The following is a 41,323-nucleotide window of genomic DNA, read 5'->3' as shown; positions in this document are numbered from 1 at the left end:
TCCTCTGGTACCGTCAAGTGAGCTAGAAAGCCCTTTTTTCGTCCCAGATAAAAGAAGTTTACAACCCAGAGGGCCTTAATCCTTCACGCGGCATGGCTGGTTCAGACTTGCGTCCATTGACCAATATTCCTTACTGCTGCCTCCCGTAGGAGTCGGGCCCGTGTCTCAGTGCCCGTGTGACTGGTCGTGCTCTCACACCAGTTACTGATCGCAGGCTTGGTGGGCCGTTACCCCGCCAACTACCTAATCAGGCGCACGCCCATCCAAAACCGCCTTGCGGCTATGATAATAAAGTGATGCCACTTCATTATATTACGGTGTATTAATCTCTCTTTCGAAAGGCTATTCACCAGTTATGGGAAGGTTGCGTACGTGTTCCGCACCCGTTTGCCGGTCGCCACCCAGTATTGCTACCTGTGCTGCCCCTCGACTTGCATGTATTAAGCCTGCCGCTAGCGTTCATCCTGAGCCAGGATCAAACTCTCCATTGTAAATGAGTTGTTTGAATCGTGACTTCGTAATTTCAAAGTGAAATTATCTTTGTCAAATTCTAATTGTTATTTTAGCTGACAAAGCCTTGTTAATCTGTTAATTATGCTGCTGTTTCCAAACTTTCAAAGATCTTTCCGAGGCTTACCCTCGCCCCTTTTTTAATTGGGAGTGCAAAGGTAAGCTTCTCTATCATTCAACCCTAATTTTATTTAAGGTTTTTTGAATTATTTTTTTTCAAATCTTCCGTACAAATCCTTTGATGTGTACCCCTTTTTTAATCGGGTTGCAAAAGTACATCTAATTAATTAACAACCAAAATTTTATTTCAATTATTTTATAAAAAAATGAAGACTTTTTGTGGAGATTTTCGAAGAACTGATTGCCTTTTTTCAAAAGCGGACGGCAAAGATAAGGGTGAATATGTTCCTGTCAAACTTTTTTTGACAATAATTGCTGTTAAATAAAACACAATGGCCTGAAAGCCACTGTACATCAGTGTTTCAACAGGGAATATTTTTTTTATAGAAGCACTTACTGTTGCGGCGATACTCTCTCTAAGGATAATTCACCTGGGCCAATGACAGTCCATGTGCAGGCGTTGCGAAGTTTGCTTTAGCGGGATCTTTACTTTCTATGATAGAAATAAACTCTTCGATACTGCACTTTCCACGGCCAACAGGCAGCATTGTGCCTACCAGCGCCCGTACCATACCGCGAAGAAAGCGGTTGCCGGTTACATGATATTGCAGCACATCCCTACTTACCACCACCCATTCACTTTTATAGAGGGTGCATTGATTGGTAAACGACTGGTTGTGTTTTTTTGCGAAGCTTTCAAAATCCGTATACTCCATCAGCAGAGCTGCTGCTTCATTAAGTAATGAGATACCCAGCTGGTAAGGATAATAATACCCACGGTCATTCAGGAAAGGATCCTTGAACTGGTAGATCGTATATATATAACTCCGCGAAACCGCATCAAAGCGGCAGTGGGCATCATCTTTTACATGGCGGATGCTCCTGGCTGCAATATCAGCGGGCAATATCGCATTGAGGTGATAAACGGTTTTGCTACAGGCCGCTTCATCCAGCAGCTTCTCCATATCAAACTGAAAAAAATTCTGCAGTGCATGTACGCCTGCATCTGTACGGGAAGACCCGGTGAGTGCAACAGGTTCGCGAAAATAGGTGGCTAATGCTTTTTCTACTTCCGACTGCACGGTATTGGCATTCTGCTGCACCTGGAATCCTGCGTAGGCGGTTCCTTTATATGCCACTTCTATGAAGTATCGTGCCATCTGCCGGAGATTAATTGCGGATCATCGCTTTGAAGCGGGTGATATAGTATGGATCCGACAGCTGCTTTTCCAGCGAACTGAAATTTTGGGTATCATGAATGAATGGATAGGCCGCATCGAAAAAATTATATTTGTCCTTATCCTTCAGGAATAATACACTGAGGTTTTTTACCTGCTCAGTAGAATAACATTTTGACTTGAACATCTTTTTCGCGGCAGCGATCATATCGTCTTCCTTATCTTCCGCGGCCATCTTTTTTCTTATTTTGAAAAAATCATCGTCGGAAGCCAATGAACGGCAATCAGAATTGATGGTAAGTGGCTTGGTGGGGGTGGTTACGGGTGCAACAGTTACGGGCTGCGGGTTTGCGGGCTGCGGGTTTGATGCGGCCGGAGTCGTGGCCACAACGGTTGTCTTTACCGGCTCTGCGATCACTTCTTTTACAGAATCAACTTTTGCATTTGGATTCACCAGTTCGATGTCCAGGAATTTCTTGTCTTCTTTTACTACTTCTTTTACTGGTTCTTTCACCGGAATAACCGCTTTTGTGACGGCAGGTATGAAGATACGCACCGTATCATTGGCGCCAGCGATATTATCTATATAAACTGCGGAGCGGCCGCTGTTATCCTTAGTGCTATTGAGCATTTTAATGCTGCCCGCGTTTTCAACAACTGCTGTTTTTACAGGTTCCGTCACCAGTTTAACTTCTGTTACAGGAGTTGGCTGAACGGTAAGCTGCGAATCTTTTGCCGGCGTAACTACCTGAACGGGAGTTTTTACCACCCCCGACAATGTATTTGAAAAACCATCGTCTTTTGGCTGTGTTGTAGCAGCAGTGCCACTTCCGGCTGTACCGCCAGAAGCCATGTTGACGGCCATTGTTTGTATATTATATAAACCCCAGCCTTTGTCGCCGAAGTTTTTAAGCATATAACCCGCATCACCGCTTACGTTGATGCTGATGGATTGCTGCGGGAATTCATTTTTAGGAAATCCTACCGATAATACATAATCCCCTTTCTGCAACTTGGAAATGATGGCATAACCGGAAGCGGAAGAGCTGTATACTTTATCATTCAACCGAACATAAAAAGGCTGTTTATTGTCGGATTGCACATACACAAAATGATTGTGTTGGGAAAAGGCACAAACGGATGAAAAAATCAGGGAAACAGCCAGTAGCAGGATTTTCATTTAAACTTTACTTTATATGTATTGCAAAGCTAATTAATATCGGGGATTTACCTTTTATAAAAAATTTACCTCCCTATATGGCAGGCTCCATTACTTTTGCGCCAAATTAATAGAAACATGAAACGACTCTTACTGTTATGTGCCATTGCGGCAGCACCGTTCTTTACGTTTGCCCAGCCACATGATGATGACAATGACACGACCTGGAAAAAGATATACCGGGAAAGCTATCCCAAGATCAATGACCTGGTACACACCAAACTGGATGTAAAATTCGATTACGACAAAGCTTATCTGTACGGAAAAGAATGGCTTACGCTGCAACCGCACTTTTACCCCACCGACTCCGTATTGCTGGATGCAAAAGGAATGGAGATCAAAGAGGTTTCCATTGTAAAAGGCTCTTATAAAACAGCGCTGAAATACAAATACGATGGCCAGCAGGTAAATATCAAGCTTGACCGCCTTTATACTGCCAAAGAAAAATACACCTTGTATTTTGATTACACCAGCAAGCCAAACGAATACGAAGCCGTAGGCAGCGCTGCCATTACCGATGCAAAAGGATTGTACTTCATCAATCCGAAAGGAGAAGATAAGACTTCGCCTATCCAGATATGGACACAGGGCGAAACTGAAGCCAACAGCGTGTGGATGATCACCATCGACAAGCCCAACCAAAAGACCACGGAAGAAATATACATGACCGTTCCGGCAAAATACGTAACGCTCAGCAACGGCCTTAAAATAAGTGAAAAGAAAAATGCTGATGGCACCCGTACCGATTACTGGAAAATGGACCTGCCGCATTCCCCGTATCTTTTCTTCATGGGTGTAGGTGATTACGCGATCACAAAAGATACTTATAAAGGAAAAGCGGTAGATTATTACACCGAAAAAGACCAGGCGCAGTATGCCCGCAAAGTATTTGGCAATACACCTGAAATGATGAAATTCTTTTCTGAAAAATTAGGCGTAGAATTTCCATGGGCTAAATATGCGCAGATCGTGGGCCGCGATTATGTGAGCGGTGCAATGGAAAACACCACTGCTACCCTTCACCAGGAAAGCGCCTACCAGAACAACCGTCAACTGGCGGACGGAAACAGGTGGGAAGAAACGATCGCCCATGAATTGTTTCACCAATGGTTTGGCGATTACGTGACTGCAGAAAGCTGGAGCAACATCACCGTAAATGAAAGCTTTGCCAACTACAGCGAATATCTCTGGAACGAATACAAATATGGCAAGGATGCTGCCGACGAGCACAATTACCAGGATATGCAGGGTTACATCGGTAGCCGCAGCGAAAACAAAGACCTGGTGAGGTACCATTATAAAGACAAAGAAGATGTGTTTGACGCTGTAAGCTATAACAAAGGCGGACGCATCCTCAATATGCTGCGCAATTATGTAGGCGATGATGCTTTCTTCAAATCGCTGAATAATTACCTTACTACCAATAAATTCAAAAACGGGGAAGCGGCACAATTACGCCTGGCTTTTGAAGAAGTGACCGGCAAGGACCTGCACTGGTTCTGGAACCAATGGTATTATGGCAGCGGGCATCCGAAACTGAACATCAGTTATAACTATAACATTCCTGGTATGCCGGGGGTGGTGGAAGTGGTTATCGAGCAGACGCAGAAGACCGGCAAGATCTTCACTTTGCCGATTGCGGTGGATGTGTATGTTGCAGGTAAAAAAGAACGTTACAATATTGTAACCAGCAACAAATCGGATACTTTTTATTTCAAAGTAGCTGCTGTTCCCGACCTGATCAATGTAGATGCCGACAAGATGTTGCTGGCAGAAAAAACAGATAATAAAACGGAAGCGAATTTCATTGCGCAATGGAACAATGCAAAGAACTATCTCGACAGAAGGGAAGCCATTGAATTCTTCGCTAAAAAGAACATGCCTGAAATAGCGAAAGGTTTGTATGATAAATATGCGCCATTACGTACGCTTACGATCCAGAAGATCGCTGCGACACCATACAAATCCGACAAGGTTGTTTTGGAACAGATTGAAAAGATCGCGAAAACCGACAACGATAAACTAACAAAGGCCGCTGCTATCAACTACCTGGTAAAATTGGGAGATGCGAAATACCAACCCATCTACGAAGCTGCAGTAACCGACAGCTCTTACTCTGTAGCGGGCGCTGCGTTAAAAGGACTTGCTGCATTGAATGCGGAGAACGGTTATACTCTTGCCAAAAAATTCAGCAGCGATGCTAAAGGAGCTTTGGGTACAGAAGTTAAAAATATCCTGTTTGCCAAAGGCAATGAATCTGATTTTGAATTCCTTTCCGCAGATTACAAAAAAGGCGGGCTTTCTTTCCAGAAGATAGGTGCAACAGGCAAGTATGCTGATTACCTGTCGAAACTGACAGATATTGCCAAGATCAAAGCGGGTGTGGATGATATCATCAGCTTCCGCAACTCAATACCAGCGGCGTTCCGCGACAGGACTGATCCTGCGATGAAAGGCGCCCTGGATAAATTGGCGAAAGCGAAAGGAGGAGAGGTTGAGGCTTATATTAATGCACAATGGAAATAGTGAGAAGTGAATGGTGAATAGTCAAACCTTTGAAGCTGGTACTTTTTCGTTCCGGCTTCAGGCCAGAGACTAAACCAATAGTTAATAAAAATCCCCGCAAATAAATTGCGGGGATTTTTATTAACTATCAAATCATATTGCTGAAAGTGGTAGCCAAAGGGTATTCGATCAAATTATAAACTGCAAAGGCTTGACTGTTCACTATCGGCCTCTTCACCCTTTTGTAGTAATTTTTTTTCGCACCGGTGGATGTATCTTACCCTCTCATCATCTATTAAAATCAGTTTATGAAAAAAATTGCTCTTTTGGTATGTCTGGCTTTTTGCGTTCAACATTCGTTTGCGCAGGACAAATGGTTTACGCTTTACACAGATTCTGTTGGCCTGGTGAAAGATGCTAATACGGTATCCGACCTGTTCATTGCCGATATCAAAAAACTGGCGCCCGACCTCAAATTTAATCCTACCACCATTTTACACACTACCCCCTATCTCATATATTACGATGAGCGGGAAAAAACCGCCAACATTCCTTTATGGGAACAGGTACTGCCGGAATTAAAAGGATTTACGTATAAGGTAGCAGGGAGTGAAGAAGGCGGGAGACAAATGTTCGGGTTGTTTTTTAATGGCTTTTATCTTCCGCATGAATTAGGGCACGGCATACAGCATTTCTTAGGCAAAAGCGGTATATCGGGAAGTTTCGATAACGAATACCTCGCCAATACCATCAGTATGCTTTTTTGGAAAAAACATGGCCGGCAAAAAGAACTGGACTCCTGTTATGCTTATGCAAAAACAATGTATGCAACACTCCCCAACCCCGTACCAACAGGCAAGACTATTGAAGCCTATTTTACAGAAAATTACGAAGCAGCCACCAGAGATCCATTCGTATATGGATACATGCAGTTTGGGCAGTTCATTAAAATCTATGAAGATAAATCACTGCCGGATTTTGATGGATTTGTGGGAAAGTATTTATCAGGTCAATAGGTGAATGGTGAAATCTTTGAAGTTGGTATGTCTTTCATTGCGACTTAAGTTTAGAGATTAAAATAGTATAAATCAGGATCCCCGCAAAAAATTGCGGGGATCCTTGTATCAACAATATATTCTTAAAAACTTCCGAGAAAAATATTTCGATTTAATTACAACCTTCGAAGGTTTGACTATTCACTATTCACCATTCACTTTTACCAGCTACCGCTCGAACCGCCGCCACCGAAGCTACCGCCCCCAAAGCCACCGCTGAATCCTCCACCGCCGGAACTTCCACCGCCGCCACTCCAGCCACTTCCGCCACCACCGCCGCCCAGCATATTGCCGATGATGAAAGGGATGGCCCCACGGCTGCTCATGAATGAACCTCCCCGACCTCCCCCTCCACGGGAAGAAAGTAAAATGATGATCACAATTATGACAATTATGGGAATGATACTGAAACCTCTGCTGCTGCTTTTAGGCGCTGGTGTTTTAAATGTACCCTGCACTGCCTGGATGATCGCATCCACGCCTTCGTCGATACCACGGTAATAGTCATCACCCTTAAATTTGGGTACGATCACCTGCTGAATGATGTCATCCGATTCTACATCCGTAAGCGCTCCTTCCAATCCGTAACCGGGAGAAATACTTAGTTTCCTGTCGTCTTTTGAGATAAGCAGAACAAACCCGCTGTTGTCTTTTTTATTTCCAACTCCCCATTTCCTGCCCAGTTCAATACCCGCATCCGAAACATCCATCCCGTCCAGTTTTGGAACGATCACTACTTCGATCTGGATCGAAGACGATTGGTACAATTGCTGGATCTTGTTTTCGAGCGTATATTGCTGATCACTTGTAAGAGTAGTGGTGTAGTCCACCACTGCCATAGCTGGCGAAGGAGGATTGGCGATTACGTCTTCCATGCTTTTGAACGGCCGTTGTGCAAAAGACATCAACGCGCTGAAAAGAAAGACTAATATGTAGAAAAGTTTTTTCATTGATCGTTCAAAAGTTCATCATTTACCGAAAACGATATCGTCGGGTAATTCATTCTTATCTGTGGTAGATTCGTAAGGAAACTTTTCCTTCAGCGTTTGACCTATCCGAAGGATACATTGTTCTATCCCCTTGCTCACATTGTCTTTGGTAAACTGAGAGATCATATTTGTCACGGCTTCATCCCAGTATTCTTTGCCTACGGCGTTATAAATCCCTTCGTCTCCAAACAAAGCCAGCTGATGATCTTCCATGGCAACATATAACAGCACCGCGTTTCGATGTTCCGTTTTTTCCATTTTCAGTTTGAAGAATACTTCTGCCGCCCTGTCGATGGCATCTACAAAAGCATTACGGCTTTCTACAAATACACGAATTTCGCCACTGGTGGTTTTTTCGGAAGCTCGGATAGCCTCCACTATCTGCGCCTTATCTTCCGCAGAAAAGAATTCCTTTTGTTTTTTGCTAAAAAAAGAAAATATGCCCACCGTTGATAATTATTTAAAATTTGATTTCCACTGATTTTTCCGCACCGGCATCCGCGGTAAAGCCTTCTTTCGGTTTAAAGCCGAGCATTCCAGCCACCAGTTTTGTCGGAAAACTTTTTACAGAACTGTTGTATGTGGCAATGGCATCGTTAAAATCTTTCCGGGCGATCTTTATCCGTCGCTCAGTTCCTACGAGCTGCACCTGCAGGTCGGAAAATGCTTTCGTTCCTTTAATATCCGGGTATTTTTCTACGGCAATGAGAAGCCTGTTGGTAGCCGATGCCAGTTGATCCTGAACCGCTGTCTGCTGCTGGTACTGATCTGCACTCACATCGCCGGAAATGTTGATGCTGCCCGCTTTGGCTCTTGCCTCTGTTACCTGCTGTAAAGTGGTTTGTTCATACTCCGCCCCGGCCTTCACTACATTTACAAGGTTCGGCACAAGGTCGTTGCGCCGCTGGTAAGCGTTCTGCACTTCGTTCCATTGCAACTTTACTTTCTCCTCTTTCGATACCAGTCCGTTGTATGTAACCATGACATAAATACCCAGCAGGACGATGATGCCCCCGATAATATACCCGGAATAACGTTTATTCTTCATTCGCTAATGGCTTAGAATTTAACTTCCGGCGCTTTTTCGGCCCCGGCATCCGCGGTGAAACCAGCTTTTGCTTTAAACCCAAACATGCCTCCAAGGATGTTCATTGGGAATGAACGCACTTTGGTATTGTACACGTTTATCTCATCATTGAAAACTTTACGTGAATTCTTGATATTGTTTTCAATCCCTTCGAGCTGGCCCTGAAGTTTGGTGAAGTTTTCAGTCGCTTTTAGTTCAGGATAAGCTTCTACTGTAGCCAGAAGCCTACTAAGTGAGCCGCTCAATTGCCCTTGTGCCGCCTGATATTGAGCAATATTTTCCGGTGTAAGGCTATCTGCACTGATGTTTACACTGGTAGCTTTTGCCCTTGCATTTACTACATCGGTCAGCGTTTTCTGTTCGAAATTTGCCGCCCCTTTTACAGTGTTTACAAGATTACCAACAAGATCGTTACGATTTTGATACTCTGCCTGAACGTTGTTCCAGGCTTTTTTTACGCTTTCATCCTGCTTAACAAGGCCATTATAGCCATTGCAGCCCATGAAGCCAACAATTACGAGTACTGCTAATACGATTATGACACCAACTTTCATGATTATATGTTTTAAAGTTTAAGGATATAAATGTAGTTAATACAATTAAGAATTACTAATTAAGAATTAAGAATTAACACAGATGCCGGATAACGGGCATACTTTCGCCGGTTCGGTATTCAGCCGCTGCGATATCCGGCATCCGGTACCCGGCATCGGCTTTTATATCACATTGAAAGAATACAAAATTGTAGTAATGAACAAGACGATCAACCCCGCCAAAAAGATGCCGTCGGCGATGTTCTCATAAAGGATGCTTTTATTCGTTTTTGAGCGGATGGAAAGAAAAGAAAGGATGCAGCTTGCCATGAAAAGCACCAGCGCCAATACCGACAATTCATCGAAAAAAGTGGTGCCTGATAAATGCAGCACGCGGAAAGAAGTGATGAGGATGAAACAGATACCTAAAAGGTTGGAAGACGCATTGAGTATGTGGGAGGATTTTTCGTTGCCTTCTTTCATAAAAAAAATTAAGAATGAAAAATTAAGAATTAAGAATGAAAACGCTCCTCAAAAATTGAAGAGCGTTTTGTTAATTTTTAATTCTTAATTCTTAATTCTTTATTGCAGCTATCCCCGGCAATTCTTTTCCTTCAAAATATTCAAGCAAAGCGCCACCGCCTGTGCTTACATAACTTACTTTATCGGCGAGGTTGAATTTATTTACCGCTGCCACGCTGTCGCCGCCACCTACCAGGCTGAAGGCGCCATTGGCGGTACTTTCAGCCACCGCCAACGCGATGGATTTTGTACCGTTCTGGAATTTTTCCATTTCAAAAACCCCCATCGGGCCGTTCCACAAAATGGTCTTCGATTTTTTAATGATCTCGCTGAAGATACCGATGGCTTTTCCGCCGATATCAAGCCCCATCCAGCCGGCTGGTATCTGGTCGCTCGGGCAATCCTTTGTATCGGCATCTGCCGCAAATTTATCCGCGATGATGGATGTTTCGGGCAAATGGATGCTCACCCCTTTTTGTTTTGCCTTTTCGAGTATATCCAGGGCGGTCTGCATACGGTCATCTTCGCAAAGTGAATTGCCGATGTTGCCGCCACGGGCTTTCAGGAAAGTATAAGCCATGCCGCCGCCGATAATGATGTCGGTAGCCCGTTCCAATAAATTCTCAATGATCAGTATTTTGTCTGAAACCTTTGCCCCGCCAATGATAGCACAGAAAGGTTTTTCAGATTGATGCAATACTTTTTCCGCACTCTTCACTTCTGCTTCCATCAGCAATCCGAACATTTTTTTATCCTTCGGAAAAAATTCAGCGATCACAGCCGTAGAAGCATGTGCCCTGTGTGCCGTACCAAACGCGTCATTCACATACACATCGCCCAGTTTGCTGAGTTTTTCTGCAAATGCCTTATCGCCCTTTTCTTCTTCCTTGTAAAAACGAAGATTTTCCAGCAGCAATACTTCTCCGCCCCGCAGCATCTGTGCAGTCATGGCTGCCTGTTCGCCGATGCAATCATCCGCGAAAAAAACTTTGGTATCGCCACCACCCCCGGCCCCTGAAGGGGAGCCATCGAAATCTTTGTTCAATAATTCATGCAGGTGTTTCACCAGGTGTTTCAATGAATATTTATCCGTAGGGCCGTCTTTCGGCCTTCCGAGATGGCTCATGAGTATGGCACTTCCGCCATCAGCCAGTATTTTTTTGATGGTGGGGATGGTAGCCATCATCCTGGTATCGTCGGTGATGTTGAACTGGTCGTCGAGCGGAACATTGAAATCGACACGAACGAGGGCTTTTTGGTTGTTGAAGTTGAAGGAAGAAAACATAGTTATTAGTTATGAATGATAAGTTATGAATTATGAGTGATGGGTTATGAGTAACGGATCATGGATCCAAATATACGTCAATAAAAAAGGAATAAGAAAGAGCGTAGGTTTACAACACTTCCTTATTCCTTTTATTATGAGGTAATGACTTATCACTTATAACTCATCACTTATAACTTTTGTTTACTTTATTAATCCTGCGAAATGCTTCACAGTACGCACCAGCTGGCTAACGTAGCTGTTTTCATTATCGTACCAGCTTACAGTTTTTACCAGTTGCTTGTCGCCTACTTTCTGAACTTTGGTTTGTGTTCCGTCAAACAATGACCCGTAAGTAATACCGATCACATCGCTGCTCACGATCTCATCTTCTGTATAACCGAAGCTTTCATTGCTGGCGGCTTTCATCGCTGCGTTTACTTCTTCAGCAGTTACTTCTTTTTCGAGGATGCTGTACAATTCGGTCACAGATCCTGTGATCACCGGTACACGTTGTGCACCACCGTCCAGCTTTCCTTTCAGTTCCGGCAATACCAGGCCGATCGCTTTTGCAGCGCCGGTGCTGTTAGGTACAATGTTGGCAGCTGCTGCCCTTGCCCTGCGAAGGTCACCTTTCGGATGCGGAGCATCCAATGTGTTCTGATCGTTGGTATAAGCATGGATCGTGCTCATGATACCTGTGATGATGCCGAATTTATCGTTCAGCACTTTCGCCATCGGCGCAAGGCAGTTGGTAGTACAGCTGGCACAGCTGATGATAGTTTCGCTACCATCCAGTATTTCGTGGTTTACGTTGTAAACAACCGTTTTAAGGTCACCTGTAGCCGGGGCAGAGATGATCACTTTTTTAGCGCCTGCAGTCAGATGGGCTGCTGCTTTATCCTTATCGGTGAAGAAACCGGTACTTTCGATCACTACATCCACATCATTGGCACCCCATGGAATCTGCGCCGGATCTTTCTGGGCGTATATTTTCACTGCATCACCATTCACTATGATCGAATCTTCGGTGTGTGTAACGTCCTGGCCAAAACGACCCTGGGCGCTATCATATTTCAGCAGGTGAGCCAGCACTGCCGGGCTTGTAAGGTCATTGATTGCTACTACATCAATCCCTTCCATATTGTATATCTGGCGGAAAACCAGGCGACCGATACGACCAAAACCATTAATGGCAACTTTTACTGTACTCATAACTGACAAAATTTATTAATTGTTATTTGCATTTTGCGTGGCAAATTTACGAAAGGGATATGGAAAAATGAAGGAATTTTTATTGTAACCACAAAGCCACCAAGTACACAAAGCCATTTAGGAGTTTAATTATCTTAGTGAAACTTTGTGTACTTCGTGTATTTATGGTTCAAAAAAATCTAACCAGCTATCTTTCAACGTAAATAACCCCGGTTTTCATAGGGTGCGGATTAAAAAGGGTGATGCTGTCTACCATCGGCCTGCTTTTTCAGCAAAGCAGCCGTACCCCTCGCCGTAAATGCTTATATTTAAATAACAATAACATTACCATGAGCGGGATCAAAAAAGAAGACATTCAACAGGAAGTTTTCGACCTCTACGACGACTATGCGCATAACCGCATCGACCGGAAATCATTTATGCAAAAGCTGGGTATTTATGCTGTTGGCGCCATTACGCTTCCCTCTTTGCTGAGTTTCCTGATGCCGGACTATAAAAACGCCATCCAGGTAACTGCTGATGATCCCCGGGTAAAATCCATCTACATCAATTACGCTTCGCCCAAAGGGGGCGGAACGATCAAGGCTTTGTTATCAATACCTGCCGATGCAAAAACTACCCTGGGGGGCATCATTGTAGTGCATGAAAATCGTGGGCTCAACCCGCATATTGAAGATGTGGCCAGGCGTGCCGCTCTTGCTGGGTTCATTTCGCTGGCCCCGGATGCGCTGACGCCCCTGGGTGGTTATCCCGGTAATGACGATGCCGGCCGTGAACTGCAAAGCAAACGCGACAAAAAAGAGATGCAGGAAGATTTTCTCGCCGCTTACGACTACCTGAAAACAAATAAGGATTGCAATGGCAAAATAGGGGTGGTGGGTTTTTGCTTTGGTGGCGGAATTGCCAAGTGGAAAAGAACGATTGACTTTTTCAAGGAAAAACTGAAGTAAGTTCGGGGTTGACATTCCAGAAATATAATCTTATCACTCTACCGCAACATTATATATCGGATCTTCCATGACATTGACTTCAATTACTTTGTCCGCATTCAGTAGTAACCTTCTGCAATCGGCACTAAGGTGTTTGATCCGTACTGTCTTATTGAGATCCGCATAATGCCCGGTGATCTTATTTAATGCGTCTATCGCACTCATATCACTGATACGGCTTTCCTTAAAGTCGATCACTACTTCAAGAGGATCGTTCTGCACATCAAATTTTTCGGCGAAAGCCGTTACCGAACCGAAGAAAAGGGGCCCGAAGATTTCGTAGTGTTTTACCCCCTGATCATCGAGGTATTTTTTTGCCCTTATGCGCCTGGCGCTTTCCCAGGCAAATACCAGTGCAGATATTACCACACCTACCAGTACCGCTAATGCCAGGTTGTGCAGCAGTACGGTGATCACGGCAACCAGTATGCCGATGAAGATATCATGTTTCGGCATTTTGTTGATGATGCGGAAACTCGCCCATTCGAATGTTCCGATCGCCACCATGACCATTACACCCACCAGGGCAGCCATGGGTAACCGGCCGATCAATGGTGCACCAAAAAGTATGATCATAAGTATCGCTGCTGCGGCCACGATGCCCGACAGCCTTGCCCTCGAACCGGCAGAAAGGTTCACCAGCGTTTGTGCTATCATCGGGCAGCCGCCCATGCCAGAGAAAAAACCGTTTAAGATATTGGCACTGCCCTGGGCTATGCATTCCCTGTTGCCATTACCCCGTGTACCCGTCATTTCATCTACCAGGTTGAGGGTGAGCAACCCTTCGGTTAACCCCACAGAAGCCATGATCAATGCATAGGGAAAAATGATTTTCAGTGTTTCAAAAGTCACTGGTATCCTGGGCAAATGGAATGGCGGTAAACCACCGGCCACGGAAGCGATATCGCTCACCGTTTTGGTATGGATACCGAACCCTGCCACGAGGGCGAATACGATGATGATCGCGACAAGCGATGCGGGGATCGCTTTGGTGATTTTTGGAACGATGATAACGATCGCTATGGTCAGTGCAACCAGCCCCAGCATGATAAAAAGCGGAGAGCCGGATAACCAGTTTTCAGTTCCGGGTAATTTGAATTGGTTCAGTTGAGACATGAAAATTATCACTGCAAGCCCGTTCACAAAACCGAACATGACCGGCTGTGGGACAAGCCGGATGAATTTGGCCCATTTAAAAACACCCACGATGATCTGTATAACGCCGGCCAGGGCTACAGCGGCCAACACGTATTCCAATCCATTGGATTTCATGAGTGCAATCAATACCACTACAGTTGCGCCTGCGCCACCCGAAACCATGCCTGGCCTGCCGCCGAATATTGCAGTGACCAATCCCATGATAAAGGCCGCATACAAACCTGTCAGTGGTGAAAATCCTGCCAATATCGCAAATGAAAGCGACTCAGGTATCATTGTCATGGCTACGGTGAAACCGGCCAATAATTCGGTTTTATAATTTACTTTTTGTTTGAAATCAAATAGGTCAAAATATTTTATCATTACAATCTTTTAATCATACGATGGATCACCACGAAGTTTGACATTGCATAGTCATGGTGATGAGAGAAGGCTGGAATAAAAAAAGCCTGTCGATGACAGGCTTATATTTGTACCACGTACGGGATTCGAACCCGTGATTCCTCCGTGAAAGGGAGGCGTCTTAACCCCTTGACCAACGCGGCATCGTTTTAAAGGACGGCAAAGATAAGACGCCAGACTTTCGCAACCAAATTTTTTCAAAAAACTTTGCAGATAAATTAATATTGAACGGGTAAATTAATTGAGTATTTTGTGGAAACGCAGTAGCGTGCTACGATTGCCCCATTTTTTAACCCAACCCCATGATGTATGAATCAATACATTTTAGCCCTCGACCAGGGCACTACCAGCAGCCGGGCGATCATTTTTGACCAGCAGGGAACGGTGATCTCAGTAGCCCAAAAGGAATTTACCCAGTTTTTTCCCCAGCCGGGGTGGGTAGAGCATGATGCACTCGAGATCTGGAGCACTCAGCTCGGGGTAGCCATAGAAGCCATTGGCAAGGCCGGACTTTCTGCAGAAAACATCGCCGCCATCGGCATCACCAACCAGCGGGAAACTACCGTGGTATGGAACCGCAATACCGGCAAACCCATTTACAATGCCATCGTATGGCAGGACAGGCGCACCGCAGGCTTTTGCGACGAACTCCGGTCAAAAGGATATGATACTGCCATCAAACAAAAAACCGGGCTCATTGTTGATGCCTACTTCTCCGGCACAAAAGTAAAATGGATACTAGATCATGTGCCCGGCGCCCGCGAACAGGCCACCCGCGGCGAACTGGCATTCGGCACCATCGATAGCTGGCTGCTCTGGAACCTTACCCGCGGACAAGTGCATGCCACCGACGTTAGTAATGCTTCCCGTACGATGCTTTGTAACATCCACACATTGCAATGGGATGATGAACTCGGCAGCATACTGGATATACCCGGCAATATGCTGCCGCAGATACGCAGCAGCAGCGAAATATTCGGTACCACACAAAATATCATCACCGCCAAAAACATTCCTATTTCCGGCATCGCCGGTGACCAGCAGGCAGCCCTCTTCGGACAAATGTGCACCCAGGCCGGCATGGTGAAAAACACCTACGGCACCGGCTGTTTCATGCTGATGAATACCGGCGACAAACCCGTCTACAGCAACAATAACCTGCTTACCACGGTAGCCTGGAAGGTGAATGGCGTGGCACAATACGCACTCGAAGGAAGCGTGTTCATTGCAGGCGCCGTGGTACAATGGCTCCGCGATGGACTTGGCATCATCCATTCCGCATCCGAAGTGGAAGCATTGGCCATGAAGGTAGATAGCAGCGATGGCGTATATGTAGTGCCGGCATTTGTAGGTCTGGGCGCCCCTTACTGGAAGCCCGAAGCACGCGGTTCGGTTTTCGGACTGAGCCGTGGAAGTAACTCCAGCCACATTGCCCGTGCAGCACTGGAAAGTATCGCTTATCAAACCATGGATGTGCTGAAAGCAATGGAAGCCGATTCCGGAATTTCCATCAAAGAATTAAGAGTAGATGGCGGCGCTACCGCCAATGACCTGCTCATGCAGTTCCAGAGCAATATACTAAACACAAAAGTCCTTCGCCCTACCATTACCGAAACCACCGCACTTGGCGCTGCCTATCTCGCCGGGCTTGCTGTAGGTTATTGGGAAAACATTGAAGCGATTCAACAGCAATGGCAGATAGAAAAAACATTTGCACCAACGATGAAAGAAGAAAAAAGAAACGAGCTGGCGAAGGGATGGGAGAAAGCAGTAAGGGCGGCTTTAGAATGGAGCAATATTTAATTAATTACGAATTGTCAATTACGAATTACTAATGAAAGCATTCGTAATTCGTAATTGACAATTCGTAATTTAAAAATAATTCAAACCAATAGCAATTGGACAGACAAGGAATGATATCCCAACTAAACGAAGTGCCCCTATGGGATATCGTGATCATCGGCGGAGGAGCTACCGGGTTGGGAACGGCTGTAGATGCCGCCAGTCGCGGTTACAAGACTTTATTGGTCGAGCAGTTTGATTTTGCCAAAGGCACTTCCAGCCGCTCTACCAAGCTGGTACATGGCGGGGTAAGATACCTGGCGCAAGGGAATATCCGGCTGGTGATGGATGCATTGAAAGAAAGAGGTATCCTATTAAAAAATGCGCCACACATCACTTCCAATTTTTCCTTTGTTATACCCGCTTATAAATGGTGGGAAAAAATGTATTACGGGTTCGGCCTGAAGATTTATGATATCATGGCGGGCAGGCTAAGCCTCGGCAGCACAAAGATCATCTCTAAAAAAACAGCGCAGGAGTTACTGCCTACCGCAGAAACAAAAAATCTGCGTGGTGGTATAGTGTATCGCGATGGCCAATTTGACGACACCAGGCTTGCCATCAATCTTGCACAGACTGCTGAAGAAAATGGTGCTACGATACTCAACTATTGCAAAGTGATAAAGCTGGAAAAACAGGAAGGCATTATCGCCGGCGTACACATCCTGGATAGTATCACAGGAAAAGAAATGCTGATAAAAAGCACCAACGTAATAAACGCTACCGGCGTATTTACCGATGCCGTACTTAAAATGGATGATGCCTCACAACCCAAACTGGTAGCGGCTTCGCAGGGAGTACATATTGTTTTGGATAAAAAATACTTTCCCGGCAACAACGCCTTGATGGTGCCCAGAACCGCCGATGGGCGTGTTCTTTTTGCTGTGCCATGGCATGGAAAAGTGGTAGTAGGCACTACGGATACACCTGTTGACCATACCTCCTATGAGCCCACTGCACTCGAAGAAGAGATCAATTTCATACTCACGCATATCAATCTCTATTTATCAGCAGATATCAGCAGAAAAGATGTGCGGTCTGTTTTCGTGGGGCTGCGACCGTTAGTAAAAAATACTGCGGCAAAAAAAACATCTTTGTTGCCACGGGATCACACGGTGGTAATTTCCAAAAGTAAACTCGTAAGCATCACCGGTGGCAAATGGACAACCTACCGCAAAATGGCCAAAGACGTGCTGGACAAAACCATCGCCCTGGGCCAACTGGAAAAGAAAACCTGCGTTACCGAAGGTTTAAAAATACATGGCTGGACAGATACTATCGAACGCCCGGATGACCTGTATTATTATGGTTCGGATGCGGCAATGGTTAAAGAATTGTACAAAGAAAATCCTGCCTGGAAAGAATCCATCCACCCCGCTCTTCCCTATACAAAAGCGATGGTGATCTGGGCAGTGCGTAATGAAATGGCTATGACCGTAGAAGATGTGATGGCACGGAGAACCCGCAGCATTTTGCTGGATGCAGGCGCTTCCATAGAAGCGTCCCCCATTGTTGCAGAACTGATGGCAAACGAAATGCGGATGGATGAGTCCTGGATAAGGGAACAGCTGAATTCATTTATTTCAATCGCTAAAAAATATACAATGGATGATGTATGATGTGAGATGTATGATGTGGAAGTATCAATAAAAAAATTATTTCTACACTAAAGAACCATACATCATACATTTAAAATTCGCTATTATGAATATCTTCTTCTCGGAACTCATCGGGACATTCCTGTTGATCTTATTGGGCAATGGGGTTGTCGCCAATGTAGTTTTAAATAAAACAAAAGGCAACAGCAGCGGCTGGATCGTCATCACATTCGGTTGGGCGATCGCCGTATTTGTAGGCGTGTACGCCGCCGCAGCGGTAAGTGGAGCACATCTTAACCCCGCGGTAACATTGGCGCTTGCACTCAAAGATGGCATCTGGGAAAATGTACCGATGTACATGGCCGGTCAGCTGCTGGGCGCCATGACGGGGTCATTGTTTGCATGGATACAATACCGCCAGCATTTTGACGCAACTGAAAATCCCGACCTGCAACTGGGAGCATTTTGCACAGCGCCTGCCATACGAAGCCTGTTCCACAACCTGGTGAGTGAGGTCATCGGCACATTTGCATTTATACTCGGTGTGCTGTTCATTGCAAAACCCCAGGCCACTTTAGGCTCGTTAGATGCACTGCCGGCAGCATTACTCGTATTAGGTATCGGATTGTCGCTCGGCGGCACCACCGGTTATGCTATCAATCCCGCCAGGGATCTCGGCCCGAGGATCATGCACAGCATTCTACCCATCAAAGGCAAACGCGACAGCGACTGGAGTTACAGCTGGATACCGGTGGTGGGGCCGTTCATTGGCGCGATATTGGCAGTAATGATTTTCCGGGCATTTCATATTTGAACGAGTTGACAACTCCAATGAGTTGTCAACTCGTGGAAGTAGTCAACTCTAAAAAATGAAAAACATGTTTCAAGACTCTACAACAGAAGAGATCGACTTATTTATGGCTGAAGCCTGGCAGGCTTTTCACGTCTATCGCAAACAATCACTTAAACAAAGAGCAGATTTCATGCGGGCGATTGCCGCAGAATTAAAAACCAATGAAGTTGTTCTGATGCAGACTGCCGCCCGCGAAACCAATCTTCCCCCGGCACGGTTAAAAACGGAGATCAATCGGACGATCTTTCAACTGAATGATTATGCCCGTTTTTGCGAAAGCGGACAATGGCTCGATATCCGTATCGATACCGCGAATGCCGATGTAGTTCCGGCCAGGCCGGATATCCGAAAAACATTGGTTCCGCTGGGGCCTGTAGTTGTATTCGGCGCAGCCAATTTCCCTTTTGCCTATTCCACCGCGGGTGGCGATACTGCCTGCGCCCTGGCAGCCGGATGCCCCGTGATCGTGAAAGCACATCCCGGCCACGCCGAAACAAGCCAGCTGGTGGCCGATGCCATTACAACAGCCGCTAACAATTGTTTTATGCCAAAAGGAATTTTCACCCATATACATGGCGCTTCTTCCAAGGTAGGCGAAGCATTGGTAAAACATCCGTATACAAAAGCGGTTGGCTTCACAGGTTCTTTTGCCGGGGGTAAACAATTGTTCGACTGGGGAAATCAACGGGCAGTTCCTATTCCGGTTTTTGCCGAAATGAGCAGCGTGAACCCCGTATTTCTTTTACCTGAAAAAATAACGGCTGATCACGAATCGATCGCTCAACAATATGCCGCATCCATCACATTGAACTCCGGGCAATTCTGCACCAATCCCGGCATTATCATCGGCATCGGCAATGATGTGCTGGACCTGTTTGTAAATAAATTATCTGCCGAAATAAAGAACATAGTGCCTGAAACGATGCTACATGCGGGTATCTACAAAAACTATGTAGAAAAAAGAGCAGCAGCTTTATCGCAACCCGGGGTGGAGCAGGTAGCGGTATCGGCTACAGATGCGGCACTCAACCAGGGCAGCCCTACCATTGCCATGGTAAAGGCGCAGGACTTCCTGGCCAACCCTTTGTTGCAGCACGAAGTGTTTGGCCCCTACTCCATCATTGTACGATGTGCCGATATGAATGAAATGATTGCTGTGGCCAACTATCTGGAAGGGCAGCTGACAGTTACTTTGATGGGCACTGAAAATGACATTAAGCAACATACTGAACTGGTGGACATCCTCCGGAATATCTGCGGAAGATTTATCCTCAACGGAGTTCCTACCGGCGTTGCCGTAGGGTTGCCCATGCAGCATGGTGGCCCTTTTCCGGCCACTACTGACAGCAGGTTCACTTCTGTTGGCGCCGATGGAATAAAAAGATTCGCAAGGCCTGTAGCTTATCAGAACTGGAGCGATGAACTTTTACCCGATGAATTGAAAGACAGCAACCCCTTGAAAATATGGCGTACGGTAAACAATGAGTTGAAATGCTGACATCAATTTATTGTCAGCCTGAGCTTGTCGAAGGCATATTTAGCAGATAAGCCTTCGACAAGCTCAGGCTGACAATCCTTTTAATTTCGCCGGCAGAAACCAGTCCCTTACCGCAAAGCGGGTTATGATGCGGCATATCTTGTTAAATTTGTTCACTTAAAGTCAAGGAATGCTTACAAAAAAAAATCAATGGCTGTTGCATCTTATTGGCAGCATTGTTTTTTTACTCATACCCATCCTCAATACAGAGCAACGTGATGGTAATGGAATTTTCACCTTCAGCGGCCTCGCGATGCAGGATATGCTAAGGTATATCCTGCTCCTCGGATTTTTCTACCTCAATTATTTTTTACTCATACCTGCGCTTTACTTCGGCAAACAATACATCCTCTATTTTGTAATAGTAATCGGCTGCATGCTGCTGGTCGCTTTTTTGCCGCAGCTGGTCCGGCCGATCGGGATGCCCGGCCCCATGGGACCGCCACCACAAGGCATGATGCCGCCCCCGGGGCCTGGTGGCGAAAGAAACTTTTTCTTCTCGAGGATCGATCACAACCTTTTTCTGTTTGTTGCGGTAGCATTTTTCTCTCTGCTTATCCGCGTGAATAACAGGTGGAAACGTACGGAAAAAGAAAAACTGGATACGGAACTGTCTTATTTGAAAGCACAGATCAATCCGCACTTCTTATTCAATACACTCAATTCAATTTATTCGCTGTCGATACAAAAATCAGACAGCACTCCCGAAGCGGTACAAAAATTATCCGCCATGATGCGGTATGTGCTTACGGAAGCGGCCAATGATACCGTACCACTAAAAAAGGAACTGGATTATATCCGCAATTATATCGACCTGCAAAAGCTTCGCTTTGGCGATGAAGTAAAATTGAATTACAGTATCTGGGGAAAGGAAGAGGGAAAAAGGATTGCGCCGCTTATACTTATTTCCTTCATCGAAAATGCTTTCAAATACGGACTCAACGCGGCAGAAGACACCAACATAAAGATCGTGATCAACCTCTACGAATCAAGGCTTGAAATGCTGGTTATCAATAACAAAGTGACTGTACAGGTGAGCACCGAAGCCCGCAATGGCATTGGCATCAGTAATACCCGCAACAGGCTCGGCCTGCTCTATCCTTCGGCACATGAATTAAAAATAACCGAAGATGAACATCAATTTTCAGTAAACTTAAGTATCGATTTTTAATGATAAAAGCGATTGCCATCGACGATGAATTACCGGCTTTGCAGATCATAGATATTTTCTGCAACAAGATAGATTTCATACAGCTCGAAAAAACATTCAACAAACCGACGGATGCGGTGAAGTATATCAATAAATACCCGGTCGACCTTTTATTCCTCGACATCAATATGCCGTCGCTTAGTGGGATAGAATTATACAAAAATACCGAACAGGAAACGATGGTGATATTCACAACGGCGTACAGCGATTATGCAGTGGAAGGGTTCAACCTTGACGCGATCGATTACCTGTTGAAGCCTTTCACATTTGAAAGATTTCTTCAGGCTGTTAACAAAGCTGCACAGCATCAGCAATTGAAAACAACAACAGCGCCCGCGCAATCGTTCATTTACATACGTGCCGACTACAGCCTGATCAAGATCGATACCAATGATATACTTTTCATAGAAGGATTGGATGATTACCTCAAGATCCACCTTGTAAACCAAAAACCTGTAGTAGCAAGGATGACGCTGAAAAGTATCGTAGATAAATTGCCGGAAGATAATTTTATCCGCATTCATCGCAGTTATGTGGCAGCCATCAATAAGATCTCCAGCATTCGTGCAAAAATGATCACCATCGCGAATGAAGATCTTCCCGTGAGCAACAGTTATGAAGAAAATTTCTTAAAACGTATTAACAAATAATACATTTCACCGCAGAAATTTATTCGCCGGCCTCAACGATTTTTTTTCGTTTCCAATAAGGTTCATATTTAGATAGCAATTGAATCACTTCTAAAACTGATACCATGGAACGCAAAAAATTCTTACGAAATTCATTGGGTATTTTAAGCCTGGCCACGCTGGTAGATGCCTGTAAAAAATCGGACATCACAGACGTCGATAGCTCGGGAACCGTTACTGGCACCGGTACAGGAACCGGTGGATGTGTGGTTTCCCCGACAGAAACAGAAGGACCATATCCTTATCCGGGCGGCGAGCTCACCAATCCTTTACAAAGAGCGGATATCACCGCTGGCCAAACGGGTGTTCCGCTGGCACTCACTTTCAATGTGGTAAATGTAAATGCCAGCTGCGCCATCGTGAGCAATGCAAGGGTGGATATCTGGCAGTGTAATAAAGACGGGTATTATTCAGGTTATGCCAATCAACCCGGGTATCTCGGCACCCAGAGTTTTACCGGGCAGACTTTTCTCCGTGGTTATCAATTGACCGATACCTCAGGCAATGCCTTGTTCAACACCATTTATCCGGGTTGGTATAGCGGCCGTGCAACACACATTCACATCGAAGTGTATGTAAATAATGTGTTGAAAAAAACAACGCAGATCACTTTTTCCGAAACAATATCAAACACCGTTCACCAAAGTACCTTGTATGCTGCGCATGGAGTAAATACGATGAGCAATGCTGCCGATGGAATTTTTGGCAACTCCGTTTCCGACCTCGCCAATGAGACAGTAGCCCTCACAGGCAGTGTGGCCGCAGGATATGCAGGTACACATACGATCGGGATAGCTTTATAATATTGTATGAAAACCCCCTGTTACCAGTAAAGGAAGCTGGCACGCACCGGCTTCCTCATTAAAAAAACATCAGCCATGCCACAAACCATCATCAAACTCACTTACCGGCAGGTCATCGACAACACTACGCAGGATACATTTGAAAAGAATATCCTGCATTACTCTTATGAAGAATTCCTGATCAAATCGCAGGTATATAATCCCGAAAGGAAGTGGAAAACATTTACAGAACTGAAAGCGAGCGATGGCAGGGCTAATTCCCTACACTATAAAAGCGGCTTTGCAGTAGCTGGTTTCATCGATTCGCTGAAGAATATCATTCCTCAGCTGAGAAACAACCTGGGCAAGCCTTTGGCCTTTGAAGTGTACAATTTTGAATTGATCGAATCCGATATTACTGACAAAACGATGCATACTGTGGCGGTACATTATACTACATCCAGATTGATCTTACATTGTATCGCAGGAGAATTTTTAGTGCTGGGCAAAGAGGATGAAACAACCCGTGAAACTTTTACACTAAGGCTGGGCGATGATATGGCAATTGTTTTTCTCGAAGACAAATGATCAGCTCAAAGCCATATCCCTTTTGCTATCGCCCACCGGTTTTACTGCCAGGCTCATTTGGGTCACTATTGCCGATGAAATAAAAAGATAGCCTGCAATGACATACTTTATCACCGGGGAAATTTTATCCGCACCAAACCAATCACCGAAGTAAAAAATAATTCCTGTTCCGAAAAGCGCTTTTGCGATCTCCCAGATGTACGCGTTCGGGTTTTGATCCATCGATTCTGTAAGCGCGTATACAAACAGGAAAATAAAAGCTCCGTAAACAAATACCTCCGGAATTCCGATGGGCCTTATGTTGCCAAAAAGGTAACTCACCATGAGCAGCAAAACAATCATCTGCAGCCACGTCCAGGCAAGAAACGGCCTGGAATAAACTGTATCATATTTTTCAAACGAATACACATTTTCAATCTTGAACACAGGATATTTTTCCTCAACATCTGCGGGTCGCCAGCCGGTAGGTTTATAAAAAACTGCCGCTTTATCTTTCCAGCTTTTTGTACGCCAGGCATCTTTGATCAACAAAGACATATGCTGAAAATTGATCTTGATCGGGTTCCAGGTCTGCACCGGCCTTGTTATGCCGTATACCGGTGGCGCCTCTTTCAATTCTTCCTGGAAAGTGCCAAACAATTTATCCCAGATGATGAGTATCTGCCCGTAATTTTTATCGATGTATTCTTTATTGATAGCATGGTGCACGCGGTGATGCGAGGGAGTAACGATGATCTTTTCGAGAAAACCCATCTTTCCGATATGCTGTGTGTGATACCAGAATTGTGCAAAAAGATGCAAAGGCCCCACCAGCGCAATCACTTCCACAGGCACACCCAGTAAGGCTGCTGGCAACAGTAGTATCGCGAATAATCTTACAAAAACCGAAATGCTTTGTCGCAATGCACATGCAAGATTGAATTCTTCGCTGCTATGATGTACGAGATGGCTGTTCCAGAAAAAATTGACTTTATGATCGATCGCATGTACCACATACCCGGCAAAATCCAGGGCGATGAATGCTACCACATACGTCAGCCATGTAGCTTTTATGTGCGTCAACGCGATGTGATTTACCAACTGTTCATACGTAAGTATCGCCAGCACTAATCCCAGTACATCTTTGGTAACATTGGTAACCCCGGAGTTGAGGCTGCTGATCATATCCATATGCCGCACGGTATCCTTTCCCTTGCGCCAGCCGTACCATTTTTCAAACAGCACGAGGAGCAGGAAAGCGGGCATGGCAATCAAAAGAATTTTCCCGTAGTTTTCCATAAAAATTTATTACTTCAAATTTAATTTAAAGTTATCAACTTTGAAAAAAAAACGCCGGGAAAGAAGGGAGCGGAGTTTTCGCAGAGAAAACTATGCTTATCTTACTCTGCGAAAACTTTATTAACTCATTTCTCAGCGGTTAATTATGGCAAATGTAACAATCGTAGGCGGCGGCGTAACCGGTTTATTCAGTGCATATTATCTTCAAAAAGCGGGCTATGAAGTACGTGTGATCGACAATGGCTTCATCCGCGACGGGTGCTCATTTGGAAACATGGGTTATATGTCTCCGAGCCATTTTGTACCGCTGGCATCGCCGGGAATCATCGGAGAAGGATTGAAATATATGTTGAGCAGCAGCAGCCCGTTTTACATAAAACCCAGGCTGAATATGGACCTGCTGAAGTGGGCATGGAAATTTTACAAAAACAGCAATACGGAAACAGTGGTGAAACATGCGCCACACCTGAACAATATCCTTCAGCTCAGCAGGCAACTGATGAACGATGTAAGAAACGAGATCGGCGATACTTTCATGATGGAAGAAAAAGGTTGTTTCAATCTTTGCAAAAGCAAAAAAACACTGGATCATGAATTTCATGTAGCAGATGAAGCAGAAAAATTCGGATTGAAAGTAGAAAGACTCGACAGGGCCGGTGTGCAGCAACTTGAGCCCGATGTGGAACTGGATGTAGCGGGGGCGGTGTTGTTCAAAGACGACTGCCATTTTCACCCGGGCAAAATGATGGAAGCGCTGGAAAGTTATTTGCTGGATAAAAATGTTGTCATTGAAACAGGCGCTACAGTCACCGGTTTTGAAAGTACAGGCAATGCTGTATCCGCCGTCATCACTTCCGAAGGAAAATTTGAATGCGATCACCTGGTGATTGCTACAGGCAGCTGGCTGCCGATGATGAGTAAATTACTCGGTATACATTTATTGCTTCAGCCGGGCAAAGGGTACAGTCATACTTACCGGGGCATTGAAAAAAATATACGTTACCCTGCCATACTCGTAGATGGCCGTTGCGCCATCACACCGTGGCAGAAAATGTTGCGCATTGGCGGCACGATGGAATTCAGCGGTTACAACAGCGATATTCTCGGCAAACGGATGCTGGGCATTTACAATTCGGTAAAAAGTTTTTATCCCGGACTGGAGATCGGCAGCATTCCGCATGATGAAATATGGAACGGACTGCGGCCTGTAACACCCGATGGGCTGCCTTATATTTCCCGCACCGATAAATATGATAATGCAATATTTGCCGGAGGCCACGCCATGCTGGGCATTTCGCAGGGCACAGGCACCGGCCTGCTCGTGAGCCAGATGATCGGAAATAAAAAAACGGAAATAGATATCTCTGCTTTCCGGCTAAACAGGTTTTAGAAAGTTTAAAACGTTCAAGAGGTTCAAGAGGTTCAAAAGGTTCAAGAGGTTCAAAAAGTTGATATCCTAATGGAATGCATTTTAACTTTTTGAACTTTTGAACTGTTGAACTGTTGAACTTTTGAACTTCCTAAAATATTTTAAAATCCCCATCGATGATCACCCACCTGTTGCCATCACTTTGCACAGTGATGCTGACTTTCCGTTTTACAGGGTAACTGGTTTCGGTATTATTAAATTGCACATACAATAGCGCATTAAATTCAATCGCCCCATTGGCAGCAGTGTTGCCGTCATAATAAGCCGCGTTATTTGAAATTACATTTACCCCGTTATTGTCTCTCACATATAACGCCGGAAAACTTACGCCGGAACTGTACCCGCAATCGATAGAGATCACATATATCCTCCCGGTTCTGCCTGCCGCAGCCGGCAATGTAAGCTGACTGAATACATTTCCTGATGGTACATAACGTATACTGTAATCATTATCCGTAGCCGTGGCGTTGCCGGTAATTATTCTTATCGGCATACTAACGCTGCCGTTTACCTGCAATTTCGAATTAGGGGATGGGGTATTGATCCCCACATCGCCAGCATTGGTGATCACCATCGACTCTGCCAAAGAATTGCCATTGATGGAGGAACCCGTAAAAAATCCGAGCCTCGTTGCAAAAGCACTGGTACCGGTATATTTTATGGCTCCCATAAAAGAATTCCCAGCTTTATAAAAAGTAGCAGCCTGCACGTTTGTTGCAAGTGTAGCCGGATTGGTAATCGTGGTATTACCGGCCGCATCCACCCTGAAATTCTCTTTGAAGCCATTCGTATAATCGTCGTAGCCAATGGTGGTGGAGGCCGAACTGTTATCGCTGTAGATGCGCAATTCATTTCCTGAAACAGCCAGCCCTACATCACCGGTAGCACCGGGATACAAGGATATTTTTTTCTCCAGTGTTGCCGGAAATGATAAGGGGTTTGCAGGATTAGTATAATTTAACCCCACGTAGCCACCGTCCGTTATACTCAGGTACTCCTTCAGGGCAGTAGCATTTACGCCGGTGTAAGCAAACAGGCCCAGCCTGGCAGTATTTGCCCCGGTACCAATTACCTTGATGGCACCGCTATACCTGTTATTGGTTTTAAAATAAGTAGCGATTTCCGTATTCGCCGCAAGTGTTACCGGATTATTGAGCCATGCCGTTCCATTATTATTTATCCGGAAGGTTTCTGTAAGTGCGGCACTGGCGCCATACCCGAAGGAAGTGTGTGCGCCGGAATTGGCATTGTACAATTGTAATTCTGCAGACCCGATCCCCATGCCATACATGGCTGTCGGGCTTTCATAATACAGATCCAGCTTGTTGCCGTTGGTAGCTGCAAAAGATAATGGCGCCCGTGGGTTGGCGTTGTATATCCCGAAATTATTATTGTCGTGGTTGAAAAAGAATTTCCATTGGTTGTTCTTTGTTCCATAAAGCCCCACAATGCTATCGTTGAACACACCTAAGAAAGAACTTTGCTCAAGCGGGGTAGAAAGTTTTTCGAACCAGAAACCGGGAGTATCGCCGCCTTTATTTCGTATGCGGATACGCCCCACCACATCCAGTGGAAATTGGGGAAGACTTGTGATAGGCGTACCGATACCAACGTTGCCGCTACCCGTCATCAATGCCGGGCCGGATGTACTCGCGAAAAAGCCACCTGTCCCGGTATTGCTGAAACCCGACACACCATATCCCCCACCCAATGCATCGCCCAGCAACCCGATACCCGCCGATGTATTCTGTACCCTGAACACCGCATTGCCGGCTGTGGTGGCGGCTGCGCCGGAATAAGGCAGCACGAGGCCACTGCCGGTAAATTCATCGCTGATCTTTATCCAGGTACCAACTTTTCGGATATACAAAAAACCATCGGTGGTGTTGTATACAAGCAGTCCATCGGGAGCTGTAGTGAGTGCCGTTATCTGCGGGCCAGACAGGCGGGGAAGCAACAGGCCTTTGTTGGTGCCGCCATCCAGGTCGAGGACAGCATTGCTGTTTGGAGTGCCGGGCGACCCGATCTTCACCTGTGCATGAATGCTGTTGGTGATAAGCATTAAAAATACAAACAGCAGACACTTGTTCATAACAGATATTTAAGCCTGCAATGTAGTGGCATTAAATATCCGGCACAATAGCCCTGAAGGGTGAAGAGGATGTATGATGTATGATCTATGATCTATGATGTAAGATCTATGATCTGATACTTTCTGATTGAAGATTTCTAAAGTATGTCAAAACATTTAATCAGAATGAACTATAGACCATACATCATAGATCATAGATTACCCCAGTCCTATTTCCTGATGCCGCTCAGGTATTTCTACATCCAGGAAACCCTTTTGCACCAGTCTTCTTTTGAAATCCTGTTGCACATCGTATTCCCCATGAACGAGGAAAAGTTTGGCGACCGCACGTTTATCCTGGCAGGCAAGAAATTGCAAAAGATCTACATAATCGCCATGAGCGCTCATGCTGCGGACTTCTCCGATCTCGGCGTTGACTTCATGTGTTTGTCCGAAAATACCTATCTCTTTTGGATGTTTTTTCAATCTTCCGCCTAAGGAATTAGGTTCGCAGTAACCGGTGAGTAAAATAGTGTTGCGGCTGTTTTCAATATTATTGCTGATATGATGCTTGATCCTTCCGGCATCTGCCATTCCGCTGGCGGATATGATCACACAAGGGCCTTTGTAATAATTCAGCATCTTACTTTCATCCACCGTCTTCGTAAACTTAAGCCCTTTAAAACCGAATGGATCATGGTCTGTCTGCAGTACTTTTTGTATCCGGGCATTAAAATATTTCGGATAACTTTTTACGATCTGCGTTGCTTTCATACTCAGGGGGCTATCGACAAAATATTCAAGCGCCGGAAGCCGTCCCTGGTTTTCCAGTTCGTTGAGCGCATATAAGATTTCCTGTGTGCGGCCAACACTGAATGCAGGAATGATCAGTTTTCCTTTTTTCTCTATACATGTCTTTTTAATCCAATCCAGCATCGCATCAGGTGTCTGTACATATTCATCGTGCAGTGAATTGCCATATGTACTTTCAAGGATGATGTAATCCGCCTGCGAAAAAACGGCCGGTGATTTCAGGATTATATCGCGGTAGCGGCCAACATCACCGCTGAAGGTCACTTGCCTTGTTTTACCATTTTCTGTTATCCGTATATGCACCGCTGCACTCCCGATGATATGGCCGGCATCGGTATAACAAAATTCAATTCCAGGTTCGATCGTAAACCATTTGTCATAGTCAACGGTTACAAACTGATCAACAGCCGCCAGGGCATCCAATGTGGTATAAAGCGGTTCCACATAAGGCAGCCCCTGTAATGCACGACGCTTGTTTTCAAATTTCACATCGTTCTCCTGTATCCCTGCACTGTCTTCCATCAGCACAGCTGCGAGGTCTTTGGTGGCGGGTGTGGCAAATATCTTTCCTTCGTAACCATCTTTCACGAGCTTCGGTATCAGTCCGCAATGGTCGATGTGCGCATGCGAAAGGATCATGTAGTCTATCTGCCTGGGATCAAATCCGAAATCCTTATTCAACAACGGCGTATCCGGCCCCATTCCCTGGAACATGCCACAATCGAGCAATATTTTTTTCCCATTGCTGAGTGTCAGCAGATGCTTGGAGCCGGTAACTGTACGGGCTGCGCCGTGAAAGGAAATCTTCATGAAAGCAAGTTTAGAGATTAGTATTTAGAGTTTAGAGAGGTTTAGAAGGTTTAGGAGGTTTAGGACGTGTCCCGGATCTTAAATTCTTCGAAGAACTTTATAAAACTGGAAATTATAAAGTACAACTTTGAACCTTGAACATTGAACCTTATCAACCTTTTACCGCCAGCCAGGCCATCATCCCCATCCCGTTTTCAATCGCATTTTCATCAATATTAAATGTCGGTGTATGCACGTTGCTCGTGATGCCTTTTTCAATATTACCTACTCCAAGCCGGAAAAAGCATCCCGGTACTACATGTGTATAGTAAGCAAAATCTTCTCCTCCCATCCGCAATTCCGTTTCGCTTACTTTATCTTTCCCGGCAAACTCTTCGGCCAGTTTTCGTGCATTTGCGCTGAGCGCTTCGTTATTGAAAACAAACGGATAACCCACATCTACTTTTATATCTATTTCCGCCCCCATTCCCGTAACAAGATCGGTAGCCTGTTTTACAATGAGTTCGTGTGCTTTGAAACGCCACTCTTCATTCATTGCCCTGAAAGTACCCATCAGCTTCACTTCCGAAGGGATCACATTCGTAGTATTCCCTCCCTGGAAAGACGTGATCGACAGCACAGATGGATTGAAAGGATTGTTATTCCGGCTGATGATCTGCTGCAGGCTCACTATCAGTTGCGATGCAATAAGGATCGTATCCGCTGTAAATTGCGGAGCGGCGGCATGCCCGCCTTTTGCCTTTATGGTAATGTATATCTCATCGGCACTCGCCATCACCATCCCGCCGCGAAAACTATATTCGCCTACCTGCAGCCCGGTGTGTACATGCAGTGCGAAGATCTTTTCGGGAACAGGATTTTCCAATGCCCCTTCTTTTATCATGTAGCTGGCGCCACCGGGATTTTTTTCTTCGCCGGGCTGAAAGATCAGCTTCACAGTACCCTCCCACTCATCTTTTGTTTCGGATAATATTTTTGCAGCACCCAGCAAACAGGTAGTATGCACATCATGCCCGCAGGCATGCATTACTCCGGGATTTTTTGAAACATAGTCTACTTTATTCTCTTCCAGAATCGGCAGTGCGTCCATATCCGCACGCAATGCAACAATACGGCTATCCGGATTTTTACCTTTGATGATACCCAGCACACCGGTGGTGGCCAATACCTCGAAAGGTATATCCCAGCCCTTTAATTTTTCCTGTATGAACCTGGAAGTTTCATACTCGAGATAACTCAACTCGGGATTGGAATGTATATGATGCCTCACGGCAATGAATTCTTCTTTGTAACGGTCTGCCAGTTCTTTAATCTTTTCAATCATGCACTTCGATTTTGCTACTGTGAAGTTAAAAAATAAGAAACATAAAATAAGGAATATTAAATAAGGAAGTCCGGAGGCCGTACGATTTTAAATCAGTACGAAATCCGGACTTTCTTATTTCTTATTATAAATTTCTTATTATTTATGCTTACTCATCATCCTGCGGAGCATTCTTATCAGGTTTTACTTCCACCACTTCCGGCACCAGGTAAATATTCCCGGTCACCAGTTTGCGTTTCAGCAATTCGTTGCGCATTTTTTCCGCATCTGCTTTTTCTACAAAATTTCCGAATTTAAGTTTGATGTACGGCGACTGGAAACTCATATAAACCCCCTGGTCAGGATATTGCTGCAGCAGTTGCGTACGTAGTTTCATAGCCAGCTCCCTGTCGCTGCTGCTCAATACCATCAGGCGAAAACCTTTAGCGGTACGGCTGTTGCTGTAAGCCAGGGCTCCGTTGTACTCACCCATTTTTTTACCGAGAATGTCTATCCTCGGGTCTTTATTGATGGTGACTACCCCCAACGGAATAGTATCATTTGTGGCAGTTTGTGCTTTTGCCGCCGCAAAGAAAGCAATGGATAGGGTTAATAAGAGTACTTTTTTCATTCTTTATTTTTAACTGCCCGCATAGAGGCAAAAATCGTTCCAGCTATTATTTAGCAGCTGTTTTGATAAGTTTTTCGGCATGACTGCTCCAGATAAAAGCCGCGCCCTCTTCCAGGAGGCCTTTTGCAAATATAGGGTCATTCACGTTTCCTGAAGCTACTACCTGAATGGCGTCGGCCAAATGCTTACGGATAAGTTTGATCGTTTCCCTGCTGGCGCCCCTGTCCGAGTAACCGGTAGAGGTAATGATAAAATCTACCCCCGCAATGCCGTAAAGGTCGCAGCATTTGGTGATCTCATCATCTGTAAGCAAACCGGTTTCTAAAATGATACCGATACTCTTTTGCTTGCTTTTTACCACCGGTAAGATCGCGTTCAGTTCATGCGCCAGGTATTGCCAGTCGTTATTTTTTAAAGCCGCAATGTTGATCACCACATCCAATTCGTCAGCTCCATCCAAAATAGCCAGCACGATCTCTGCAAGTTTCGCCTCCACGGCACTATATCCAAAAGGGAAACCGATAACGGTGGCAAGTGTAATGTTGCTTTCGCCGATGAATTCCTTTGTTTTTTTTATGAACAAGGGTGGCACGCAAATTTTTGGAAAGTTGTTCTCTTTTGCTCCATCGCAGATTTTCTCTACAACTTCAAGAGTAGTTACAGGCGATGTTATAGAAGCAATAATATTGGAGTTAATACTCATTTTTGAAATTTCAAGCTGTTGGATTTTTTTTTAACCGCGGAGAACAAGAGAAAGCAGAGTTTGCGCAGAGACCTCTGCGTAGGCTCTGGCCACTCATGTTCTCCGCGGTTAAAAAAAGTTACGAAGAAACGATGCAACTATTCCAGTTAATAACCGGGCGCCGAGCCCCCGATATTTTCAATGGGATGCCAGGTGGTTTTAACTTCCTGCGTATCCATGATAAAATAAGGTGACTGCCCTTTTTCCGACAACCAGTTGATACTATCGTAAACGGTTACACGCTTTAAATTCAGCGCCCCTTTTTCCCGGATCAGTTTTTTTACGGCTGCATCTTTTTCGCAGAAGATCATCGCATTTACATCCATATGATCGGCAAAATAAGGCGCCAGTTCGCTTACTTTCCCGGTAAGTATATTGATCACCCCACCCGGAACATCCGATGAATTGAGCACTTCAGCAAATGTAACTGCACATAAAGGTTTGGTATAAGCTGCCAAAACGATACAGGTATTACCGCCGGCAATAACAGGTGCAATCACGGACACAAGCCCCAGCAGCGAATCATTTTGCGGAGCAATAACAGATACCACCCCGGTTGGTTCCGGAACGGAAAAATTAAAGTGAGAAGATGCCACCGGGTTTACCGCACTAAACAATTGCTGAAATTTATCGCACCAGCCGGCGTAATAGATCAGCCTGTCGATGGATAATTCCACTTCTTTTTCCGCCTGCACCCTCGTGGAATCCTGCTTAACCAGTTCGTCTACAAATTGTGCTTTACGGCTTTCCAGCATTTCGGCAATGCGGTACAATATCTGGCTGCGGTTAAAAGCAGCTCGTGAGCCCCAATCGCCAAATGCAGTACGGGCGGCTATTACAGCATCGCGAAAATCTTTGCGGGAACTCAGGCAAACATTTGCCAGCACTTCCTTTTTATTGTTCGAAGCAGTGTAATACCTGCCCGATTCTGTCCGCGGAAATTTTCCACCGATGTATATTTTATAGGTCTTCAACACTTCCAGCCTGTCTGCAGGCGCAGCAATGTTTTTCTGTGGTGCTGATTTTTTCGCAGTTTTTTTTATAGTAACTGTTGCCATAATGAACATTTTATTACCTATCTAAATTGCAGGCAATTATTAATTCTTAATTATTAATTATTAATTCAACCTAAGTTGAGATAAGGTGCCAATCCATGCAACCCTCCTTCCCTTCCATAACCGCTTTCTTTGTACCCGCCGAATGGGGATGTAGGATCAAACTGGTTGAATGTATTTGCCCAAACCACGCCAGCCCTGAGTTTGGTGGTAAGGTTGAATATCTTCGACCCCTTATCTGTCCACACACCCGCCGAAAGTCCGTAAGGTGTATTATTCGCTTTTTCAATCACTTCATCATCCGTGCGGAAAGTCTGGATAGTAAGCACCGGGCCAAAAATCTCTTCCTGTGCTATCCTGTTGGATTGTGCAACATTGGTAAAGATCGTTGGCCTGCAGAAAAACCCTTTGGATGGTATTTCCACATTTGCCTGGTACATTTCCGCTCCTTCCTTCTGTCCTATCTTTAAATATTTGTTGATGGTGTTCAATTGTTCTTTCGAATTGATGGCGCCGATATCCGTATTCTTATCCATCGGGTCGCCAACGATCAATGTTTCCAGGCGGTCTTTCAATTTTCTTACCACTTCTTTATATACTGATTCCTGCACGTACAACCTGGATCCGGCGCAGCATACATGCCCCTGGTTGAAGAAAATGCCATTGATCACCCCTTCCACTGCCTGGTCGATCGGCGCGTCATCAAAAATTATATTGGCAGCTTTACCGCCGAGTTCCAGCGTTGCTTTTTTATTCGTACCAGCTATCGCTCTCTGTATGATCTTGCCCACATCTGTTGAACCGGTGAAGGCGATCTTATTGATATCCGGGTGATTTACAATAGCTGCCCCGGTAGACCCTGCCCCCGTAATGATATTGACCACACCCGGCGGCAGGTCCGCTTCCCGGATGATCTCTGCCAATTTTAATGCGGTAAGGGAAGTATTTTCGGCCGGTTTCAATACCACCGTATTACCCGTTGCCAAAGCCGGCGCTATCTTCCATGCCGCCATCAGTAAGGGGAAATTCCATGGAATAATTTGCCCGGCAACGCCCAATGGTTGAGGATCTTTCCCCGGAAATGCGTAGGCCAGTTTATCTGTCCAGCCTGCATAATAGAAAAAATGATTGGCTGCAGTAGGCACATCAAAATCGCGGCTTTCGCGGATGGGTTTGCCACCGTCCAGCGTTTCTATCACGGCCAGTTCCCTCGCACGTTCCTGTATCATCCTTGCTATCCGGAAAATATATTTTCCCCTTTCACTTGCCGGCATTTTTTTCCAGTACTTGTCTGATGCAGCCCTGGCGGCTTTCACGGCCTTATCAACATCCGCGGCATTCGCGTCGGCTATCTCCGAAAGCTTTTCTTCCGTAGCCGGATTGATGGTACTGAAATATTTTTTGCTCTGCGGCTTTTCAAATTTCCCGTTGATGAACAGATCATAACGGGCATCGATCGTGGCGGCGCTTTTACTTTCCAACGCGGGGGCGTATTTGCGGGCAGAATCGAATTTCAATTTCAATGTATTATTCTTGGTAGTTGCCATAATAATTGTTTAAAAGGTTCAAGAGTTTCAAAAGTTCAAAATGTCCTTTCGATTTGTTACTCCTTACCTTTATATTTTTCTCCTTTTAAATCGGAAGACTGTAAATAGTTATTAAGTTTTTGTATTAAACCGCTGATCTTTTTAGCTTGTTCACTTAACCCCTCGAATTCTTGCATGCTTATATAATTCCGATCCAATGCACGATAGAGCTGTGATCTTAGTTCTCCGCAGGAGGCTTTACCGACATAAAGAAATTGTATAAATCCCTATTGCCGTCTCTTTCAAAACCTTCAGCAATATTATCCATAATTGAACCTGCTGATCTTTCTATTTGATTGATCAGTCCATAATTTCTTCGAAATCGCTCGCTATCAATAAGTTTCCCAACTTCCAGATTCAATTTCCTGGCTTCCTGCCACGAAATGATATCTTCAAAACATTTAATCGTTGCCATAACCTACTCTCTTCTTATAACATTTCCAATCTTAAAATACTATCCTTCCTGATGAACTTCCCAAACCTTTTGAACATTGAACCTTTAAACCTTTTGAACCTTTAATCTATCGCGAAATAGTCCTTCCCCTGGTATACACCCGTCTTTGCTTTCATCACCTGCATCAGCACATCGTTTGCAAGGCTGCTGGCGCCAAAGCGGAACCACTGGTTGTTCATCCAGCTTTCGCCCAGTGTTTCATTCAGCATCACGAGGTAATGCAATGCCAGCTTGGATTTGGAAATACCACCGGCAGGTTTCATGCCGATCATCTTTCCCGTTTTATAATAAAAATCACGGATCGCTTCCAGCATCACCAGCGTTACAGGCATGGTAGCCGCGGGACTTATTTTACCTGTAGAAGTCTTGATAAAATCGGCCCCTGCATGCATGGCGATATCACTGGCTTTACGCACTTTATCGAACGTGCCCAGTTCACCCGTTTCAAGGATCACTTTCAATCGTGCATTGCCACAGGCTTCTTTGATGGCTGCAATTTCGTCGAAGACAAAATTATATTCACCTTCCAGGAATTTGCCGCGGCTGATCACCATATCGATCTCATCGGCCCCTTGTTGAACAGCAAACTTTGTATCACGGATCTTGATATCACGTGGTGCTTGTCCGCTGGGAAATGCTGTTGAAACCGACGCCACTTTTACCCCCGAATCGCCCAATGCGAGCTTCGCGGTCTTCACCATGGATGGGTACACGCAAACAGCGGCAACAGTAGGCAGCCCTTCAAATGCATCGTGCAGGTGCATCGCTTTGTAACACATCTGTTTCACTTTCCCTTCCGAATCTTTTCCCTCCAGCGTAGTAAGATCAATCATGTTGAGCGCCAGCAAAAGCCCGTTCATTTTTGTTTCGTTCTTAATGCTGCGTTTGGTAAATCGCGAAGCCCTTTCGATGATACCTACCTGGTCTACCCGGGGAGACTGGCTGAAATCGGGCTGGTATGAGATTATTTTTTCCGGCATAGTCAATGTTGTAAGTATCAAATTTAAGGAATTACCCTTAATTGCCACAGTTAGCTACTCGAACATCGGATAATTCAAAATAGCTGTCAGCCTGAGCTTGTCGAAGGCTTGCTCATTTTTACTAAAATCGCCTTCGACAGGCTCAGGCTGACAGCCAGGAAATTAAATTTTTATAGTGACGCGAATATTGTCTTAACTTTTAACCCCCAAACAAGTTCAAAATGTTCAAAAGTTCCAAATTTCAAGATGTTTTCGAACATTTTAAACTCTTGAACATTTTGAACCTTTTAAACCTTTTAATATGCGAATACCTGAATCAGAACTGATCCTCGATAAACGTGGTGCCATCTACCACATAGGTGCCAGGCCGGAAGAAATAGCCGGAACCGTGATATTGGTGGGTGATCCCGACAGGGTACCTGTGGTGAGCAAACACTTTGACTCCATCGAATTCAAATTGCAGCACCGCGAATTCATTACACATACGGGTTATATCGGCAAAAAAAGGATCACCGTTTTAAGCACCGGTATCGGCCCCGACAACATCGATATCGCCATGAACGAACTGGATGCCCTGGCAAACATCGACCTGGAAACAAGGACTTTAAAGCCCACCCTCACCTCTCTGAACATATTACGGTTTGGTACATCCGGTTCGCTCCGCGAAGAAATTCCTGTAGATAGTTTTGTGGCAGGCACTCACGGACTGGGTTTCGACAATGTCATGCATTTTTATAAGATACCAAATACTGCCAGCGAAAATAATATCCTCCATGCCTTTAAAGGCCATACGGATCTTTCTGTAGGCCATGTGATACCATATATTTATGAAGGCTCCCCTTCTCTTTTAAATGTATTCAACGAAGGTTACCACCAGGGAATAACCGTTGGCTGCCCGGGCTTCTATGGCCCGCAGGGAAGGATACTGCGGCTGGAACTTGCCTATCCGGGATTGATCGACAAACTCACTTCTTTCAGGTACGAAGAACATTTTGTTTCCAATTTCGAAATGGAATCATCTGCTATTTATGGTTTGGGAAAAGCATTGGGACATCAATGTATAAGCCTTAACGCCATTGTTGCAAACCGGGTGGTGAAAGAGTTTTCGAAAGATAGTGGCCTTGCGGTAGAACAATTAATTCAGCAGTCTTTGAATATTATCGCAGACAGCATTTAATGGATAATTTTATAATGCATAATGGATAATTTACTTTCGAAGTGAGATCATTCCTTTTAATGTAAATATTCCCATCCTGAAGCATTATCAATTATCCATTATAAAATTATCCATTAAATTAACCATCATCCAAAATAAACTACTATGCTAAAATGTAAGCTGCTGCTCATCTTTGTTCTATTGGGTTGCTTCTCACTGCCTGCTTTCTGCCAGGAAACATTCCCGGTAAATGGTGTCGCCGATAAACGAACGGGCACTTATGCATTCACCAATGCCACCATTGTAAAAGATTCTAAAACAACGCTGCAATCGGCCACGCTGCTCATTCGGGAAGGGCGTATCATCGAGGTTGGTACAAAAGTGAATATCCCTGCCGATGCGATACAGGTAGATTGTAAAGGCAAATATATCTATCCATCCTTCATAGATATATTCAGTGATTATGGCATCGCGGTACCTCAGCGTCCGCAGGGCAATTTCAACTTCTTTGCGCCGGCGCAACTTACCAGCAATACCAAAGGCGCTTATGGCTGGAACCAGGCCATCAAGTCGCAGGTCAATGCCGACGAGCTTTTTAATAATGACGACAGCAAAGCCAGGCCATTGCGTGAGCAGGGATTTGGCTCGGTACTCACCCACCAGAAAGATGGCATTGCCCGCGGCACCGGGGCATTTGTAAGTCTCGCCAACAAAAGCGAGAACCTTACCATCCTGCAGCAAAAAGCAGCGAGTTATTATTCTTTCAACAAAGGCAGCAGCACACAATCTTACCCGGGCAGCATGATGGGTTCCATAGCATTGCTGCGCCAGACATTTTTGGATGGACAATGGTATAAAGAAATGATGAAACAAGGCGGCAAACCTGCTACCGAAGGCGTAAACCAGAGCCTGCTGGCATGGAACGAAAATCTTTCGCTGCCACTGATATTTGATGCTGGTGATAAATGGAACGACCTGCGAGCAGACAGGATCGGTGATGAATTTGGCGTGCAGTTCATCATCAAAGCCGGCGGGAATGAATACCAGCGCATCAGCGAAATGAAAGACACCAAAGCGGGTTTTATCCTCTCGCTCAATTTTCCGCAGGCAATGGATGTGGATGACCCTAACGATGCAAGATTTGTGAGCCTCGCCGATCTGAAGAACTGGGAAATGGCCCCTTCCAACCTGGCGGCTTTTGAAAAAGCAGGCATCGACTTTTGTATCACTACGGCCGATCTGAGAGATACAAAACAATTCCTGGCGAATATCCGCAAAGCGATAGAATACGGGCTGAGCGAATCAAGGGCATTGGATGCACTTACCAGAACACCTGCTGCCATGATAGGTTTTTATGGAGCGCTTGGCAGTTTAGAACCCGGTAAAATCGCCAGTTTCCTTATTACCAACGGCCCCGTGTTTGCAGAAAAGACAAGCATTTTACAAAACTGGGTCCAGGGTGAAAAATATATTGTGAAAGATGAAATTGCTTCTGAACTAAAAGGCACTTATAATTTACAACTGACTTCTGCCAGCGGCAACAAGGCTTATACATTAGAAGTAAAAAGCAGCAATGCTGCAGATGTTTACGCAAAAGATACTGTGGCAGCCAAATTTTCTTTTGATGGAAAAATGGTGAAAATAAATTTCAACGAAACAAAAAAAGGAAAGAAAGGATACCGGCTGAGTGGTGTGAATAATGGAAAAGAGTGGAACGGATCTGGCACAGATAGTACCGGAAACACTATAGTATGGACCGCAACATTTGTAAAAGATGCAGTAGCCAAAACAGATAGCGCAAAGAAAAAAACAGCTCCTGTTATAGGTAAACTGACTTTCCCCAACATGAGTTATGGCTGGGAAGAAATGCCGAAGGCGCAAAACATGCTGATCAAAAATGCGACGGTATGGACGAGTGAAAAAGAAGGCGTGCTGCAGAATACGGATGTGTTGGTACAGAATGGAAAAATTGCCTCGGTGGGAAAAAATCTCGCCGCCGGAAATGCAGTAGTGATCGATGGTACAGGCAAACATCTTACCGCAGGCATCATTGACGAGCACTCACATATTGCGGCAGCATCTATCAATGAAGGCGGCCAGTCGGTGACTTCGGAAGTGCGCATCGGCGATAATCTAGACCCCGATGACATTGATATCTATCGCCAGCTGAGCGGTGGTGTTACCACATCACATATCCTTCATGGAAGCGCCAATACGATTGGCGGGCAAACCCAGCTGATCAAACTGCGTTGGGGTGGCAATGACAACGATATCAAATTTAAAGGTGCCGATGGTTTTATCAAGTTCGCCCTTGGCGAAAACGTAAAACGTACGCCTGCGCAAAACAACAATCGTTTCCCTGATAGCAGGATGGGTGTACAGCAGGTACAACTGGATGCATTTACAAGAGCGAAAGATTATGAAACACAGCTGAAAAGCCCTAATGCAAGATACGTGCGCAGGGACCTTGAGCTGGATGCATTGGTAGAGATCATGAATAAAAAAAGATTCATCACCTGCCATAGTTATGTGGCCAGCGAGATCATAGAAACGATGCGCATGGCGGAGCAATTTGGATTTACCGTAAATACATTTACGCATATTCTTGAAGGATACAAAGTGGCCGATAAGATGAAAGCACATGGCGCCAATGCCAGTACTTTCAGCGATTGGTGGGCATACAAGATGGAAGTACAGGATGCCATTGCCTACAATGCAGGCATCATGCATGGAGTAGGATTAAATGTAGCCATCAACAGCGATGACGCGGAAATGGCCCGCAGGCTCAACCAGGAAGCGGCAAAAAGTATCAAGTACAGCGGCATGAGCGAAGAAGATGCATTAAAAATGGTGACGATCAATCCCGCGGTGATGCTGCATATCGACAAGCAGGTAGGAAGTATAAAAGCAGGTAAAGACGCCGATCTTGTATTGTGGAGCAACAATCCGTTGAGCGTTTACGCGGTAGCGGAAAAAACGATCGTGGATGGCACTTTGTATTTCGACAGGGAAAGGGATAAACGACTGCGCCAGCAGGTATTGAATGAAAGAACCCGTATCATTCAAAAAATGCTGGATGAGAAAAAAGGCGGTGGCCCTACAACCCCCGCTACGCCAAGCTTCAGGAAGGTGAATGAATGTGAAGATCACATGCACAAGCATGGTTTGCT

33 protein-coding genes, 1 tRNA gene, 1 rRNA gene and 1 pseudogene (1 of these 36 running past the window's edge) are annotated in these 41,323 nt (G+C 45.1%); 14 read left to right on the top strand and 22 right to left on the bottom strand.

Annotated features, from left to right (window positions below):
• The 3 genes from EGI32_RS12925 to EGI32_RS12915 all read right to left on the bottom strand — a co-directional run.
• Positions 1-491 (bottom strand): 16S ribosomal RNA (locus EGI32_RS12925); the annotation flags it as partial.
• 555 nt (positions 492-1,046) lie between these two features.
• Positions 1,047-1,790, bottom strand: a complete 744-nt coding sequence (truA, locus tag EGI32_RS12920; RefSeq protein ID WP_255155779.1) for a tRNA pseudouridine(38-40) synthase TruA — start codon at positions 1,788-1,790, stop codon at positions 1,047-1,049.
• 10 nt (positions 1,791-1,800) lie between these two features.
• A complete protein-coding gene (locus tag EGI32_RS12915; RefSeq protein ID WP_255155778.1) occupies positions 1,801-2,988 on the bottom strand; it encodes a DUF4476 domain-containing protein in 1,188 nt (395 codons plus the stop codon).
• Positions 2,989-3,105: 117 nt separating this feature from the next.
• On the opposite strand from EGI32_RS12915, the gene EGI32_RS12910 reads away from it, so the two are divergent.
• Both EGI32_RS12910 and EGI32_RS12905 read left to right on the top strand, forming a co-directional pair.
• The gene (locus EGI32_RS12910) at positions 3,106-5,553 is read left to right on the top strand and encodes a M1 family metallopeptidase (RefSeq protein WP_255155777.1); all 2,448 of its coding nucleotides are present in this window, start codon (positions 3,106-3,108) and stop codon (positions 5,551-5,553) included.
• Between the two features lie 287 nt (positions 5,554-5,840).
• A complete protein-coding gene (locus EGI32_RS12905; protein WP_255155776.1) occupies positions 5,841-6,548 on the top strand; it encodes a hypothetical protein in 708 nt (235 codons plus the stop codon).
• A 200-nt stretch (positions 6,549-6,748) separates the two neighbouring features.
• Here EGI32_RS12905 and EGI32_RS12900 read toward each other — a convergent pair whose 3' ends face one another.
• The 7 genes from EGI32_RS12900 to gap all read right to left on the bottom strand — a co-directional run bounded on the left by EGI32_RS12900 (position 6,749) and on the right by gap (position 12,197).
• Positions 6,749-7,537, bottom strand: coding sequence for a YgcG family protein (locus tag EGI32_RS12900; protein ID WP_255155775.1), 789 nt, complete (start codon positions 7,535-7,537; stop codon positions 6,749-6,751).
• Between the two features lie 18 nt (positions 7,538-7,555).
• Positions 7,556-8,023, bottom strand: coding sequence for a TPM domain-containing protein (locus EGI32_RS12895; protein ID WP_255155774.1), 468 nt, complete (start codon positions 8,021-8,023; stop codon positions 7,556-7,558).
• Between the two features lie 13 nt (positions 8,024-8,036).
• A complete protein-coding gene (locus EGI32_RS12890; RefSeq protein ID WP_255155773.1) occupies positions 8,037-8,624 on the bottom strand; it encodes a LemA family protein in 588 nt (195 codons plus the stop codon).
• 11 nt (positions 8,625-8,635) lie between these two features.
• Positions 8,636-9,217: a LemA family protein gene (locus EGI32_RS12885; protein WP_255155772.1), complete on the bottom strand. Its 582-nt coding sequence runs from the start codon at positions 9,215-9,217 to the stop codon at positions 8,636-8,638.
• Between the two features lie 162 nt (positions 9,218-9,379).
• Positions 9,380-9,679 (bottom strand): hypothetical protein, encoded by a 300-nt coding sequence (locus EGI32_RS12880; protein ID WP_255155771.1) that lies wholly within the window; start codon positions 9,677-9,679, stop codon positions 9,380-9,382.
• Positions 9,680-9,770: 91 nt separating this feature from the next.
• The gene (gene pgk, locus EGI32_RS12875; RefSeq protein ID WP_255155770.1) at positions 9,771-11,003 is read right to left on the bottom strand and encodes a phosphoglycerate kinase; all 1,233 of its coding nucleotides are present in this window, start codon (positions 11,001-11,003) and stop codon (positions 9,771-9,773) included.
• A gap of 183 nt (positions 11,004-11,186) precedes the next feature.
• Entirely contained in the window at positions 11,187-12,197 is a 1,011-nt protein-coding gene (gene gap / locus EGI32_RS12870) for a type I glyceraldehyde-3-phosphate dehydrogenase (protein ID WP_255155769.1), read from the bottom strand.
• A gap of 242 nt (positions 12,198-12,439) precedes the next feature.
• Between gap and EGI32_RS12865 the strand changes: the two genes are divergently transcribed.
• The gene (locus EGI32_RS12865; RefSeq protein WP_255155768.1) at positions 12,440-13,147 is read left to right on the top strand and encodes a dienelactone hydrolase family protein; all 708 of its coding nucleotides are present in this window, start codon (positions 12,440-12,442) and stop codon (positions 13,145-13,147) included.
• A 33-nt stretch (positions 13,148-13,180) separates the two neighbouring features.
• On the opposite strand, the gene EGI32_RS12860 is transcribed toward EGI32_RS12865, so the two are convergent.
• Both EGI32_RS12860 and EGI32_RS12855 read right to left on the bottom strand, forming a co-directional pair.
• Positions 13,181-14,707 (bottom strand): SulP family inorganic anion transporter, encoded by a 1,527-nt coding sequence (locus EGI32_RS12860; protein ID WP_255155767.1) that lies wholly within the window; start codon positions 14,705-14,707, stop codon positions 13,181-13,183.
• A 110-nt stretch (positions 14,708-14,817) separates the two neighbouring features.
• Positions 14,818-14,889: transfer RNA gene (locus tag EGI32_RS12855), tRNA-Glu, on the bottom strand.
• 166 nt (positions 14,890-15,055) lie between these two features.
• On the opposite strand from EGI32_RS12855, the gene glpK reads away from it, so the two are divergent.
• From glpK to EGI32_RS12815, 8 genes are all read left to right on the top strand, one after another.
• Positions 15,056-16,549, top strand: a complete 1,494-nt coding sequence (gene glpK, locus EGI32_RS12850; RefSeq protein ID WP_255155766.1) for a glycerol kinase GlpK — start codon at positions 15,056-15,058, stop codon at positions 16,547-16,549.
• A 95-nt stretch (positions 16,550-16,644) separates the two neighbouring features.
• The gene (locus EGI32_RS12845; RefSeq protein ID WP_255155765.1) at positions 16,645-18,207 is read left to right on the top strand and encodes a glycerol-3-phosphate dehydrogenase/oxidase; all 1,563 of its coding nucleotides are present in this window, start codon (positions 16,645-16,647) and stop codon (positions 18,205-18,207) included.
• Positions 18,208-18,292: 85 nt separating this feature from the next.
• Positions 18,293-19,000: an MIP/aquaporin family protein gene (locus EGI32_RS12840; protein WP_255155764.1), complete on the top strand. Its 708-nt coding sequence runs from the start codon at positions 18,293-18,295 to the stop codon at positions 18,998-19,000.
• A gap of 64 nt (positions 19,001-19,064) precedes the next feature.
• Positions 19,065-20,537, top strand: coding sequence for an aldehyde dehydrogenase (NADP(+)) (locus tag EGI32_RS12835; RefSeq protein ID WP_255155763.1), 1,473 nt, complete (start codon positions 19,065-19,067; stop codon positions 20,535-20,537).
• 169 nt (positions 20,538-20,706) lie between these two features.
• Positions 20,707-21,747, top strand: coding sequence for a sensor histidine kinase (locus EGI32_RS12830; RefSeq protein WP_255155762.1), 1,041 nt, complete (start codon positions 20,707-20,709; stop codon positions 21,745-21,747).
• Positions 21,747-22,436 (top strand): LytTR family DNA-binding domain-containing protein, encoded by a 690-nt coding sequence (locus tag EGI32_RS12825; protein ID WP_255155761.1) that lies wholly within the window; start codon positions 21,747-21,749, stop codon positions 22,434-22,436. Before EGI32_RS12830 ends, EGI32_RS12825 begins: the two co-directional genes overlap by 1 nt.
• A gap of 104 nt (positions 22,437-22,540) precedes the next feature.
• On the top strand, positions 22,541-23,278 hold the full coding sequence (locus tag EGI32_RS12820) for an intradiol ring-cleavage dioxygenase (protein ID WP_255155760.1): 738 nt from the start codon (positions 22,541-22,543) through the stop codon (positions 23,276-23,278).
• Between the two features lie 75 nt (positions 23,279-23,353).
• A complete protein-coding gene (locus EGI32_RS12815) occupies positions 23,354-23,845 on the top strand; it encodes a hypothetical protein (protein ID WP_255155759.1) in 492 nt (163 codons plus the stop codon).
• Here the strand turns inward: EGI32_RS12815 and EGI32_RS12810 are convergent, their stop codons facing one another.
• The gene (locus EGI32_RS12810) at positions 23,846-25,123 is read right to left on the bottom strand and encodes a sterol desaturase family protein (protein ID WP_255155758.1); all 1,278 of its coding nucleotides are present in this window, start codon (positions 25,121-25,123) and stop codon (positions 23,846-23,848) included.
• Between the two features lie 145 nt (positions 25,124-25,268).
• Here EGI32_RS12810 and EGI32_RS12805 point away from each other — a divergent pair, with 145 nt between their 5' ends.
• On the top strand, positions 25,269-26,513 hold the full coding sequence (locus tag EGI32_RS12805; protein WP_255155757.1) for an FAD-binding oxidoreductase: 1,245 nt from the start codon (positions 25,269-25,271) through the stop codon (positions 26,511-26,513).
• A gap of 130 nt (positions 26,514-26,643) precedes the next feature.
• On the opposite strand, the gene EGI32_RS12800 is transcribed toward EGI32_RS12805, so the two are convergent.
• From EGI32_RS12800 to deoC (EGI32_RS12760), 9 genes and pseudogenes are all read right to left on the bottom strand, one after another.
• Complete coding sequence (locus EGI32_RS12800; protein WP_255155756.1) at positions 26,644-28,644, bottom strand: hypothetical protein; 2,001 nt, start codon at positions 28,642-28,644, stop codon at positions 26,644-26,646.
• A 198-nt stretch (positions 28,645-28,842) separates the two neighbouring features.
• A complete protein-coding gene (locus EGI32_RS12795) occupies positions 28,843-30,246 on the bottom strand; it encodes an MBL fold metallo-hydrolase RNA specificity domain-containing protein (protein ID WP_255155755.1) in 1,404 nt (467 codons plus the stop codon).
• 151 nt (positions 30,247-30,397) lie between these two features.
• Positions 30,398-31,570, bottom strand: a complete 1,173-nt coding sequence (locus tag EGI32_RS12790) for a M20 family metallopeptidase (RefSeq protein WP_255155754.1) — start codon at positions 31,568-31,570, stop codon at positions 30,398-30,400.
• Between the two features lie 148 nt (positions 31,571-31,718).
• On the bottom strand, positions 31,719-32,180 hold the full coding sequence (locus tag EGI32_RS12785; protein ID WP_255155753.1) for an SPOR domain-containing protein: 462 nt from the start codon (positions 32,178-32,180) through the stop codon (positions 31,719-31,721).
• Positions 32,181-32,226: 46 nt separating this feature from the next.
• Positions 32,227-32,883 carry a deoxyribose-phosphate aldolase gene (deoC, locus tag EGI32_RS12780; protein WP_255155752.1) on the bottom strand — a complete coding sequence of 219 codons (657 nt, stop codon included), beginning with the start codon at positions 32,881-32,883 and terminating at the stop codon, positions 32,227-32,229.
• Positions 32,884-33,029: 146 nt separating this feature from the next.
• A complete protein-coding gene (locus EGI32_RS12775) occupies positions 33,030-33,980 on the bottom strand; it encodes an aldehyde dehydrogenase family protein (protein WP_255155751.1) in 951 nt (316 codons plus the stop codon).
• A gap of 65 nt (positions 33,981-34,045) precedes the next feature.
• Positions 34,046-35,524: an aldehyde dehydrogenase family protein gene (locus tag EGI32_RS12770; RefSeq protein ID WP_255155750.1), complete on the bottom strand. Its 1,479-nt coding sequence runs from the start codon at positions 35,522-35,524 to the stop codon at positions 34,046-34,048.
• A 56-nt stretch (positions 35,525-35,580) separates the two neighbouring features.
• Positions 35,581-35,978 (bottom strand): annotated as a pseudogene (locus EGI32_RS21375) (four helix bundle protein).
• Between the two features lie 101 nt (positions 35,979-36,079).
• Entirely contained in the window at positions 36,080-36,997 is a 918-nt protein-coding gene (gene deoC / locus EGI32_RS12760; RefSeq protein ID WP_255155748.1) for a deoxyribose-phosphate aldolase, read from the bottom strand.
• Between the two features lie 301 nt (positions 36,998-37,298).
• On the opposite strand from deoC (EGI32_RS12760), the gene EGI32_RS12755 reads away from it, so the two are divergent.
• The gene (locus EGI32_RS12755; protein WP_255155747.1) at positions 37,299-38,174 is read left to right on the top strand and encodes a nucleoside phosphorylase; all 876 of its coding nucleotides are present in this window, start codon (positions 37,299-37,301) and stop codon (positions 38,172-38,174) included.
• Between the two features lie 144 nt (positions 38,175-38,318).
• Positions 38,319-41,323, top strand: the 5' portion of a protein-coding gene (locus EGI32_RS12750) for an amidohydrolase family protein (RefSeq protein ID WP_255155746.1). The gene runs 37 nt beyond the window's last position; only the first 3,005 of its 3,042 coding nucleotides appear in the window; its start codon is at positions 38,319-38,321; its stop codon lies off the right edge, out of view.

This window comes from Ferruginibacter sp. HRS2-29, from assembly GCF_024343615.1.
Classification (GTDB): Bacteria; Bacteroidota; Bacteroidia; order Chitinophagales; family Chitinophagaceae; genus Ferruginibacter.
Note: the sequence above shows the minus strand (reverse complement) of the source record. Positions and strands in the feature narration are given on the sequence as shown.

Bases quoted from the DNA above. Each gene is read 5' to 3' on its own strand.
- EGI32_RS12885 (WP_255155772.1), bottom strand. From the start codon at position 9,217: ATGAAAGTTGGTGTCATAATCGTATTAGCAGTACTCGTAATTGTTGGC.
- EGI32_RS12755 (WP_255155747.1), top strand. From the start codon at position 37,299: ATGCGAATACCTGAATCAGAACTGATCCTCGATAAACGTGGTGCCATC.
- gap (WP_255155769.1), bottom strand. From the start codon at position 12,197: ATGAGTACAGTAAAAGTTGCCATTAATGGTTTTGGTCGTATCGGTCGC.
- pgk (WP_255155770.1), bottom strand. From the start codon at position 11,003: ATGTTTTCTTCCTTCAACTTCAACAACCAAAAAGCCCTCGTTCGTGTC.
- EGI32_RS12900 (WP_255155775.1), bottom strand. From the start codon at position 7,537: ATGAAAAAACTTTTCTACATATTAGTCTTTCTTTTCAGCGCGTTGATG.
- EGI32_RS12800 (WP_255155756.1), bottom strand. From the start codon at position 28,644: ATGAACAAGTGTCTGCTGTTTGTATTTTTAATGCTTATCACCAACAGC.
- EGI32_RS12825 (WP_255155761.1), top strand. From the start codon at position 21,747: ATGATAAAAGCGATTGCCATCGACGATGAATTACCGGCTTTGCAGATC.
- EGI32_RS12910 (WP_255155777.1), top strand. From the start codon at position 3,106: ATGAAACGACTCTTACTGTTATGTGCCATTGCGGCAGCACCGTTCTTT.
- EGI32_RS12915 (WP_255155778.1), bottom strand. From the start codon at position 2,988: ATGAAAATCCTGCTACTGGCTGTTTCCCTGATTTTTTCATCCGTTTGT.
- EGI32_RS12815 (WP_255155759.1), top strand. From the start codon at position 23,354: ATGCCACAAACCATCATCAAACTCACTTACCGGCAGGTCATCGACAAC.
- EGI32_RS12805 (WP_255155757.1), top strand. From the start codon at position 25,269: ATGGCAAATGTAACAATCGTAGGCGGCGGCGTAACCGGTTTATTCAGT.
- EGI32_RS12775 (WP_255155751.1), bottom strand. From the start codon at position 33,980: ATGGCAACAGTTACTATAAAAAAAACTGCGAAAAAATCAGCACCACAG.
- EGI32_RS12905 (WP_255155776.1), top strand. From the start codon at position 5,841: ATGAAAAAAATTGCTCTTTTGGTATGTCTGGCTTTTTGCGTTCAACAT.
- EGI32_RS12820 (WP_255155760.1), top strand. From the start codon at position 22,541: ATGGAACGCAAAAAATTCTTACGAAATTCATTGGGTATTTTAAGCCTG.
- EGI32_RS12890 (WP_255155773.1), bottom strand. From the start codon at position 8,624: ATGAAGAATAAACGTTATTCCGGGTATATTATCGGGGGCATCATCGTC.
- truA (WP_255155779.1), bottom strand. From the start codon at position 1,790: ATGGCACGATACTTCATAGAAGTGGCATATAAAGGAACCGCCTACGCA.
- EGI32_RS12810 (WP_255155758.1), bottom strand. From the start codon at position 25,123: ATGGAAAACTACGGGAAAATTCTTTTGATTGCCATGCCCGCTTTCCTG.
- deoC (WP_255155748.1), bottom strand. From the start codon at position 36,997: ATGCCGGAAAAAATAATCTCATACCAGCCCGATTTCAGCCAGTCTCCC.
- EGI32_RS12785 (WP_255155753.1), bottom strand. From the start codon at position 32,180: ATGAAAAAAGTACTCTTATTAACCCTATCCATTGCTTTCTTTGCGGCG.
- EGI32_RS12770 (WP_255155750.1), bottom strand. From the start codon at position 35,524: ATGGCAACTACCAAGAATAATACATTGAAATTGAAATTCGATTCTGCC.
- EGI32_RS12790 (WP_255155754.1), bottom strand. From the start codon at position 31,570: ATGATTGAAAAGATTAAAGAACTGGCAGACCGTTACAAAGAAGAATTC.
- EGI32_RS12840 (WP_255155764.1), top strand. From the start codon at position 18,293: ATGAATATCTTCTTCTCGGAACTCATCGGGACATTCCTGTTGATCTTA.
- EGI32_RS12830 (WP_255155762.1), top strand. From the start codon at position 20,707: ATGCTTACAAAAAAAAATCAATGGCTGTTGCATCTTATTGGCAGCATT.
- EGI32_RS12835 (WP_255155763.1), top strand. From the start codon at position 19,065: ATGTTTCAAGACTCTACAACAGAAGAGATCGACTTATTTATGGCTGAA.
- EGI32_RS12860 (WP_255155767.1), bottom strand. From the start codon at position 14,707: ATGATAAAATATTTTGACCTATTTGATTTCAAACAAAAAGTAAATTAT.
- EGI32_RS12795 (WP_255155755.1), bottom strand. From the start codon at position 30,246: ATGAAGATTTCCTTTCACGGCGCAGCCCGTACAGTTACCGGCTCCAAG.
- EGI32_RS12865 (WP_255155768.1), top strand. From the start codon at position 12,440: ATGCTGTCTACCATCGGCCTGCTTTTTCAGCAAAGCAGCCGTACCCCT.
- EGI32_RS12880 (WP_255155771.1), bottom strand. From the start codon at position 9,679: ATGAAAGAAGGCAACGAAAAATCCTCCCACATACTCAATGCGTCTTCC.
- deoC (WP_255155752.1), bottom strand. From the start codon at position 32,883: ATGAGTATTAACTCCAATATTATTGCTTCTATAACATCGCCTGTAACT.
- glpK (WP_255155766.1), top strand. From the start codon at position 15,056: ATGAATCAATACATTTTAGCCCTCGACCAGGGCACTACCAGCAGCCGG.